Here is a 57,045-nt window from a genome sequence, read left to right as displayed (position 1 = left end):
ATCTACGCCGGTTTCTCGGTCGTGGCCGCCATCGGTGTCATAGCGGCGGCCCTGTTCCTGGAGCGCGTCTGCAAGCTCCCGGACGACGAGGACGACCACGACGGCACCGGGGCGGCCCCGACCACCTAGGGGCTGTCTCCGCCCCCTGGGCCGGCCCCGCTCAGCGGGCCAGGATCAGGCTCATCGCCTCGGCGCGGGTCGTGGAGTCCCGGAGCTGGCCGCGCACGGCGGACGTCGTGGTCTTGGCGCCGGGCTTGCGGATACCGCGTACCGACATGCACATGTGCTCGGCCTCGACGACGACGATCACACCCCGGGCCTCCAGGATCCGCATCAGGGAGTCCGCGATCTGCGTGGTGAGACGTTCCTGCACCTGCAGCCGGCGGGCGAACACCTCGACCAGCCGCGCGAGCTTCGACAGACCCGTGATCTTGCCGCTCTCGGCCGGGATGTAACCGACGTGCGCCACGCCGTGGAACGGCAGCATGTGGTGCTCGCAGAGGCTGACGATCTCGATGTCCTTCACCAGCACCATCTCGTCGTGCCCGAGATCGAAGGTCGTCGTCAGCACGTCCTCCGGGTCCTGACGCAGCCCCGCCAGAAGCTCCCGGTACGCCCGCGCCACCCGCGCCGGCGTCTCCGCCAGACCCTCACGGTCCGGGTCCTCACCGACCGCGATCAGCAGTTCCCGTACGGCGGCCTCGGCGCGCTTCTCGTCGAACTCGCCGATGCGGCCTTCGCCGTCCAGCGTCACCGGGTCGGTCATCTGGTGCCTCGTTTTCTTCGCGGGTGCGCGTATGTGTCACGCGTCTGGTCACGCGTCTGATCTGCGGTCATACGAAATGCCGTGCCCCCCAGGCTAGAACCAGGGGGGCACGGCATCCATTCCGGGCCCGGTCAGCGACCGGGTGGGGCGTCAGCTCTCGGGACGCTCCTCGGGGGCCGGCTCGGCCGCCGGGGCGGGCTCCGTCACCGTCGACTTGGCGGTGCTGATCGCCGGCGTCGTGCCGTTGGCGCCGTTCGTCAGTGCGAGCTCCTTCGGGGAGAGCACCGGCGGACGGGTGGACGGCGTACGGCGGGAGGAACCGGTCCAGGCGGGCCGCGGCGGGCGCTTGACGATGGGGGCGAAGATCTCGGCGATCTCCTCCTTGCCCAGCGTCTCCTTCTCCAGCAGGGCCAGGACGAGGTTGTCGAGGACGTCGCGGTTCTCCACCAGGATTTCCCAGGCTTCGTTGTGCGCGTTCTCGATCAGCTTCTTGACTTCCTCGTCCACCAGCGCGGCGACCTCTTCCGAGTAGTCGCGCTGGTGAGCCATCTCACGACCGAGGAACGGCTCGGTGTTGTCGCCGCCGAACTTGATGGCGCCGAGACGCTCGGTCATGCCGTACTGCGTGACCATCGCGCGGGCCGTGGCCGTGGCCTTCTCGATGTCGTTCGCGGCACCCGTGGTCGGGTCGTGGAAGACCAGCTCCTCGGCCGCGCGGCCGCCCAGCATGTAGGCCAGCTGGTCCAGCATCTCGTTGCGCGTGGTCGAGTACTTGTCCTCGTCCGGGAGCACCATCGTGTAGCCGAGGGCCCGGCCTCTGGACAGGATCGTGATCTTGTGGACCGGGTCGGAGTTCGGGGAGGCCGCCGCGACCAGGGCGTGTCCGCCCTCGTGGTACGCGGTGATCTTCTTCTCCTTGTCCGACATGATCCGGGTCCGCTTCTGCGGGCCCGCCACGACGCGGTCGATGGCCTCGTCCAGCATGTGGTTGTCGATGAGCTTCTTGTCGGAGCGGGCCGTGAGCAGGGCGGCCTCGTTGAGGACGTTGCTCAGGTCGGCACCGGTGAAGCCCGGCGTACGGCGGGCGACCGCCGACAGGTCGACGTCCGGGGCGACCGGCTTGCCCTTCTGGTGGACCTTGAGGATCTCCAGACGGCCCTGCATGTCCGGGCGGTCGACGGCGATCTGCCGGTCGAAGCGGCCGGGGCGCAGAAGAGCCGGGTCGAGGATGTCGGGCCGGTTCGTGGCGGCGATCAGGATCACACCGCCCTTGACGTCGAAGCCGTCCATCTCGACGAGCAGCTGGTTCAGCGTCTGCTCGCGCTCGTCGTGACCACCGCCGAGGCCGGCGCCGCGATGGCGGCCGACCGCGTCGATTTCGTCGACGAAGACGATCGCCGGGGCGTTCGCCTTGGCCTGCTCGAACAGGTCGCGGACCCGGGAGGCACCGACACCGACGAACATCTCGACGAAGTCGGAACCGGAGATCGAGTAGAAGGGCACGCCCGCCTCACCGGCGACGGCGCGCGCCAGAAGCGTCTTACCGGTGCCGGGAGGGCCGTAGAGCAGGACGCCCTTGGGGATCTTCGCCCCGACGGCCTGGAACTTGGCGGGCTCCTGGAGGAACTCCTTGATCTCCTGGAGCTCCTCGACGGCCTCGTCAGAGCCGGCGACGTCCGAGAACGTCGTCTTCGGGGTGTCCTTGGTGATGAGCTTCGCCTTCGACTTCCCGAAGTTCATGACCCGGGAGCCGCCGCCCTGCATCTGATTCATCAGGAACAGGAAGACGACGACGATGAGGACGAAGGGCAGCAGGGAGAGCAGGATGCCGACGAACGGGTTCTGCTTGGACGGCGAGACCGTGTAGCCGTCGGGGATCTGCTTCTGCTGGTACTTGTTCTGCAGGGTGTTGGCGATGTCCACACCCTGGTCGCCGATGTAGCTGGCCTGGATCTTGGTGGATCCGTCGACCTTCACACCGTCTTTGAGCTGGACCTTGATGTTCTGCTCGTCGCCGGTGGTGATCTTGGCCGACTCGACCTTGTTCTCATTGATCGCCTGGACGACCTGGCCGGTGTCCACCGTCTTGTAGCCGCCGGACGAGCCGACGACCTGCATCAACACGACCACGGCAAGGACGGCCAGCACGATCCACATGACCGGCCCACGGAAGTATCGCTTCACGTCCATCCATACGGAGCGGTGCCGCCCCGTCCCTCCTGCCATAGTGAGTTTGATAAGACAGTTCTTCTGACGGTACCCCAGCTTCGACGCCCGTAGCCGCACGGGACGGCCGTCAAGCCCGTCTGCTTGCTCCAACGGCGCGATGCCCGCCGGGGTTCCCGATCTTCCTACGGAACGGGGTCAGCCGCCGTAGACGTGGGGCGCGAGGGTACCGACGAACGGGAGGTTCCGGTACTTCTCGGCGTAGTCGAGGCCGTAGCCGACGACGAACTCGTTGGGAATGTCGAAGCCGACCCACTCCACGTCGATGGCGACCTTGGCCGCGTCCGGCTTGCGCAGCAGCGTGCACACCTTGAGGCTCTCGGGCTCCCGGGAGCCGAGGTTCGACAGCAGCCACGACAGGGTCAGGCCGGAGTCGATGATGTCCTCGACGATCAGGACGTGCCGGCCCTTGATGTCGGTGTCGAGGTCCTTGAGGATCCGCACGACTCCGGAGGACTGGGTGCCTGCGCCGTACGACGAGACGGCCATCCAGTCCATGGTGACGGGGGTGGACAGCGACCGGGCGAGGTCGGCCATGACCATCACCGCGCCCTTCAGCACGCCGACGATCAGCAGGTCCTTGCCCGCGTACTCAGCGTCGATCTTCGCCGCCAGCTCCGCCAGCTTCGCGTCGATCTCTTCCTTGGTGATGAGCACCTTCTTGAGGTCGGCACCCATGTCTTTCGCGTCCACCCGCATCACTTTCGGTCGGTCGTCCCGCATCAACGGCTCACGGCCCTACGGCTGACGTCCCCCGGGGAGTCCGGGGTCCTCCGGTGAGGAGGCCCGGTATCTCCCTGTGGGGGTCTTTTTCAGCCTTGCCGAATCACCAGTCTGCCACCCTGGCGGCGGGCGACGACTTTGCCGGGGAGGTTGATGGCTCCCTGGCCGCGCCAGCCGGTGATCAGGCGGTCGACCTCCTCGACGTGCCGGGCGAAGAGCGAACCGGCGGGCGCGCCCGCCTCGATGGCGGCCCGGCGCAGGATCCGGCGGCGCACCGCGGGGGGCAGCGTGTAGAGCTTGGCGCAGTCGAGGAGCCCCGCGGCGTCGCGGACGGCGGTCTCGGCCTGGCTCGCCCAGGCGTCGAGGGCGTCGGCGTCGTCGCGGGACAGCTGGGCGGTGCGGGCGAGGGCCTCGACGACCCCCTTCCCGAGCGCCTTCTCCAGGGCGGGCAGGCCCTCCTGGCGCAGCCGGGAGCGGGTGTAGGCGGGGTCGGCGTTGTGGGGGTCGTCCCAGACGGGCAGCGACTGGACCATGCAGGCCTTGCGGGCGGTCTGCCGGTCGAGGCCGAGGAAGGGGCGGCGGTAGCGGCCGTCGGCCCCCGAGACCGCGGCCATCCCGGACAGGGAGCGGATGCCGGAGCCGCGGGCGAGGCCGAGCAGGACGGTCTCGGCCTGGTCGTCGCGGGTGTGGCCGAGCAGGACGGCGGCGGCGCCGTGGCGCTCGGCGGCGTCGTCGAGGGCGGCGTAGCGGGCGTCGCGGGCGGCGGCCTCGGGTCCGCCGGAGCGGCCGACGGTGACGGCGATCGACTCGGCCGGGTCCAGGCCGAGTTCGCGCAGGCGCAGCACGACTTCCTCGGCGCGCAGGTCGGAGCCGGGCTGCAGACCGTGGTCGACGGTGATGCCACCGGCGCGGATGCCGAGTTTGGGGGCCTCGAAGGCGAGGGCGGAGGCGAGGGCCATGGAGTCGGCGCCGCCGGAGCAGGCCACGAGGACGAGCGGGGAGGGGGTGCGCTCGTGCGGGGTGGTTCGCCGGGGTGTGCGCTGGGCCGGGCCGGGGAGGTCGTACGCCGTCTCACGCGCGGTGTCGCAGGCGACGCGCGCGGCGGCGACCGGCGTCACGGCCGGGGCCTGCGGCCGGGGGGAGCGGCTGCCGGGGGCGGGGACGTCGGTGGTTCGGTTGTGTTCGGTGAGGAGGTCGTGGAGTACGCGGCGAACCGCCAGGCGTATCGCCGCGACCGCAGGATGGGGACCCATGTCCGGTTCCCTTCATGAAGTTGTCCGGGGGTGTGGCCGAGCTCGGTCACTCAGAGTGTGTAGATGGTGACAGAAGCGGGCCGTTCCCCGAGCATTGCACGCCTACCCATGGCTCACGGTCCCTCGGACGGGTGATTGGAGGGGCGTTCGTCTGCCGTCGGCCGATTTCGGTTCACGACCGTCGTATGAGATGCGCGGCGGGGCGCGGGCGTCATCAGTCGGCCTTGCGGTGCACGCGGGCGATCCAGTCCGCCGGCGCGGAGATCTCCGCCTTGGTGGGGAGGGTGTTCGGGGATGTCCAGACGCGGTTGAAGCCGTCCATGCCGACCTGGTCGACGACGGCCCGCACGAAGCGCTCGCCGTCGCGGTACTGGCGGAGCTTGGCGTCGAGGCCGAGCAGCTTGCGCAGGGCGGTGTCGAGCCGGGAGGCGCCCTTGGCGCGCCGCTGCTGGAACTTCTCGCGGATCTCGGCGACGGAGGGGACCACGTCGGGGCCGACGCCGTCCATGACGAAGTCGGCGTGGCCCTCCAGGAGGGACATCACGGCGGTGAGACGGCCGAGGATCTCCCGCTGCCCGGGGGTCTGGACGAGTTCGACGAAGGAGCGTCCGCCGTCGTCCTCCTCGGCCTCGGGCCGGCCGCCGGCGAGGGACTGCGCGGCCTCGCGGACGCGCTCCAGGACGGTCATCGGGTCGACGTCGGTCTCTCCGAGGAAAGACTGGATTTCGCCCTCGAGATGGTCCCGCAGCCAGGGCACGGCGCTGAACTGGGTGCGGTGCGTCTCCTCGTGGAGGCACACCCACAGCCGGAAGTCGTGGGGGTGGACGTCCAGTTCGCGTTCGACGTGGACGATGTTGGGGGCGACGAGCAACAACCGGCCGCCGCCGCTCCCGCCGGCGGGCAGATCACGGCTCGCGGGGGCGAACGTCTCGTACTGGCCGAGGACGCGGGAGGCCAGGAACGACAGCAGCATGCCCAGTTCGACACCGGTGACCTTGCCGCCGACGGCGCCGAGGACGGCCTGTCCGGTGCCGCTGCCCCGGCGTTCCTGCATCTTCTCCAGCAGGGGCCGCAGGATCTCCCGGAACCCGGCGACGTTGGCCCGGATCCAGCCGGGCCGGTCGACGACGAGGACAGGGGTGTCGTGGATCTCGTCGGTGCCCATACGGGTGAACCCGCGGACGTGTGACTCCGAGGCCTTGGCGTGCCGGCGCAGTTCCGCGACGACGGCCCTGGCTTCGTCGCGGCTCACCTCGGGGCCCGGCCGTACCAGCCGGGTCGCGGTCGCCACCGCGAGATTCCAGTCGACCATCTGAGAAGAAGCAGCACCACCGATGCTCGTCATGCGTCAACCGTACGTGAGCGTCCCCGGTCGGGGCAGAGCGTGCGAGCCGACGACCCCGAGGGCGGTGGTCACTGGCAGCCGCAGCCGGCGAGGGCTGTTGCCGCCCGGTCGAGGGCGTTCTGGGCCGCGTCCCGGTTGTTGGTGCCCGAGGCGAGGAAGGCGAAGGCGAGCAGGCGTCCGTCCTGGTCGACGACGGTGCCGGCCAGGGCGTTGACCCCGGTGAGAGTACCGGTCTTGGCGCGCACGACGCCCGCGGCGCCGTCGCCGTAGCGGCTGGTGAGGGTGCCGGTGAAGCCCGCGACGGGCAGGCCGGTGAGGGCGGCGCGCAGCTCGGGGTGGTCGGGGTCGGCGGCGCGGGCGAGGAGGGCGGTGAGGAGGTCGGCGGTGAGGGCGTCGCGCCGGTCGAGGCCGCTGCCGTCCTTGAACTCGACGTCGGAGACGGGGAGTCCGAGCTTGTCGAGCTGGGCCTCGATGGCCTTCCCGGCACCGGCGAAGTCGGGCCGCTCGCCGCTCGCGAGGGCGGTCTGGCGGGCCAGGGCCTCGGCGAGGTCGTTGTCGCTGTTGGTCAGCATGCGTTCGACCAGGGCGGTGAGCGGGGGCGAGGTGACCTGGGCGAGGGACTCGGCGCGGTTGGTGGCCTTGGAGGGGCCGGGCGCGCTGGTGCGGACGCCGTGGTCGGCGAGGAAGCCGGCGAAACGTTCCGCGGCGTCCTCGGCCGGGTCGTCGCTGCGGTCGGCGGTGCCGCTGCTGGAGTCGTCCAGGCGGCCCTCGTCGGCCATCAGGGCGGTGACGGGGGCGAGGTTCTGGTTCTTGCCGATGGGGTGCCGTTCGGAGCCGGCGTAGAGCGTCGTGTCGTAGGAGAGCGTGACCTTGCTCAGGCCGCGTTCCTTCAGCGCGTCCGCGGTCTTCGCGGCGAGGTCGCGCAGGCCGGCCCAGCCGCCGGTCTTCTCGCGGGCGGTGAGGGTGGGGTCGCCGCCGCCGACGAGGACCAGTTCCTTGGTGTCGGGTTCCAGGGCGGTGCGGGTGGTGAGGCGGTGGTCGGGGCCCATCGCGGTGAGGGCGGCGACGGCGGTGGCGATCTTGGTGGTGGAGGCGGGGGTGAGGGACTGCGAGGCGCCCTCGCCGTAGAGGCGCCGGCCGGTGGCCACGTCGACGACGGCGGCGCCGGTGCGGCTGCCGAGCTCCGGGGCGTCGAGGAGGGGGCGCAGGACGGTGGCGAGGGCCTTGCCGTCGGGGGCGGACCCGGCGTGGCCCGCGCCGGCGCCCAGGGCGGTGAGTACGGCGCCCGCGCTGGGCGCGGGGCGCGGGCCCCTGTCCCGTGCGCCGGAGGGGCCGGTGTCCCTGCCGTGATCTGTGCCACCCGTGCGCTCCTGGGCGGCCGCCCGGTCCCGCTCGGCCGTACGCTGACCGGTGGAGTCCCAGGGGCCCGCCGCGGTCACCACCGTGGCGGCCAGCGCCAGTCCGGCGGTGGCGGCTCCGGCGGTGTACTGCCAGGTCTTCGGCCTCGCGGCGCGTGCGAGACGGGGCCGCAGGGCGTCGGCGGCCCGCGCCAGTCGCGGTCCCACGGCGCCCGCGAGCCGCGCCACATGCGGTCTCGCGGCCTGCCAAGGCCTCAGCTCGGGCACGATCACCAGCCCCTTTCGCGATCACACACCTGCGTGAGGGACACTTAATCACCAGAACTATGTGTTGATCATGGAGGAGTCACCGGTGGAGTTCGACGTCACGATCGAGATTCCGAAGGGTTCGCGGAACAAGTACGAGGTGGACCACGAGACCGGTCGGATCCGCCTGGACCGTCGACTCTTCACCTCGACCGCCTACCCGACCGACTACGGCTTCGTCGAGAACACCCTCGGCGAGGACGGCGACCCGCTGGACGCGCTGGTCATCCTGGACGAGCCGACCTTCCCGGGCTGCCTCATCAAGTGCCGCGCGATCGGCATGTTCCGGATGACGGACGAGGCCGGCGGCGACGACAAGCTGCTGTGCGTCCCGGCGACCGACCCGCGCGTGGAGCACCTGCGCGACATCCACCACGTGTCGGAGTTCGACCGCCTGGAGATCCAGCACTTCTTCGAGGTCTACAAGGACCTGGAGCCGGGCAAGTCCGTCGAGGGCGCCGACTGGGTCGGCCGTACCGAGGCCGAGGCCGAGATCGAGCGTTCCTACAAGCGCTTCAAGGACCAGGGCGGCCACTGAGCCATCCCCAGCCGTTCCACGGACGGGCCGTACGCCGGGCGTACGGCCCGTCCGTGTATCCCGGGTGTCTGTGCGCATACTGAAGAACGGCGGAAGGTGTCGTTCCAAGGAGAGCTGCGTACGTGACGGACGCGGAGGACCGCAAGCCGCAGTCGGACGAGGCGAGGATGGCGTTCACGCCGCCCGCCGGGGTGGAGGTGGGGGACAGCGAGTCGGAGACCACGTCGGAGTTCGCGCTCCCCAAGGGTCTCGACGTCCCTCAGCAGCCGCCCGCTGACCGGGAGGGCTCGGCGTTCAGCACGCCGAGAGGCTACGCCGCCGAGGACACCCTGCCCGGCTTCACACCGCCGGACGGCATCCCGAAGATCAGTCTGACCAAGGACGTGCCCTGGCAGGACCGGATGCGCACGATGCTGCGCATGCCGGTGGCCGAGCGCCCGGCGCCGGAGCGGCCGCACAAGGCCGAGGAGGAGGGCCCGGCCGTCCCGCGCGTGCTCGACCTGACCCTGCGTATCGGCGAGCTGCTGCTGGCGGGCGGTGAGGGCGCCGAGGACGTGGAGGCCGCGATGTTCGCGGTCTGCCGGTCCTACGGCCTGGACCGCTGCGAGCCGAGCGTCACCTTCACCCTGCTGTCGATCTCGTACCAGCCGTCGCTGGTGGACGACCCGGTGTCGGCGGCGCGCACGGTGCGCCGGCGCGGCACCGACTACACGCGGCTGGCGGCCGTGTACCAGCTGGTCGACGACCTCAGCGACGCCGAGACCCACATCTCCCTGGAGGAGGCCTACCGGCGGCTCGCGGAGATCCGGCGCAATCGGCACCCGTACCCGACCTGGGTCCTGACGGCGGCCAGCGGGCTGCTCGCGGGCGCGGCGTCCGTGCTGGTGGGCGGCGGGCTGCTGGTGTTCGTCGCGGCGGCCGTCGGCGCGATGCTCGGCGACCGGCTGGCGTGGCTGGCGGCGGGGCGGGGGCTGCCGGAGTTCTACCAGTTCACGGTCGCGGCGATGCCGCCGGCCGCGGTCGGGATCGCGCTGACGCTGTCGCACGCCGACGTGAAGGCGTCCGCGGTGATCACCGGTGGGCTGTTCGCGCTGCTGCCCGGGCGGGCGCTGGTGGCGGGCGTGCAGGACGGGCTGACCGGCTTCTACATCACGGCGGCGGCGCGGCTGCTGGAGGTCATGTATTTCTTCGTCGGCATCGTGACCGGCGTGCTGGTGGTCCTGTACTTCGGGGTGAACCTGGGCGCCAAGCTCAACCCGGACGCGGCGCTGCACATCTCCGAGCGGCCGTACTGGCAGATCGCCGCGTCGATGCTGCTGTCGCTGACCTTCGCGGTGCTGCTCCAGCAGGAACGATCCACCGTGCTCGCGGTGACCCTCAACGGGGGTGTCGCCTGGGTGGTGTACGGGGCGATGCGCTACGCGGGCGAGCTGTCACCGGTCGCCTCGACGGCGGTCGCGGCCGGTCTGGTCGGGCTGTTCGGGCAGCTGATGGCCCGCTACCGCTTCGCGTCCGCGCTGCCGTACACGACGGCCGCGATCGGTCCGCTGCTGCCCGGTTCCGCCACGTACTTCGGGCTGCTGTCGATCGCCCAGAACGAGGTGGACGCGGGGCTGGTCTCGCTGGCCACGGCCGCGTCCCTGGCGATGGCCATCGCCATCGGGGTGAACCTGGGGTCCGAGATCTCCCGGCTCTTCCTGCGGATCGGTTCCCCGGAGAAGCGCCGGTCGGCCAAGCGGACGCGAGGCTTCTGAAACGACGACGGACGCCCCCCGAGGAGGGCGTCCGTCGTTAGCGACCGGTTCAGTACCGCTGGTCCGGCGGGTACTGCCCGCCCTGCTGGCCGTAGCCCTGCGGGTGCGGGTACTGCTGGGCGTACGGCTGCTGGGGCTGCTGCCCGTAGTGCTGCTGGTCGTACCCCTGTTGGTCGTAACCCTGCTGGTCGTGGCCCTGCTGCTGCCCGTAGCCGTACGGGTCCTGACCGCCCTGCGCGGGGCCGCCCTGCCCGTCGTGGCCGCCGTACTGCTGCTGGGGGTCGTGGGACGGGATGCGGCGCAGCCGCGTCGTCGCGTCGTCCATCTGGTACTGCTGCGGGTGCTGTCCGTCCTCGTGGGCCGGGGCCTTGGCGGCGGCGCGCTTCTTCTTGCCGCGCTCCCGCAGGTACTCGATGATGATCGGCACCACGGAGACGAAGACGATCAGGACGAGGATCGCCTCGACGTTGCTCTTGATGAACGGGATCTGGCCGAGCCAGTAGCCCGCGAGGGTGACACCGGTGCCCCAGGCGACACCGCCGATGATGTTGTACGTGAGGAACGTGCGGTACTTCATCCGGCCGGCGCCCGCCACGATGGGGGCGAAGGTCCGCACGATCGGCACGAAGCGCGCGAGCACGATGGCCTTGGGGCCGTACTTCTCCATGAACTCGTGCGCCTTCTCCAGGTTCTCCTGTTTGAAGACCTTGGAGTTGGGGCGGCTGAAGAGCCTCGGGCCGAAGAACTTGCCGATCATGTAGCCGACCTGGTCGCCGATGACGGCGGCCAGCACGATGAGCGTGCAGACCAGCCACAGGGGCTGGGTGATGTAGTTCCCCTCGGCGACGAACAGACCGGCCGTGAACAGCAGGGAGTCCCCGGGCAGGAACGCGAAGAGGCCGGACTCCGCGAAGACGATCAGCAGGATGCCGGGGAGGCTGAACGTCTCGATGAGGTAGTCCGGGCTGAGCCACTCGGGGCCGAGCGCAAGCGTGGTCACGGGATTGTGGCTCCTGCGGGGATGAGGGGTGGACGGTTGGTCACGAGCGAGTCAAAAATATCAACGCGCAACCGGTGTCCCAGGTTCCATGGACCCGTTCAGGATGCACTGTGCGACCCCGGCGACAAAGCTGTGGGGCATGGGCATCGATGAGTACGGCGGCGGGCAGGGCCCGCGCCCCGACGTTCTTGTAGTGACCACCAACGACGTCCCCGGGCACCGTGTGACGGAGGTCGTCGGGGAGGTCTTCGGGCTGACCGTGCGCTCCCGGCATGTCGGCAGCCAGATCGGCGCCGGGCTGAAGTCGCTGGTCGGCGGCGAGCTCAAGGGCCTCACCAAGACCTTGGTGGAGACCCGCAACCAGGCGATGGAACGCCTCGTGGAGCAGGCACGCGCGCGGGGTGCCAACGGTGTGCTGGCGTTCCGCTTCGATGTGACGGAGGCGGCCGACGTGGGCACCGAGGTGTGCGCCTACGGGACCGCGGTGGTCCTGGCCCGGGAGTAGCCGGGCCAGGACCCCTCACGCGTCGTGCCGGTCCGCGTTGGCCATGATCGCGTCGTGCAGGTGCTGGGCGAAGCCGGCCCGCATGGTGTCGTAGAACGCGGTGAAGCGTTCGTCGGTGACGTACATCTCGGCGAGGCAGCGGTGCATCGGGTAGCCGCACTCGTAGTACCAGGCGCCGATGTGCCGGCGGTGCTCCTCGGCCAGGTCCATGGCGGCCTGCCCGTCGGCGGGCTCGCCGGCCTCCAGCAGGGCGACATAGCGCTCGGCCCACTCGGCGGCCTCCGCCTGGATCCGCTGCCAGTCCTCCTTGGTGTAGGCCGCGGCGCGGCGCTGTGACTCGGCGTAGGCCTCGGTGTCGCCCCAGCGCTGTTCGGCCTCCTCGGCGTACTGCTCCGGGTCGTTCTCGCCGAAGACCTCGAAGCGCTCCTGTGGCGTGAGGTTGATTCCCATCGTGCGTGCCTCCATGGCGTGCTCCACGGCCGCCGCCATCTTCTGCAGCTTCTCGATCCGGGCGGTCAGCAGCTCGTGCTGTCTGCGCAGGTGTTCGCGCGGGTCCGCGTCCGGGTCGTCGAGCAGGGCGGCGACCTCGTCGAGGGGGAAGCCGAGCTCCCGGTAGAACAGGATCTGCTGCAGCCGGTCGAGGTCGGCGTCGCTGTAGCGCCGGTGGCCCGCGTGGCTGCGCTCGCTGGGCACGAGCAGACCGATGTCGTCGTAGTGGTGCAGGGTGCGCACCGTCACACCGGCGAATCCGGCGACCTGTCCCACGGAGTAGCCCACTTCCGCTCCCTTCTCGGTACGTGCTCCACGGTGCGCCCTCACGCCGCGTGAGGTGCAAGTCCCGGGGCCCGGACCTACCGTCGGAGGTATGGCACTGCATCGCGGGAACAGCGAAGCACCGGATGAACGCGACGGTGGGCGCAGGCTGGCCGTCAACCCCATCTACGGGGAGGCGAACCCGGCCGCGGGCATGACCGAGGCCCCGCCCACGCACCGGCTCCCGGACTCCCCCATGTCGCCGTCGACGGCGTACCAGCTCGTGCACGACGAGCTGATGCTGGACGGCAACTCCCGGCTGAACCTCGCCACCTTCGTCACCACCTGGATGGAGCCCGAGGCGTCGCTCCTGATGGCGGAGTGCCGGGACAAGAACATGATCGACAAGGACGAGTATCCGCGCACCGCCGAGCTGGAGCGGCGCTGTGTGGCGATGCTCGCCGATCTGTGGAACGCGCCCGATCCGTCGGCGGCCGTGGGCTGTTCGACGACCGGTTCCAGTGAGGCGTGCATGCTCGCGGGCCTGGCGCTGAAGCGGCGCTGGACGGCCCGCAACGCCGACCGGTACCCGTCCCCCGAGGCCCGCCCCAACCTGGTCATGGGTGTCAACGTCCAGGTCTGCTGGGAGAAGTTCTGCACCTTCTGGGAGGTGGAGGCCCGGCTGGTCCCGATGGAGGGCGAGCGCTTCCACCTCGATCCACAGGCGGCGGCCGAGCTGTGCGACGAGAACACCATCGGGGTGGTCGGCATCCTCGGCTCCACCTTCGACGGGTCCTACGAGCCGATCGCGGACCTGTGCGCCGCGCTGGACGCCCTCCAGGAGCGCACGGGCCTGGACATCCCGGTGCATGTGGACGGCGCGTCCGGCGCCATGGTGGCGCCCTTCCTCGACGAGGACCTGGTGTGGGACTTCCGGCTGCCGAGGGTGGCCTCGATCAACACCTCGGGGCACAAGTACGGCCTGGTGTACCCGGGCGTCGGCTGGGCGCTGTGGCGGGACAAGGAGGCGCTGCCGGAGGAGCTGGTGTTCCGGGTGAACTACCTGGGCGGCGACATGCCGACGTTCGCGCTGAACTTCTCGCGGCCGGGCGCCCAGGTGGTGGCGCAGTACTACTCGTTCCTGCGGCTGGGCCGGGACGGCTACCGGGCGGTGCAGCAGGCGGCGCGGGACGTGGCCGGGCGGGTCGCCGGAGCCGTGGAGAAGCTGGGCGACTTCCGGCTGCTGACCCGGGGCGACCAGCTGCCGGTGTTCGCGTTCACGACGGCGTCGGACGTCACCCGGTTCGACGTGTTCGACGTCTCGCGGCGGCTGCGGGAGGCGGGCTGGCTGGTGCCGGCGTACACGTTCCCGCCGAACCGGGAGGACCTGTCGGTGCTGCGGGTGGTGTGCCGCAACGGCTTCTCGGAGGACCTCGCGGACCTGTTCGTGGACGATCTGCGCCGCTCGCTGGCGGACCTGCGCCGGCAGCCGCACCCCCTGACACACGACAAGGGCGCGGCCACCGGCTTCCATCACTAGCGTTCGCGGGTCAGCGGCTCAGCCGGGCGAAGCGGCGCACCGCGAGCGGGAAGAACACGGCGAGCAGCCCGAGCGGCCAGGCGACGGCCGCGAGGACGTGGTCCGTGCCGGTGCCGGCGAAGAGGTCCCGGACGGCGGTCGCCGTATGGGACAGCGGGTTCCACTCGACGGCCGTGGCGAGCCAGCCGGGCATGGAGCCGGGTTCCGCGATGGCGTTGGACAGGAACCCGACCGGCCAGACCAGGATCTGCACCGCCTGCACCATCTCTGGTTTCCCGGCGACGAGGGCGAGATGGATGCCGATCCACAGCATGGCGAACCGGAACAGCAGCAGCAGTCCGACGGCGCCGAGGAAGCCCGCCGGGCCGCCGTCCGGGCGCCAGCCGAGGGCGAGGCCGACGGTGGTGAGGACGAGCACGCCGAGCGTCGACTGGATCATGTCGGCGGCCGAACGGCCCACCATCACGGCCCCGTTGGTCATCGGCAGGGAGCGGAAGCGGTCGATGACGCCCTTGTCGAGGTCCCGGGTGACCGCGATCATCGTGCCCTCCAGCCCGAAGGCCATGGTGAGCGCCAGCATCCCGGGCATCAGATAGTCGAGGTAGGAGCCGTCGACGCCCCGGCCGCCGCCCATGAGGTAGCCGAACATCAGCAGCAGCATCACGGGGAACAGCAGGCCGACCGCGACCGGCACGGGCTGCCGCGCCCAGTGGGCGAGTTCCCTGCGGGTCATGGTCCAGGAGTCGGTCACGGCGTGGGCGGGGGTGCTCATACGGTCTCCTTCACTCGCTCGGGGCCGCCGGTCAGGTGCAGGAACACCTCGTCGAGCGTGGGCCGGCGCAGCACGATGTCCTCGGCCTCGATCCCGGCCTCCGCCAGGGCCCGTACGACCCCGGCGAGGGCGGCCATCCGGTCGGTGACCGGGGCGCTGAGCAGCCGCCGGTCGGCGTCGACGCTCACCTCGTCCGCCCGCAGGGGCAGCAGGGCGACGGCGGCGCCGAGGGACCCGGCGTCGCGCAGGACGACGTCGATGCGGTCGCCGCCGGTGAGCGCCTTGAGGTGGTCGGCGGTGCCCTCGGCGGCGACCCGGCCGCCGTCGACCACCGCGATGCGGTCGGCGAGCTGGTCGGCCTCCTCCAGGTACTGGGTGGTGAGCAGGACCGTGGTGCCGCCGCCGACCAGGGAGCGGACCGACGACCAGACCTCGGCGCGGCCGCGCGGATCGAGCCCGGTGGTGGGCTCGTCCAGGAACAGCACGTCCGGTTCGGTGATCAGGGACGCGGCCAGGTCGAGGCGGCGCCGCATCCCGCCGCTGTACTGGCGGACCGGCTTGCGGCCGGTGTCGGCGAGGCCGAAGCGCTCCAGCAGTTCGCCGGCGCGCAGACGGGCGGGGCGGGCGCCGAGGTGGTGGAGCCGGCCGAACATCTCGAGGTTCTGATGGCCGGACAGCTCCTCGTCGACGGCGGCGTGCTGGCCGAGCAGCCCGATGCTCCGCCGTACCCGGTAGGCCTCGCGCACGACGTCGTGCCCGGCCACCTCGACCCGGCCGGCGTCCGGCCGCAGCAGGGTGGACAGGATGCGGACCAGGGTGGTCTTGCCGGCCCCGTTGGGGCCGAGCACGGCGTGCACGGTGCCGCGGGCGACCGTGAGGTCGAGCCCGTCCAGTGCGGTCCTGCCGGATGTGCCGCCGTACCTCTTGCGCACCTCTTCGACGGTGATCGCCGCTTCGGTCACAGGGACTCCCTCGCTAGTCAAACTTGACTACCCGAACGAAGCTAATGCCCGAGAGGGAGTTAGTCAAACTTGATTAGCGGCGATCTCCCGGATGCGGTTCGCCGGTGGCGTACGGGTTCTCCTGGTCCTCGGCGAGGATGCCGACGAACGGCTCGCCCTCGTCCGCGAAGGTGTAGGCGCCGCCCTCGATCCGGGCGATCAGGCCACGGGTCCACTCCCCCTCGGAGTCGGCGGTGTGGACCCACATGTTCATGATCTCGCCGATGTGGCCGAGCTGTTCGGGACCGTCCTCGGGCACGTAGTGCTTCAGGACGGCCGTCCGCCACTCCTCGATCCGCCGCACGCGCTCACGCAGCAGCTCCACCGCCTCCGCGCGCGGCAGGTCGACGAGGAAGCCCACGGCGGCCGTCTTCATGTCACCGCGCTGGTCGTAGGTGACCAGAGCCTCGCGCAGCAGCCGGAAGTACTCCTCGGTGCCTTCGCCGGTCACCTCGTACTCGGTGCGCGGCGGGCCGCCGGCCGTGGACGGGGCGATCTCGTGCGCGTACAGCAGTCCCTGCTTCGCCATCTGCTTGAGCGCGTGGTAGATCGAGCCCGGTTTGGCGTTGGACCACTCGTGCGCGCCCCAGTACTCCAGGTCGTTGCGCACCTGGTAGCCGTGGGCGCGGCCGTGCATACGGACCGCGCCCAGCACGAGGAGACGGATGGCTGACATGCCGTCCAGGTTAGAACGGGAAGCCGCTGCGGCCGTGCTGCACGGAGATCCACTTCATGGTGGTGAAGGCGTCCAGCATCGTCTCGCCGTTCAGCCGGCCGAGACCGGAGTGCTTCTCGCCGCCGAAGGGGACGATCGGCTCGTCGTGGACGGTGCCGTCGTTCACATGGAACATGCCGGAGTCGATCCGCTTGGCGAAGGCGACGCCGCGCTCGACGTCGGCGGTGTGCACGGCCCCGCTCAGGCCGTACGGGGTGTCGTTGACCAGCCGTACGGCCTCCTCCTCGCCGTCGAACGGCACGAGGAAGACGACCGGGCCGAAGACCTCCTGGCGCAGCAGCGCGGAGTCGGCCGGCAGATCGGTCAGGACGGAGGGCTCGACCAGGTTGTCCGTGGCCCTGCCGTGCACCAGGGCGGTCGCGCCCTCGGCGAGGGCCTGGGCGACCGTGCCGGTCAGGGCCTCGGCCTGGGAGGAGTTGATGACCGGGCCGATGACGGTCTCGGGGTCCCGCGGGTCGCCCACCTTCAGCGACTTCACCTTGGCGACGAACTTCTCGGTGAACGCGTCCGCGACCGTACGGTCCACGAGGACGCGGTTCGCCGCCATGCAGACCTGGCCCTGGTGGACGAACCGGCTGAACACGGCCGCGTCGACGGCGTAGTCGAGGTCGGCGTCGTCCAGGACCACCAGCGCGCTGTTGCCGCCGAGTTCGAGCACCGAGCGCTTGAAGTGCGAGGCGCAGACGGTGGCGACGTGCCGGCCGACCTTGTCCGAGCCGGTGAAGGAGATGACCTTGGGGACCGGGTGCTCGATGAACGCGTCGCCTATCTCGGCGATGTCGGTGATGACGACGTTGAGCAGACCGGCGGGCAGACCCGCCTCCTCGAAGATCTTCGCGACCAGCGAGCCGCCCACGATGGGGGTGTTCTGGTGCGGCTTGAGCACCACGGCGTTGCCGAGGGCGAGGGCCGGGGCTACCGACTTCAGGGAGAGCAGGAAGGGGAAGTTGAACGGGCTGATCACACCGACCACGCCGACCGGCACCCGGTAGACGCGGTTCTCCTTGCCGTCCACCGGCGACGGGATGATCCGGCCCTCGGGGCGCAGCGCCAGATGGACCGCCTCGCGCAGGAACTCCTTGGCCAGGTGCAGCTCGAACGCGGCCTTCAGCCGGGTGCCGCCGAGCTCGGCGACGATCACCTCGCTGATCTCCTGCTCGCGCTCCTCGACCACGCGCAGGGCCTTCTCGAAGACCGCGCGGCGGGCGTAGGGGTTGGTCGCGGCCCACTCGTGCTGGGCGCGGGCCGCCGCCCGGTACGCCTCGTCCACCTCGTCGACCGTGGCTATCGTGATCGACGCCAGCTTCTCGCCGTCGTACGGGTTGAAGTCGATGATGTCCCAGGAGCCTGTGCCCGGGCGCCACTCACCGTCGATGTACTGCTGAGCCAGGTCGGTGAAGTAGGACGACATGTGATCCCTCGATCCCTTGCGGACACCCGATCGGCCCGGTCGCCAATACGCTTGTCATCACGGTCTGATCACACGTCATCGTACTTGTGTTTCAAGAGAGTTGAAGGAGACCCCGGAGAAGATCCCGGCTCTCGTCCGGCCCCGGACTGTCCTGCTGGAGCTCCTTCAGCGCGAGCTCGTACTGGGCGACGTCCTCGCGCTTGTCGAGGTAGAGCGCGCTGGTGAGCTGCTCCAGGTAGACGACGTCCGAGAGGTCGGACTCGGGGAAGCTGAGGATGGTGAAGGCGCCGGACTCGCCGGAGTGCCCGCCGAAGCCGAACGGCATCACCTGCAGCCGCACATTGGGCCGCTCGGAGATCTCGATGAGGTGCTGGAGCTGGCCGCGCATGACCTCGCGGTCACCGTACGGCCGGCGCAGGGCCGCCTCGTCGAGGACGATGTGGAACTCGGGGGCGTTCTCCGCGACGAGGTACTTCTGCCGCTCCAGGCGCAGCGCGACGCGCTTGTCGATGTCGGACGCGCTCGCGCCCTTCATCCCGCGCGCGACGACCGCGTGCGCGTACGCCTCGGTCTGCAGCAGGCCGTGCACGAACTGCACCTCGTAGGCGCGGATCGAGCTGGCCGCGCCCTCCAGGCCGACATAGGTGGGGAACCAGCTGGGCAGGACGTCCGAGTAGCTGTGCCACCAGCCGGCGACATTGGCCTCGCGGGCCAGGGAGAGCAGGGAGGCGCGCTCCTGCTCGTCCGTGATGCCGTACAGCGTCAGCAGGTCTTCCACGTCACGCGTCTTGAAGCTCACCCGGCCCAGCTCCATCCGGCTGATCTTCGACTCGGACGCGCGGATGGAGTATCCCGCCGCTTCACGGGTGATACCGCGCGCTTCCCGCAGTCGCCTCAGTTGCGAGCCGAGCAGCATGCGCCGCACCACCGATCCGGGCTCTCCCGCGCTCACCTTCGCCAGCCTCCCCAACCGTCTTCCCGGCCCGCAGTCTGCCACTAAAACACTTCGAGCAGTACTCGCCCGATTACAGAGACGGAAAGAAGCCAAGGATTCCACTCGTGAAGCAGTCAGCGGAAGACAAGAAGAGGGGGTGAAGTTGGCGGAAAAAATGGCCAACAAGCGGTACGGGAGCGTCCAATTCGGTCACGTGCACGTGCATCTGCCCTTGCATCTGCTCTGCGCTTCCGAAACCATGGTCCCGCGCAACCGCTGCATCGCCACGACCGCGAACTCCCGGGAGTGCCTCGCATGGGGACGAATGGATCGACCATGCTCGAGCCGTTACGGCAGGGCCTTCCGCCGCTGGACCCCGCAGCCGTCTCCAACGCCGCCTCCTGTGCCCTGCCGGCCAGGTACGAGGCCGTCCGCGAGGCCCGGAACTTCACCCGCCGCACCATGGACCAGTGGGAACTGGGCGATCGCTTCGACGACGTCTGCCTCGTGGTCTCCGAGCTGGTGACGAACGCCCTCCGGCACGCCCTGCCGTCGAGCGCCCCGCGCTCGCCCGAGCAGCCCCCGCCGGTACGGCTGCACCTGATGCGGTGGACCGAGCGGCTGGTGTGCGCGGTGCGCGACCCCAGCCACGACAGCCCGGTCGCCCGCGACACCGACGACTTCTCGGCGGAGTCCGGCCGCGGGCTGTTCCTGGTGGAGTCCTTCAGCGACGGCTGGGGCTGGCACCCGATGGCGGGCACGCTGAGCGGCAAGGTGGTCTGGGCGCTCTTCCGCCTCCAGCCCGCCGGCTGCACCAGCCCCTCGGACTGACGAGCCGCCCCGTACGACGACGCCCGGGTTCTACGCGCGTCACAGCGGACGGGACGCCGTCCCGTACCGGTATGGGGCGGTATGGCCGCCTCAGCCGGCGACCAGGTGGTCGAACTCGCCGTCCTTGACGCCGAGGAGCATCGCCTCGATCTCGGCGCGGGTGTAGACGAGGGCCGGGCCGTCGGGGAAGCGCGAGTTGCGTACGGCGACATCGCCGCCGGGCAGCCGCGCGAACTCCACGCAGGAGCCCTGGGAGTTGCTGTGCCTGCTCTTCTGCCAGGCCACCCCGTCCAGCTCCGTGGCCGCCATGCCGTTGTACACGTCGTGGTCCACAGGTCGCTCCCCGATGGTGCGGTGGCTCTTCGCCATGAGGCATGAGGTGGTGCAGTGGTGCGTGTGCCGGACAACTGCTTTCGGATCATAGCCCCTGTTCACGTGCACCTGCATGAGCAGATGCACGTGCACGCGGGGTGTTCCCGCGGTTACTCATCAGACGTACGCAGGTGCTTCCGGCGTTCCAGCGCAGGCCCGGGAATCGCGTCACACGGGTGCGCCGGCCCCCGCTCGCTATCGTCGCGCCCCGGACGGAGCGGGGACGTCCGGATCGAGCCCCTTGTGCACCGAACAATGACGTGTTCCTCGCGGCGGTCGTTCCAAACTCAAGTATCCGCCCCCGCAACGGAGTTGGCCGACAATGCCGTATGCCGGGCGGTGCGGCCGGGGTCGCCCGCCGACTCCGGTGCCGTGGGCGCCCCCGAGAAGTCCCGGCTCTCCCGGAGACCACGAAGCGACTCCTTGGTAACTTGCTGCCGTCGTTCCGGCCACGCCCGGCCGGAACGGCCGTGCCGACCGCTACAGCTTGGAGCTCCCAGTGACCTCGGCGACTTTCTCGCGTACGCGCACCTCGGGCCGGTGGACGAGGGGCGTGGCCGTGGCCGCGTCCCTGGTGGGCGTGCTCGCGCTCACCGCGTGCAGCTCGGGCGGCGACTCCGACGGCGACGCCTCCCCCAGCGGCGCCCCGACCAGCGCCGGGACCGGCGAGGGCACGGGAGACGGGTCGGGCGGCGGTTCTTCCCCTGCCGCCGGTGATCTGGAGGGCAGCTGGCTGGCGACCACCGACGGCAAGGCCGTCGCCCTGGTGGTCACCGGCGACAAGGCCGGGCTGTTCGCGACCGGGGGCACCGTGTGCAGCGGCAGCGCCGGTGAGCGGACGATCAAGCTGTCGTGCACGGACGGCAGCAAGGACCGGGCGTCCGGGACGGTCGACTCCGTCGGCAAGGGCGAGCTGAAGGTGACCTGGAAGAGCGACCTGGGCGTGGAGACGTACACCAAGGCGGAGGGTGGCAAACTGCCGACCGGCCTGCCCACCGCCGGTCTGGGATCGTGATGTCCGATCGGTGACGTCACCGGCTCACCGACGCGACCTCCCGAGGACTCCATGCGCACCATCTCCGTCACCGCCTCCGTCGCCGCCCTCGCCGCGGCGCTCCTGCTGACCTCCTGCGACGACGCCGGGGACGCGAAGACCACCCAGGACAAGGCTGACAAGGCGGACACGGCGGCCGGGGCGGGCTGCGCCGCCGAGCTCGCCGTGCGGTTCGGGCCCGCCAACGCCGCGCCCGCCGCCGGGGACACCGGCAACGTGCCCGTCACCGTCACCAACCGCGGCGACGCCCCCTGCACCGTGGAGGGGCTGCCCGGTATGGAGCTGGTCGCGGGGGACACGACCGCCGCGGTCCCGGCCGCGGAGGCCGCCTCGGGCGGGAAGGCGACCTTCGCGAAGGGCGCCTCGCTGGCCTTCACCCTTACCTACGTCCGTGGCGAGGAGGGCGCCGAGACGTCCCTCGCGGCACGGACGGCGACGGTCCGGCTGCCCGGCGCCGAGAAGACGCACAGCTTCAAGTGGGCGTACGGCGACATCGCCCTGAAGAGCGACGGGAGCACGCCGGACGCCTCGGTGACCGGCTTCCAGCAGTCGACGGACTGACGGCCGGGGGCGGACGACCCGGACTCAGTTCAGCGGCCGGCGCGGGTCCACGCGGGCCCGGTCGGCCGCCTCCGCGCCCTCCGTCCAGCCCGCGTCGTCGCTGACCCCGCGCAGCCGGGTCGTCGTGGTCCGCGGGAACATCCGGTCCAGCCGGTCGGTGACCGCCACCTCGCGGGACGCCAGGACGGGAAGCAGGTCGTCGGTCACCTGGGTCCGCGCGGCGGCGGTGAGGCGGGTGCTCACCTGGTGGGCGTAGGCCGCCAGGAACGACTGCCGGAAGGTCTTGGTCCGTCTGCGGCCGCCCGCCCGCTGGGCGGCCTCCGCCTTCGTCATGGCGGTCTGGGCCTGCACCAGCAGGGAGGTGTACAGCAGCTCCACCACCTCCAGGTCCGCCTCGAACCCGACGACGGTGGAGAAGCCGAACGGCTCGTTCCACACGGCCCGGCAGTGGTTGGCCCGCGCCACCGCGTCCAGCAGCACGGCCTTGGCCTGCTCGTACGGCGGCTCGACCCCGATCCGGCAGGCGCCCGGCGCGTCGGCGGCCCCGGCCGGCGCACGGGAGGCGACCAGGGCCTCGTCGATGCTGTGCCGGGCCATCAGCTCCTGCGCCTTGGCGGTGAGCGCCTCGGCCTCCTGCGGGAACCCGGTCGCCTCGGCCTTCGCGAGCAGCGCGCGGATACGGGTGAGCATCCGGGACTCCGGGCGGGCGGTCCCGCCGGACGGGGCGGCCGTCTCCTCCAGGGGCTCCAGCGCGGGCAGGCGCAGCAGCAGGCGGTACAGCTCCAGGACCGCGGTGGCGTGCGAGAAGCGGTCGGTGCGGGGCGGGGCCTCGCCGGGCAGGGCGTCGAGCTGGGCCCGCCAGCGCGGTCCGCGCTCCCGGTCCTGGGGCGCCTGGTCCCGGATCAGCGCCGCGAGCAGGCGGACGTGCGGGTCGTCCAGGTCCCGCCGCACCAGCCGTACGACGTCGGCGGGCTGCCAGCCGCGCCGCCAGGCCGCCGCGACGAACTCCCTCCCGCGCCGCGCGAGTTCGGCGTCGGCCGCGGGGTCGGCGGCGAGCAGGCTGGCGCCCGTGTCGAGCGTCGCGTGCTCGGTGTCGTAGAGGGCGGCCTCGAAGGCGCGGTCGACGGTGCTGGGCGTGCTCACCCAGCGATCGTAAGTCTGTTCCCGCCGCCGTCCTCCAACAACCCAGGTCTGTCAACTACGGGTTGACACCCTAAGCCTGTCAACCTACGGTTGACACATGTCGACGAACCCGAGCATCACGTCATCCGTACGACTCGACGAACTCATCGCGGCCATCAAGAAGGTCCACGAGGAGCCCCTGGACCAGCTCCAGGACGCCGTGATCGCGGCCGACCACCTCGGCGAGGTGGCGGACCACCTGATCGGCCACTTCGTGGACCAGGCCCGGCGCTCCGGCGCCTCCTGGACCGACATCGGCCGCAGCATGGGGGTCACCCGGCAGGCCGCCCAGAAGCGGTTCGTGCCCAAGGAAGGCAACGACCTCGACCCCCAGCAGGGCTTCGGCCGCTACACCCCGCGTGCCCGCAACGTGGTGATGGCCGCCCACAACGAGGCCATCGCGGCCCGCAACCCCGAGGGCCGCCCCGAGCACCTCGTCCTCGGCCTGCTCGCCGAGCCGGACGGCATCGCCGCAAGGGCGATCACGGCCCGGGGCGTCCTCCTGGACACCGTGCGCCAGGCCGCCGCTGAGGCCCTGCCGCCCGCCGCCGACGAGATCCCCGAGCTCATCCCCTACGGCTCCGGCGCCAAGAAGGTCCTGGAGCTCACCTTCCGCGAGGCCCTGCGCCTCGGCCACAACTACATCGGCACCGAGCACATCCTGCTGGCCCTGCTGGAGTTCGAGAACGGCTCCGGCGTCCTGTCCGGGCTCGGCCTCACCAAGGAGGACGCCGAGGCGTACATCACCGAGGCGCTCTCGCAGTACCTCCGGAGCGGTGAGCGGACCGCCCGGCAGGCGGCCGGCGAGGACGGCACGGCCCAGGACTGAGGCCGATGTCAGACCCGGGTGCCACACTCGCGGCATGACCGACCGGTGGGCGCTCGCCCCGGCCGAGGACGGTGGCGCGGAGCTCGCCCCCCTCGGCCCGGACGGGCTGCTCGCGGGCCCCGTGCACCGCGCACCCGACCTCGCGGAGGCGGTGCGGACACGACCCGAGGTCACCCGGTGGGTGTGGCGGTCCACCGCCGAGGTCTATCCGCGCCTGCTCGCGGCGGGCGTCCGCGTCGAGCGGTGCTACGACATCGAGGACGCCGAGACCCTCCTCCTCGGCCACGAGGGGCGGCACGGCGCGCCGCGGTCCGCCGCCGCGGCCCTCGCCCGGCTGCGCGGCGGCCCCGTACCGCCCGATCCGCCCCAGCGCGCCGCCGAGCCGGGCTCCCAGTCCTCCCTGTTCGAGCCGCAGGCGGTCCATGTGCCGCTCGCCGACCTGGCCGAGGTGTACGCCGACCAGCAGCGGCGGCACGACAGGACCGCGCACCCCGACCGGATGCGGCTGCTCACCGCCGCCGAGTCGGCGGGCATGCTCGTGGCCGCCGAGATGAACCGTTCCGGGCTCCCCTGGAGCGCCGCCGTCCACCGTCAGGTGCTCACCGATCTGCTCGGCGAGCGGTACGCGGGCGGCGGGGAGCCGCGCCGGCTGGCCGAGCTGGCGGACGAGGTGTCGGCGGCGTTCGGGCGCCGGGTGCGGCCCGATCTGCCGGCCGATGTGATCAAGGCGTTCGCCCAGGCCGGCGTCAAGGTCAAGTCGACCCGGCGCTGGGAGATCGAGTCCGTCGACCATCCGGCGGTGAAGCCGCTGGTCGAGTACAAGAAGCTGTACCGGATCTGGGTCGCCCACGGCTGGTCCTGGCTGCAGGACTGGGTGCGCGACGGGCGGTTCAGGCCCGAGTTCCTCGCGGGCGGCACCGTCACCGGGCGCTGGGTGACCAACGGCGGGGGCGCCCTGCAGATCCCCAAGGTGATCCGGCGCGCGGTCGTCGCCGACCCGGGCTGGCGGCTCGTCGTGGCCGACGCCGACCAGATGGAGCCCCGGGTGCTCGCCGCGATCTCCCGGGACCCCGGGCTGATGGAGGTCGCCGGACGCGAGAGCGACCTCTACCAGGCCGTCTCCGACCGCGCCTTCTCCGGCGACCGCGCCCAGGCCAAGCTCGCCGTGCTGGGTGCCGTCTACGGCCAGACGTCCGGCGACGGGCTGAAGAACCTCGCCGCGCTCCGCCGCCGCTTCCCCAAGGCCGTCGCGTACGTCGACGACGCGGCGCGGGCCGGCGAGGAGGGGCGGCTCGTACGCACCTGGCTGGGACGGACCTCGCCCCCGGCCGCGGGCACCTCGGACGCGCCCGCCGAGGAGGCGGGCATCCCCGTCCCGGACGCCCCGGACACGCCGGCCGACGGCTCCTCGCCCCAGGACTGGGTGCCGGGGTACGCCTCGACGAACGCCCGCGCCCGCGGCCGCTTCGCCCGCAACTTCGTCGTCCAGGGCAGCGCCGCCGACTGGGCGCTGCTGCTGCTCGCCGCGCTGCGCCGGTCCTGCGCGGGGATGGCGGCGGAGCTGGTCTTCTTCCAGCACGACGAGGTGATCGTGCACTGTCCGCAGGAGGAGGCGGAGGCCGTGGTGGCGGCGATCCGCGAGGCGTCGGCGCTCGCGGGACGGCTCACGTTCGGGGAGACGCCGGTGCGGTTCCCGTTCACGACGGCGGTGGTGGAGTGCTACGCGGACGCGAAGTGAGGGGCGGGCGGGTCGCCTTGCCCGGGCAGGCGCTCTCCCGTACGGGCAGGTCGCTTCGCCGCGTCCTCAGAGAATCGGCGGCCGGCCCAGCCGGACGAGGCGTCCCACCGTGCGCCAGCTCATCGGCCGCCGCTCCCCCGCCGGTTCGCGGACGCCCTCCAGGAAGCCGCCGAACCACGCCCGCAGCCCGGCCGCCGACCGCGTGCGGGCCAGCGTGAGCAGCACCCACACACCGAGATGGACGGGGATGAGCGGAAGAGGGAGACGGCGCCGGGTCAGCCAGACCCGGTTCCGGGCGTTCACGCGGTAGTAGATGGCGTGCCGCGCGGGCGAGGTCTTCGGGTGCTGGAGCAGCAGCTCGGGCGCGTAGAGGATGCGCCAGCCCGCGTCGATCGCCCGCCACGCCAGGTCGGTCTCCTCGTGGGCGAAGAAGAAGCGCGCGGGCCAGTCGCCGGTCTGCGCGAGCATCGCCATGCGCAGCGCGTGCCCGCCGCCGAGGAAGCCGGTGACGTATCCGCCCCGCATCGGGTCGGACTTGCCGACCCTCGGTACGTGCCGCTGCTGTGTCTCGCCGTGCTCGTCGGCGATCCGGAACCCGACGATGCCGAGCCGGTCGTCGGCGGCGTACAGGTCCCGCACCCGGCGCAGCACATCGGCGTCGACGAGCAGCCCGTCGTCGTCCAGCTCGACGACGACGTCGACGTCCCCGAACGCGCGCAGCCGCTCCAGGGCGACGTTGCGCCCGCCGGGGCAGCCGAGGTTCTCGTCGAGTTCGATACCGGTGAACTCGCCGGGCAGGGACAGACGTTCGGCGAACTCGGGCAGCGGGGAGCCGTTGCCGACGACCACGATGCGGTGGGGGGCGAGGTCCTGTTTGGCCACGGACTCCAGCAGCGCGTCGACCTCCGCGGGACGGTTCCCCATGGTCACCACGGCCACGGCGATCCTCAGTTCCGTCATGCCTGTCCCTCGCCCGTCTCGTCCCACTGCCACCATCATCAACGGCGTGATGCTAGTGGTTCACCGGGGCGACGCGTCACGTTCGCCCGTGGGCCCCGGTCAGGCGCTCAGCGGATTGAAGCGCTCGGCCGCCATCACGTACCAGGCCGTGGCCCCCAGATGCCGGTACGGGTAGTAGCCGAACCCGAAGCCGGTGTCGATCGGACTGGTGGCCGACACGACGCCGGACCGCGCGGGCAGGGCGCGCCCGCCGACGGTCTGGCCGTCGCCGAGCCGGTCCTGGGCCCGTTCGATCGAGTCGAGCAGCCGCCGCGCCCGTGCCGCGTCGCCCCGTCCGTGCCGGTCGCGCAGGCAGAGCGCGAGATGGGCGGTGCCCTCGAACCAGACGCCGTTGCGGTCCGGCTTGGGCTGCCCGTCGGCGATCGGGCGGTCCTCGTCGGCGAGCAGACTGGCGGAGCTGAAGGTGACACCCGCGTACGACTGCCCGGCCGGGACCGTGCTGTTGGGCCGTCCGGCGTGGTCGGTGACGGCGAGGTGGCGCGCGGCCCAGTCGAGCGAGCGGGCGCGGGACCGCGCGTCGAGGGCGAGGTACGTCCAGGTCTGGGTGTCCTCGGGGATGGGCGAGCGGTTGACGGTCACCCCGTCGTTGGTGCCGGTGTAGAAGAAGCCGCCGTCCGCCTCCCACATCCGCTCCACGAAGGCGCGGGCGTGCGCCCGCCGCTCGCGCCAGACGCGGTCCCCCGTGAGCCGGGCGAGCCGGCCGAACAGGCCGACGAGGTCGGTGTTGTGCTCGGTGGACGTGAAGGGGAGCTTCGCGCCCGACCCGTCGACACCGAACTTGTAGCCGCCGAGCGGTTCGTCGTCCGTACGCCCGTTGCGCTCGATCCACTCCCCGATCCGCACGGCACCGTCGCGGAAGCGGCGCTTCCCGGTCCGCCCGGCCAAGGTGGCCAGCGCGATCCCGGCCCAGGCCATGTCGCCGACCGCCGTCCCCGTGAACCCGAACTGCGTCCCCACGTTGGCCGTGCCGTCCGCCCGCACGAACCCGTCGGGCTGCGGCGTGCCGTCGTAGAAGGTGTACGGCCCCACGTTGTACGCCTGCCGCAGCCGGCCGTCGTCATGGGCGGGGTCGTGCGCCTGCGCGTACAGCAGCGCGTCCCCGAGCGCGATCGCGCGGGCGTGCGCGTCCGGCGTACGGGCGGCGAGGAGGGCGAGGATCGCGAGCCCGTTGTCGTAGGTGAAGGCGGTGCTGAAAAGACCGGCCTGGTCGGTGTAGCTCTGGGCGAGCCGGACGGGCCCCTGCTCCGGGTAGGCGTCCATGGCGGCGGCGAGGAAGGCCACGGCCCTGCGTCCGGCGGACCCGGCGCCGTTCCCTCCGGAGGGGACACGCGCCTGTGCGGTGCCCGCGCCGGCCGCCGTGAGCACGGCGGCACCGAGGCCGGCCCCGATGAGCCCGCGACGGCTGAGCGCCGGGCCCTGTCTGTCGCTGAAGTCGGTCATGGGTCTCCCTCGGCCGGTGCTGGACACGTTTGAGAGCGCTCTCAAGAGCGCGCGGCCATTCTGCTGGCGACCGGGAGCCGGGTCAACGCTCGTGCACACGTCACTGGTTGCTGTGGATGAACGCCGAGGACAGGCCGGGTGCGGCGACGGCGTGGATCGGCCGTCGCCGGTGCTACCGCACGACCTTGGCGAGCAGCGAGGCCACGTCGGCGAGGAACTGGAGCCAGGGACGGGCGCGTTCCGCCCGCCGCCCCAGCCGTCTCCCCCAGCCCCCGGACCGGCGGCTCTCCCGCCGGCTGAGCACCTTGTCCCGCACCCGCTGTAAGTCCCTGATGCGCCGCGCTCCGACACGTGTATGTCGCCTCATACGGGGACGCTAGCGACGCCGGACAGTGCACCGCAGGGCAGAGGAGCGCCAAAGGGCGGGCGGGGTTATTGGCGGTAACCGTCAGAAGCGGGCGAGGTGACGAGCCGCCCCGAACTCCCTTTTGAGGACCACTAGTTGCCACGGGCCCCATTGCGTCGTTGCGCATACTGTCTGTTGTCACCGCTTCACCTAGGTCTCACGACTTCCGCAGGACAGGACGGGCAGCCCTCGATGACGGCCATCACCAGCATCCGACTCGACGACGGCTCGCTGCTCCGGGTGGAGACCACCGCACCGGCGACCGCGATCCCGGCACCCGAGGACGTCTACGAACCCATCCGGCGGCCACGCCCCGCCGACGACGCGGCCGGCGCGGCCGACACCCTGCGCGCCGCCGTCGACCGGGTGCGCCCGGCGGTCCAGGACATCGTCGACTCGCTGCGCTCCATGCCCCGCCGCCCGGACCGGATCACCCTGGAGTTCGGGGTGAAAGTGACCGCGGAGGCGGGCGTGGTCGTCGCGAGGAGCACGGCCGAGGCCCACTTCACGGTCGGCGTCGAGTGGGACACGACGGGCGGCACCGGCGCCTCCGATGCCGGCTGACCCGCTGCCGCGCCGAGCCCGCTACGAACGCGGCGCCGCCCGGGTGTTCTCGCCGGACGGCGAACCGGTCGGCGCCGGTTTCCTCGTGGACGAAGGCCTGCTCTGCACCTGCGCCCATGTCGTGGCGGAGCCGGACGGCGGCCCGCCTCCCGGCCCGGTCGAGGTCGACTTCCCGCTGCTCTCGGGTGCCGTACCGGGTCCGCGCGTCACCGCCGAGGTGGAGTCGTGGCGGCCGGAGGACGACGTCGCGCTGCTGCGACTCAAGGCGCCGGTGGACGGCGCCGAACCGCTGCCGACGGCGGACGGCTCCGACGGCGAGTGGGACCGGGACATCCGGGCGTTCGGCTTCCCGCCGCAGGTCCCCCGGGGCGTCAACGCGACCGGCACCCTGCGCGGCCGGCAGCGGGCCGACCTCATCCAGGTCGACCTGGACGCGCCGGGCGTGCGGATCGGGCCCGGGTTCAGCGGGGCCGCCGTATGGGACCCGGCGAACGAGGTCGTCGTCGGCATGCTCACCCTGCGCGGGAAGGGCCCCCTCGACGGCACCGCCTATCTGCTGGCGGCGGAGCGGCTGGTCGGTCCCGATGTGCTCGGGTGCCCGTTCCGGGGCCTGGACCGGTTCGAGACCGAGCACGCTCGGTACTTCCACGGCCGGGAGGACGAGACCGCGAAGCTCGTACGGGCCCTGGAGTCCCGGCCCGTGACCGTGCTCGTCGGCCCCTCGGGAAGCGGCAAGTCGTCGCTGCTGCGGGCCGGTCTGGTGACGGCTCTCGCCGATCGGGGGACGCCCTGGACGCTCCGGGTGCCCGACCCTGCGGACCCGGCCGGCGACGCGGTGGACACCCCTGACGCTGAGGACGCCTGGGTCGCCGACGCGGTCACCGCGGCCTGGCACCGCGCCGCCCCCGACGACGGTGCCCGGCGTGCGCGCTTCGACGCCGTGCGCGAGGCGTGCGCCGGTTCCGACGCCGACCGGCGCGCGCTGCGGGGCCGTATCAACGACGAACTCGGCCCGTCCGGGGCCGTATTACTGCTCGACCAGTTCGAGGAGTACGCCACCGCCGCGCCGCAGGGCGCGCTACGCGCCTTCCGGACCCTGTCGGCGCTCGCCCAGGCGCCCGACCCGGCCCAGGGCGGCGGGCTGCGGGTCGTGCTGACCGCCCGCTCCGCCACGCTGGAGGCGCTGACCGCCGCCGACACTTCGTCCCGCCTGGGCGACGCCGTGCTGTTCCTCGCCCCGATGACGGCGGAGGCGCTGACCCGGGCCGTCGAGGAGCCCGTACGGGCGGTCCCCGGTCTGCGGCTGGAGGAGGGGCTGGCCGGGCGGCTGGTGGCCGACGCGGTGGACGAGCCGGGCTGTCTGCCGCTGCTGCAGTTCGCCCTGACCCGGCTCTGGCAGCGGCGCGAGGCGCACACGATGACCCATGCCGCGTACGAGCGGTCGGGCGGTGTCGTCAAGGCGCTCGCCGAGTACGCGAACGACGAACTGCGGAAGTGCCTCGCCGCGACCGGTACGACGGAGGACACCGCCCGGCGGCTGTTCCAGCAACTGGCCCGCCCGGACGGCCAGGGCGGCTTCAGCCGACGTGCCGTACCCGTCCATCAACTCGTGCCCGGGCAAGCGGCGTTGGCGCACGCGCTCGCCAAGAGCCGTCTCCTGGTGCTGGACGTCGGGGAGCGCCCCGGCCCGCCCGGCACCGTGCAGGTCGTGCACGAGGCGCTGCTGTGGAAGTGGGAGCGGCTGGCGCAATGGCTGGCCGAGGGCGCCGAGTTCCGCGAGTGGCAGGACCGCACGGCACGCGACGCGGCGGAGTGGGACGGCGCGGGCCGCCCCGACGGACTGCTGCCGCACGGCGTACGCCTGAACCAGGGCCTGCGCTGGCTCGCCGAACGCCCCGATGACCTCACCTACCTGGAGCGCGCCTACCTGGAGGCGGGCCGGCGCCGGCAGCGGCGCGGACTGCGCCGGCTGTGGGGCGTCACCGCCCTGGTCACCGTGCTGGCGGTGCTGGCCACCACCCTCGCGGTGATCACGTACCGCGCCCGCCAGGACGATCTGCTCCAGCTCCGCACGGCCGCCGCCACGGAACTCGGCACCCTCGCCACCGACGTCGCGGAACGCTCCCCGGACAGCGCCTTCCGGTACGCGGCGGGCGCCTGGTCGGCGCGGCACACGCCCCAGGCGCGGCAGGCGCTCTTCGGGCAGTACGTGCGCGGGCACGACGTCGTCTCCGCGCACAGCGGGCTGTGGCCCGGCACGGTCCAGTGGACGACGATGTCGCCCGACGCCCGCACCCTGGTCGTGCTGTCCCGCCCGGACGGCGCGGCCGACCTGACCGCGACGGCCGTCACCGGCGCCCTCGACGGACGGCCCCGGGCGACCCGGCTCACGGGCGTCCCCGCCGGGCTGCGGGTCCAGGGTTTCCGGGACGCCGTCAGCGCCGACGGCCGGCGCTACGCCCTGGTCACCGTGGACGGACGGACCCTCCTGTGGGATCTGACCCGCCCCGGCTCCCGCCCCCGTCAGCTCTCCGGCGCTCTACCTGGCCGGGGCGACGTCTACACCCCCCACCTGGACTTCTCCGAAGACGGCACCCGTCTGCTCTACTTCTTCGCCTTCCAGCGGCCCCGCCCCGAGGACGACGGCCGCAAGGCGCTCGTCCGCCTCTGGGACACCGTGTCCGGCGACGCCCTGCCCGTCTCCCAGCGGCCCATGGCCCGGCGGAGCCCGCGCATGGCGTGGCTGCCCGCCGACGGTGACCGGATCGCGGTCGCCGCCACCGCGAGGAAGGGCGCGGACTTCCACCTCGACCTCTACGCCACGGCCTCCGGCGAGCAGGAGCGCCGCGTGTACGGCCCGGAGCCCGCCCTGAACCAGACCCCGGCCGACCGGGGCGTCTGGCTGGTCCGGCAGGACGGCGTCCGCTGGTACCCGCTGGTCCCCGGCGCGAAGGGACCGGACGGCACCTACCGGGGGACGGCCACGACGGCCGACCTCACGGGCACCCACCTCTACGGCGAGACCGGAACCGTGTCGGCCGAGACGGGCGACTACCGCCGTGTCACCCTGCGCGACCCCCGCGGCGGCGACCGCTACTGGTCGGTGACCCTGCCGGGCGGTTCCTCCGACAACACCCTCGGCGTCGCCGGCAGCGGCACCGGGACCCGCACGGTCCTGACCGCCGAGGGCGACACCCTGCTGCGCGCCCGCGCACGCCCCCTGCCGGCGGCACCGACCGACCGCTCCACGGCCACCGCCCTCGCTTTCGCACCCAAGAAGGACGGCTCACGTCTGGCGCGACTGCGCCCGGACCGACTGGAGATCCTCGGCCCCGGCGCCCGCACGCACGACACCCCGCTCCCCCGGCCGATCCGCGAGCTGGGCGATCTCGAACCACACCTGTCGTGGGTCGACCGCAAGGGCGGGGACGCCGTGCTGGTCTGGTCGCAGGAGAGCACGAACGCCTGGGTGTACGACGTGGACAGCCTGACCGCCCCCACCCGGGTCACCTGGGACTGCGGCCGGACCGGCGATCCGTCCTGGAACACCCCGCAGGACATCGCACAGACCGGCGACGGCGACCTGGTGGTGCTCTGCCTGGGCGACGCACTGGCCCGGCTGGACCCGCGCTCCGGGGTGCAGAGCGGCGGTCCCGTCCACCTCGAACGCTCCCCTCCGGAGCGGGGCTTCACCGGCGAGACCGGCCAGCTGACCCCCAGGCCGGGCCGCCCCCACGAGGTGGCGGTCGTCACCGACACCTGGCGTGAGGGAGGCCGCGTCGAGGTGTGGGACGTCCGGCGCGGCACAAGGGTGGCCCGCCTGGAGAGCACGCCCCTGGACTACGCCGCCGACCGCTGGGTGACGTTCACGCCCGACGGTGACCGTCTCGCCGCCCTCGACGAGGAGCGGCGCGTGGTGTGGTGGCGGGTGGACGACGAACGCCGGGACGGTCTGACCCGGTCCATCGCCGACGCCACCGGCGTGCTGGGCGTGGCACCGGACGGCACGCTCGTCGTCAACCTCGTGGGCGACGTCGGCCTGTTCGCCCCGGACGACGCCGAACCGCTGGGCCGGCTGCGCCAGACCTCGGGCGACAGTCTGCGTATCGCCCAGGTCCAGGGCGACCGGCTCCGCCTCCTCTCGGACAAGGACGACCGCACGCTCCACCTCTCCCCCGCGACCTGGCACACCACCCTGTGCGCGGCCCTCCCCGGCCCCAACAGCCGCACCCAACGCGACCGTCTGGACCTGGACATGGCCCGGGACACGGCACCCTGCCCGTCGCGTTGACCACGCCACCTGGCGAAACGTGAAACGCCCCGCCCTGCCCGAGGGGGGCGGGGCGGGGCCCGGAGACGTACGGCTCCGCATGCACGGGGGTGGTACGACGGAGCCGCGCGGTGCCGATAACCAGTCGGCGCCTCATCTCCTCACCGGGAAGACGAGCCTCGTGCCGGGGGAGCGTCGGCTGCTTCCCGGAGTACGGAGGGTGCGGACAGTACGGGGCACGCGGGGCATGCGGGCGTCACGGCTCCCGCCGCCCCTGCACCTTGATCGCGACGGCCAGCAGCGCCGCCGTCACGGCCGCCACATAGACGCAGGCCAGATAGGGCCCGCCCGGGAAGGAGACCCCGCCGGACTGCCCCTGGAAGTCGCTCAGCGCCAGAAACGGCATCCACGGGCCGATGTCGATCCCCGCCAGCCAGTCCCCCGTTGCGGACAGCGCCGGTTCGACGACCAGCGCCCACACCAGCAGGACGGTGATGGTCGCGCCACCGCTCTTCAGGAGGAGCCCGACGGCCAGGCTCAGCACGGCCATGAGGGCGAGCGCGACGGGAACGGTGAGGAGCTGACGCCACTCGAGCCCCCCGGAGGGCACGACATCGGCGTCGGGTGCCACGACGGACGCGACGGCGACGCCTCCCGCCCCCAGCACGACCCCCATCAGCGCCGCGAGCACCGCGATCACCCCGGCCTTCCCCAGCAGCAGCCGGGTCCAGGACGGTACGGCGAGCCGGGACTGCCAGATCGTGCCCGTGCGGAACTCCATCGTGGCGCTGCGGGACGCGAAGACCATGATCAGGAACTGTGCGAAGGCGGGACCGACCAGGACCTCGGAGAGCCCGGCCTCCTCCCCCTCCATGGGCGAGCGCACGGCGACACCGCTGAGGGTGAGCGACACCAGCGCGGTGATGCCCAGCAGCCATGCCGTGGAGTTGAGCGAACGCAGCTTGTACGCCTCTGCTTTCAGCACGGCGGTACTGGTCATACGGCCCTCTCTTCCGCCGGGCGCACCGAGCCCCGGTACTCCACCGAGCTGCCCGTGAGCTGGAGGTAGGCGTCCTCCACGGTCCCTCGGCGCGGGGTCAGTTCGAACAGCACGAGGCCCGCGCCGGCCACGGCCCGGCCGATGTCCTCGCAGCTCAGCCCGGTGACGAGCAGCGGCGGTGCGGACGGGTCCGGCCCCGGTACGCCGTCGGTCACGGTGGCGCCCGCGTGGGTGAGCAGGTCCCGCAGCCGACCGGGTTCGGGCCCGCGGACGAGCACCTCGCCCGCGGCGGAGGCGTCGACCGTGGTGAGTTCCGCGATGGAGCACTGCTTGATGAGCCGCCCCCGGCCGATGACCACCACTTCATCGGCCAACTGCGCCATTTCGGCCAGTAGATGACTGGACACGAGAACGCTGCGCCCCTCGCCGGCGAGCTGCCGCAGGAGCCCACGCATCCACGCGATGCCCTCGGGGTCCAGACCGTTGGCGGGCTCGTCCAGAATCAGAATCCCCGGATCACCCAGCAACGCCCCGGCCAGCCCCAGCCGTTGGGACATGCCCAGCGAGAAGCCGCCGACCCGCTGCTCGGCCACTTCCGTGAGCCCGACCCTGGTCAGGACCTCGTCCACCCGGCCGGTGTCGATCCGGTTGCTGTGCGCGAGCCACGTCAGATGCGCCCGCGCGCTGCGCTTGGGGTGCGCCCAGCGCGCGTCCAGCAAGGCGCCCACGACACGCAGCGGTTCGGCGTGCTCGTGGTAGCTGCGCCCCTGGATACGGGCCGTCCCCCGGTCGGGCCGGGTCAGGCCGAGCGCCATACGCAGGGTCGTGCTCTTGCCGGCACCGTTCGGTCCCAGGAATCCGGTGACGGATCCCGGGCGTACGGTGAACGACAGGCCGTCGACCACGCGCTTCTTGCCGTACGCCTTGGTCAGGTCGTCGATCTCGATGGTGGACATCCCTTGCCCCCGCCCGTCAGGCCGTGGCGAGCTGGTGGACCACGGCGAACCCGCCGGCCAGCAGCAGGAAGACCACCCAGGCAGCCTTGCCGACGGACGCTCCGCGCCGCACCGCGCGCACGCACTCGGCCACCGCCATCACCGCCGCCAGCAGCCCTATGCCACCGATCACCGCGCCCAGGACGTACGCCCAGGTGTGGTCGCCCAGAGTGCGCAGCAGCGCGGCGGCCAGCCCGAGCGGCAGTACCGGCCAGGCGTCACCGCTGACGGAGGACGGAGCCTCGTTCGGCGTCACGGAGGGGCTTTCGTTACTCATGTCTTCCTTGAGTCGAAGGGAAATCCGGTGGAGCGCGGTGGGGTGGGGAGTGCGGCGTGCGGGCCCCGGAGCGACGAGGTTCCGGGACCCGCGTCCGCCGCGCCCCTGTCCGGCCGGTCCCGAGGCGGCCCGTCCGGACAGCCCGGACATCAGAGACCGATGAAGTCCCGGACGGCCGAGTAGACCTCGTACACCGTGGCGCCGACCTCGATCGCCTTGCGGACGAGCCACGGCACATAGCGCTCGTACGCCTTCTTGAAGGCGTCGTAGCCCGCGCGGGCCGCGTCCTTCAGCTTGTTCCAGGCGCCGGAACCGAGGTCCTTGAGCTTGTTGATGATCCAGGACCACCGGCCGCGCTCCCCGGCCCGGTCGCCCTGGACGTCCTTCGAGGTGGTGGCGGCCTGGCCGACCGTCGAGGCCGCCGGAGCCAGCTTCACCTCGGCGGCCGACTCATTCCGGCCGCGGGCCCGCGGCACGCAGATACTCCAGCCCCGCCCTGTCCGTCTCGTCGTACGCCGTACACAGCCGGTGGACGACCGTCCAGCGCCCGCCGGGCAGGGCACCCCCGAACATGGAGGCCGTACCGGTCCTCACCGCCCGCGGGCAGTAGCGCTCCGGTCATGGTCCACGACTTCGCCCTGCGGCCGAACAACCTGGTCGGCAGCGACCGCCTGTGCCATGGCGGCTCCAAGCCCCATCGCGCCGCGCGGCAGACCGAGAGGTCCAGCACATGCTCGACGCCGGACTCCATGCGCGGGCGCCCGACCGAGATCCTCGCCCAGCGGACACCGATCGACTGACGCTCCCGCGCTATACGCGACGTCGGGCCCGACTGGACAGCCATCCAGCATCCCGCGGGCGGGCCACGACTCGGCCCGCCCGGATGGCCTCAAACGCGCACAGCGCCAGACACGGGACTGCGCTGGAGGCAGCGCGGCGGTGGCGGTCAGTTGAGCCGTTGTCCCATCTTTGCTGACTGCCGGTTGTGCCCCTTGGTGTCCCACCACTCCTCCAGATGGGCGTGGACGAGGTGCACGAGCTGCTGCAGTCGGTCGGGAGGGGGTGCGGGGGAGGTGAACACATCCGCCCAGGACTTGTCGCCCCAGGGGAGGGTGACCACCCAACGTTCATCCGGGTGGTCCTGGCCGCCCACAGTCAGCCAGTAGGTCAACGTCGCGCTGCGGTCAGGACGGTGCTCGACCGTCATTGCGACGACGTGGAACCTGATTCCGTCAGCGGTGACGTACGAGCGGCTCAGAGCCTGCTCGGCCGGTGTCTGTTCCTCCACGGAGGTCAACCACCCTTTCACCTCGGCCCACACCCCAGACGGCTATCAGCAGCGAGCAGCGCCGACGGCGGCACGCTGATCGACCTTGTAGGCCGTCAGGAGGTCGTTGGTCCCGGCCGGGGTACCGATGATAGTGCGGAACTTCTCCACCCGCGGGCACTGATTGGCGTATGTGGAGTACCCACCGCGACCATTGGCGTCCCCGGACCAGATGGCAGTGCTTATCTTCCGGTCCATCGTGCTGTTCCAGCCGTGCCGCGCCTTGATGTGCTTCCAGCCCCACGTGCTGGTACCACAGCGCAGTGTGAACTCCTTGGGACCTCGGTAGTACTTCTTCAGGACGTAGTTGCGGCTGTGGCTCCTGCACTTGGCGTCAAAGCTGTCGGCCCGTGTTGTGACGGTCTCCCCGGAGGCGGGGGACGCGGCGGACGCAGAACCGGCTGCCGGTATCAGCAGGGCCGGTATGACGGCAGCACTGGCCAGCGCTGCCTTGACGGCAGTGTTGTAAAGCATGTGTTCCCCTCTGTTCTCCCCGTGGTCAGCGGGGAGTTGCGCGAAACGCCACACTCGTGACGTTGCGTCACCGTTTCATCTCTGACTGTGCGCCGTCAACAGAATTCACGCCATGCCATCCAGGCACAGGCTTCACCGCGCCGAGCAGGCCCCTCACCCCAATCGGTGCCTGTGTCCTCGGCTTCGCCGCCGCACCGGCCTCCCGGAACCTGCCCCTTCGCGGTCACGGCCCGCGGTAGGGCGGCTGGCCCCTTGGCGAGGCCGGGATCCATGACCGCCCTCTGCACGACGGGAGCCGCCACACCGCCAGCACGATCCTGAATGAGCTAGGCGTCGATCAGCCAGACACGGAGGTCGCCACCTGCCCAAGGACGCCATGCGGTGGATAGGCGGAGAGTCCTTCACGCCTTCCCCCACCAAGACCAGAACGGAGACCACCGACACCCGTGCGGCCCGCTCCCCACGCCGTCGCCGCATCCGCTGATGCAAAAAGCCCAGCTCAGAGGCGTCTGAGCTGGGCTTCGGATGGAGCCGCCTTCGGGATTCGAACCCGAGACCTACGCATTACGAGTGCGTTGCTCTGGCCATCTGAGCTAAGGCGGCGCGCTGCCCGCACTATGGTGCGATCGGCAACGACGGTAAGTCTACACAGTTTCTGTGGTGCTCCGAACCAGCCCCCGGACCGCCCCGCAGGCCACCCCCACGCCGCCCCGGACCCCTGCTGCCAGGGCGGACAGGGCGGCACAGGGCGACGGAACGAAGCAGTCGGCCGCCGGCGTCAGCAGCGCTTGTCCGCGGCCGGCGCCTTCCCCCGGACGAGGTACGCGTTGATCGTGCGGTCGACGCACACGCTGCCCCGCCCGTACGCCGTGTGCCCGTCGCCGTCGTAGGTGAGGAGGCGGGCCGAGGAGAGCTGGCGGGACAGGGCCTGGGACCAGCGGTACGGGGTCGCCGGGTCGCGGGTCGTGCCGACCACCAGGATCGGGGCCGCTCCGCGCGCCTCGATGCGCTGCGGCTGTCCGGTCGGGGCCACCGGCCAGTACGCGCAGTTCAGGGTGGCCCAGGCCAGGCCCTCGCCGAAGACCGGGGACGCCTTCTCGAAGGCCGGGAGCGCCTTGCGGACCTCCTCCGGCGTGGAGAAGGCCGAGGGCAGGTCCAGGCAGTTCACGGCGGCATTCGCGAACATCAGGTTTGTGTAGCGGCCGTCGGCGTCACGCTCGTAGTAGCTGTCGGACAGGGCGAGCAGCCCGGAGCCGTCGTTCTCCCGCATCGCCGAGTTCAGCGCGTCGCGCAGGGTCGGCCAGGCGCCCTCGTCGTACATCGCCGCGATCACACCCGTGGTGGCCAGGGACTCGCCGAGCTTGCGGCCGTCCGCGTCTCCGGTGGAGACGGGCCGCGCGTCGAGCTTCCTGAAGAACGCCTTGAGGTTGGTCCCCACCTTCTTCGCCTCGTCGCCGAGCGGGCAGTCCTCGCGCCGGACGCAGTCGCGGGCGAACGCCCGGAACGCCGTCTCGAAGCCGGCCGTCTGGTCGAGGTTCATCCGCCGGGCGGGCAGCGACGGGTCCATCGCGCCGTCCAGGACCATCCGCCCCACCCGGTCCGGGAACAGCCCGGCGTACGTCGCCCCGAGGAAGGTGCCGTACGACGCCCCCACGTACGCCAGCTTGTCGTCGCCGAGCACCCCGCGCAAAAGGTCCATGTCGCGCGCCGCCTCGGTGGTCGAGACATGGCGCAGCAGACCGGGGGCGTCCGCCCCGCAGCCCTCCGCGAACCGCTTGTACGCGTCGACGAGCTCACCGACCTCCTTCTCGTCGTCCGGCGTGAAGTCGGTCTGGGTGTACCGGTCCATCTGCCGTCCGTCGAGGCATTCGACGGGCTCGCTGCGGGCGACTCCGCGCGGGTCGACGGCCACCATGTCGTAGCGGGCCCGGACGTCGACGGGGTAGCCGATCCCGGCGTACTGCTGGAGGTAGGCGATGGCCGAGCCGCCCGGTCCGCCCGGGTTCACCAGCAGCGAGCCGAGGCGTTCGCCGGGGCCGGTGGCCTTCTTGCGGGCGACCGCGAGCCGGGTCTGACCGGCGTCCGGCTTGGCGTAGTCGAGCGGCGCCTTCAGCGTGGCGCACTGGAACCCGGGCACCCCGCACGCCCGCCAGCTCAGCTTCTGGTCGTAGTACGGCGCGAGGGCCGCCGGTGTCGAGCGCGGCAGCGCGGCCAGCGCCGCCCCGGCCGCCGGGTTCCCCGCCGGCTTCGCCGCCCCGCCGGAGGAGCAGGCCGAGACGAGCAGCGCGGCGGCGCCGAGCAGGGCGCCGAGGGTGCCCGCCCGCCGGGAACGGCGACGGCGGTCGCGTGCGCCCGGCGTGCTCGCGGCCGGGGCGGGGAGAGCTGAGGTGCTGCGCCAGATGTGCATCTGGCGAGCGTAACTCTTTGGAGTCACATGGAAGCCCTCCGTGCATGTCTGCGCTCGTACGTGTTACACCGTGCGTCACTCGGTCGCTTCCCCGCCTCGGCCGCAGGAGCGGTAAGCCGCCTCCGTCAGCCCGCTCTCAGGGCCATCGTCATCGCCTCCACGGCCAGCAGCGGCGCCACATTGCTGTCCAGGGCGTCCCGGCAGGCGGCGATCGCCTCGATCCGGCGGAGCGTGGCCTCCGGCGAGCTCTCCTGGGCCAGGCGCTGCAGGGCGTCCTCGACGTCGGTGTTGGCGAGGGCCACCCGGGAGCCGAGCTGGAGGGCGAGGACGTCCCGGTAGAACGCCGTGAGGTCGGTCAGCGCGAGGTCGAGGCTGTCGCGCTGCGTCCTGGTGCGGCGGCGCTTCTGCTTGTCCTCCAGGTCCTTCATCACACCGGCGGTGCCGCGCGGCATCCGGCCGCCCTGGGACGCGCCCAGCGCCGCCTTCAGCTCGTCGGTCTCCTTGGTGTCCGTCTCCTCGGCGAGCTGCTTGGCGTCCTCGGCGGCGGCGTCCACCAGTTCCTGGGCCGCCTTGAGGCACGCGCCGATCTCGCCGAGCCGCAGGGGCAGCTTGAGGACGGCCGCCCGGCGCTGCCGCGCGGCCGGGTCCGTGGCCAGCCGGCGGGCCCGGTCGACATGCCCCTGGGTGGCACGGGCCGCGGCGGCGGCCACCTCGGGCTCGACGCCCTCCCGCCGGACGAGCATGTCGGCGATGGCGTCGACCGACGGTGTGCTCAGGTTCAGATGACGGCAGCGCGAGCGGATCGTGGGCAGGACGTCCTCGATGGAGGGCGCGCACAGCAGCCACACCGTCCGGGGGGCGGGCTCCTCGACGGCCTTGAGGACGGCGTTGGCGGACTTCTCGTTCAGCCGCTCGGCGTCCTCGACGAGGATGACCTGCCAGCGGCCGTTAGCCGGTGACGTGAAGGACTTGCGGACGGTGTCCCGCATGTCGTCGGCGAGGATCTGCGAGCCCACGGCGGCGACGGTGGTGACGTCGGCGTGCGTGCCCAGCAGGGCCGTGTGACAGCCGTCGCAGAAGCCGCAGCCGGGCGAGCCGCCCAGGGCGCGGTCGGGGCTGACGCACTGCAGGGCGGCGGCGAAGGCCCGCGCCGCCTGGTTGCGCCCCGCTCCGGGCGGGCCCGTGAACAGCCAGGCGTGCGTCATCTTGGACGCCTCGGGCGGCGGGGCGTCCGTGGCCACGGCGGTGACCAGGGCGTCGGCGTCCCGGGCGGCGGCGTCCAGCTGCTCGCTGATCCGCTCCTGCCCCACCAGGTCGTCCCATACGGTCATGGGCGCCGCCCGCCTTTCGTCACACTTCGGGTCACCGCGTCCATTGTGCGGGCCGGCACTGACAACCCGGTCCGGCCGGACCGCCGGGGCTCAGCGCCGCCGGCCCCGGCCCCGGCCGCCGCCCTCGTCGGGGCGCTCGTCGTGCCCGTCGTGCGCGTCCTCGTGCGGGCCGAGCAGCTCGTCGGCCAGCGTCGGCAGGTCGTCCAGCGGGGTCTCCTCGGCCCAGTCGGAGCGGGCGCGGCGGCGCGGGGTGCCCGACTCGTCGACCTGGGGCATCTCGCGCGTGCGCTCCTCCTCGCGGAAGTACCCCGGCGGCACGCGGTCGTCGGGTCCGTCCGCGGGCACCGGCGGCAGGACCGCCGTCTCGTCGGCGGCACCCGGCGGCACGGGCGGCAGTACGGCCGTCTCGTCCGCGGCACCCGGCGGGACCGGAGGCAGTACGGCCGTCTCGTCGGCCGCGCCGGACGGATCCGACACGCGCGGCAGCTTCGAGGTGGACTCCACGGCGGACTCCTCGGCCTGCGGACGCTCGTCGCGCACCGGGCGCAGGACCGTCGTCTCGTCGGCCGCCCTGCCCGCCGCCGCCTGCTCCGGGGTGACCACCGGCGTCGGCACGGTCATCGCGTCGTCCGGCGCGGCCGGCGTCGCGGGTGCGGCCGGCCGGGGGCCCGCCTGCGCGGCGGCCGCGGCCTGCTCGGCGAGCCGGCGGGCCTCCTCGGCCCGCAGCAGGGCCTCCTCCGCCTTGCGCTGCTTCTCCAGACGCCGCTCCTCGGCCTCGGCACGGATACGTGCCTCGTCCTCGGCCTGCTTGCGGCGCCGCTCCTCCTCGGCCTTGCGGCGCGCCTCCTCCTCGGCCCGCGCCTTCTCCTCGGCGAGGAGCCGCTTGCGCTCCTCCTCCGCGCGGCGCTGCGCCTCCTCGGCACGCAGGCGGGCCTCCTCGGCCTGCCGTTCGGCCTCGCGGCGCTGCGCCTCCTCCAGCTCGCGCCGCTTGCGCTCCTCCTCCTCGGCGCGCAGCCGGGCGAGCTGCTCCTGGCGCTCACGCTCCAGGCGCTCCTCCTCGGCCTTGCGGGCGGCCTCTTCCTCGGCCTTGCGCCGGGCCTCCTCCTCGGCCTTGCGGCGCGCTTCCTCGCGCGCCTGGATCTCGGCCTCGGACAGGGGGAGCATCTGGTCGAGCCGGTGCCGGATCACCGTGGTGACGGCCTCGGGCTCCTGGGCGCCGTCCACCACCAGGTAGCGGCCGGGGTCGGCCGCGGCCAGCGTCAGGAAGCCGGAGCGCACGCGCGCGTGGAACTCCGCCGGCTCCGATTCCAGCCGGTCCGGCGCCTCGGTGAACCGCTCACGCGCGGTCTCCGGCGCCACGTCCAGCAGCACGGTCAGATGGGGGGCGAGGCCGTTCGTGGCCCAGCGGTTGATCCGGGCGATCTCCGTCGGCGACAGATCACGGCCCGCGCCCTGGTAGGCGACCGAGGAGTCGACGTACCGGTCGGAGATCACGACGGCGCCGCGCTGCAGCGCGGGCCGGACGACGGTGTCCACGTGCTCGGCGCGGTCCGCCGCGTACAGCAGGGCCTCCGCGCGGTGCGACAGCCCGGCGCTCGACACGTCCAGCAGGATCGAGCGCAGCCGCTTGCCGACGGGCGTGGCCCCCGGCTCACGGGTGACGACGACCTCGTGGCCCTTGCCCCGGATCCACTCGGCCAGCGCCTCGGCCTGCGTGGACTTCCCGGCGCCGTCGCCGCCCTCCAGGGCGATGAAGAAACCGGCGGTGGCGGGCACCTGCTCGGGGTCGTCGCCGCCGAGCACCGCGTCCCGCAGATCCTTGCGCAGCGGCACCCCGGACCGGTCGTCGACCTTGGCCAGGACCAGCACGGCGACGGGCAGCAGCAGCGCGCCGACCAGCATCAGCGTGAAGGCGGCACCGCCATGGGCGAAGACGAACTTGCCGCTCTCCAGCCGGTGCGGCCCGATCAGCGCGGCCACCAGCGGCGCGAGCACGGCGCCGAGCGCGACGCACAGCCGTACGACGGCATGCAGATGCTCGGTGGTGCGGGGGCGGCGGAATTCCTCGGCCTCCTGGTCGAGCAGCGCGTGCCCGGTGTTGGCGGAGACGCCCGCGCCGATCCCGGCCAGGCCGAGGATCAGCAGCACGGTGGTGACATCCGGGACCAGGCCCGCGGCGAGCAGGGCGACGCCGGTGAGGGCGACCGCGAGCGCGAGCAGGCGCCGCCGGGACAGGGCGGGCAGCACCGAGGGCGCCGTACGGATGCCGACGACGACACCACCGGTCAGGGCGAGCACCATCAGGCCGTACAGGACGGGGCCGCCGCCCAGGTCCTTGGCGTGCAGGACGGCCACGGCGACGGCGGCGGACACCGCGGCGGCGACGGCGGCACACGCCGTCACGAGCAGGGTGATCGCGCCGGTGCGGCCCTTGTCGACACCGGTGCCGGTCTTGGGACGGCGCAGCCCCTCCAGCGGCGACCGCGCGCGCGGGGTGCGCGTGTCGGGCAGCTCGAGGAAGGTGACGACGGACAGGGACGCGGCGAACAGACCGGCGGCGACGTACGAGCCGAGCGCCGCCTGGTGCTGGGCGAACCAGTCGAGCCCGGCACCGAGCAGATTGTTCAGCAGGGACGCGGCGACCAGGGCGGCGGCGGCCAGCGGGACCGCCACGAAGCCGGTGCGCAGCGACAGCCGGCGCAGCGCGTCCAGGTGGTCCGGCAGCGGCCGTACGGTCGCGCCCTCGGGCGGCGGGGGCGGCAGCAGGGCCGGGGCCGCGCTCTCGCGGGCGACTGTCCAGAAACGCTCGGCGACGCCGGTGACGAAGACCGTCACCAGCAGCAGCGCGAGCGCGTTGTCCGGGGTCCAGTCGATCCAGAGCGGGGCGACGATGAGCAGGGCGGCCCGCAGTCCGTCGGCGCCGACCATGGTCCAGCGCCGGTCGAGCGGACCGTCCTGGGACGTCAGCGAGGTCAGCGGACCGAGGAGCACGGCACCGAAGAGAAGCGTCGCCAGGATGCGCACGGCGAAGACGGTCGCCACTGCGAACGCCACACCGCGGTAACCGCCGCCGAACGACTCCTCGGCGATCGCCGTCTGAAGGGCCAACAGGACCAGTACCAGCAGCGCGAGGAAGTCGCCGACACCGCCGACCAACTGCGCGCTCCACAGCCGCCTCAGCTGCGGCCGGCGCAGCAGGGCGCGGAGGGCACGCTCTCGGGAGTCGGCGACCAGCGCGTCGTCGGGGGCTTCGGGGTGGGCCGTTGGCTGCTCGGCTCGCGTCATGCGTTCAGCCTATCGGGACCCACCGACAGCCCGGCGCGCCCGCCCGAACGTACGCCCGCCCCGACACCAAACTGATGCCGAGGCGTTCGTTTTGCGAACCCGGAAGGGGGAACGGCCCCTCAACCGGCCGCCGGGACAGCCCGATTGGAGAGCCGCGATCCGGCCGGAAGAGCCGGACCGGCCCCCGTCTCAGTCGTCGCTGGGCGAGGCCGGCGCGGCGGTCTTCTTCGCCGCCGTCTTCTTGGCCGTCGCCGTCTTGGCCGTCGTCTTCTTCGCCGCGGTCTTCTTGGCGGCCGTCTTCTTGGCCGGGGCGGCCTTCTTGGCGGTCGTCTTCTTCGCGGCCGTCTTCTTCGCCGTCTTCTTCGCGGGGGCCTTCGCCCGCTTCTCGGCCAGCAGCTCGAAGCCGCGCTCCGGGGTGATCGTCTCGACGCTGTCGCCGGAGCGCAGGGTCGCGTTCGTCTCGCCGTCCGTCACATACGGGCCGAAGCGGCCGTCCTTGACGACGACGGGCTTCTCGCTGACCGGGTCGGTGCCGAGCTCCTTCAGCGGCGGCTTGGCGGCCGCGCGCCCGCGCTGCTTGGGCTGGGCGTAGATCGCCAGCGCCTCGTCCAGCGTGATCGTGAAGAGCTGCTCCTCGGACTGCAGCGACCGCGAGTCCGTGCCCTTCTTCAGATACGGGCCGTAGCGGCCGTTCTGCGCGGTGATCTCCTGGCCGTCCGCGTCCTTGCCGACGACGCGCGGCAGCGACATCAGCTTCAGGGCGTCGTCCAGCGTCACCGTGTCGAGCGACATCGACTTGAAGAGGGAGGCGGTCCGCGGCTTCACCGCGTTCTTGCCGGTTTTCGGGGTGCCCTCGGGGAGCACCTCGGTGACGTACGGGCCGTAGCGGCCGTCCTTCGCGACGATGGTGTGGCCGGTGGCCGGGTCGGTGCCCAGCTCGAAGTCGCCGCTGGGCTTGGCCAGCAGTTCCTCGGCCAGCTCGACCGTCAGCTCGTCGGGCGCCAGGTCCTCCGGGATGTCGGCGCGCTGGTGCTCCTCGGTGTCCTTCTCGCCGCGCTCGATGTAAGGGCCGTAGCGGCCGACGCGCAGCACGATGCCGTTGCCGACCGGGAACGAGGAGACCTCGCGGGCGTCGATCGCGCCCAGGTCGGTCACCAGCTCCTTGAGGCCGCCGAGGTGGTCGCCGTCGCCGTTGCCGGCCTCGGCCGCGCCACCGATACCCGGGCCGTCGCCCTCACCGAAGTAGAAGCGCTTGAGCCACGGCACGGACTGGGCCTCGCCGCGGGCGATGCGGTCGAGGTCGTCCTCCATCTTGGCGGTGAAGTCGTAGTCGACGAGCCGCCCGAAGTGCTTCTCCAGGAGGTTGACCACGGCGAAGGACAGGAAGGACGGCACGAGCGCCGTGCCCTTCTTGAACACGTAGCCGCGGTCGAGGATCGTGCCGATGATCGACGCGTACGTCGACGGGCGGCCGATCTCGCGCTCCTCGAGCTCCTTGACCAGGGACGCCTCGGTGTAGCGGGCCGGGGGCTTGGTGGCGTGCCCGTCGACCGTGATCTCCTCGGCGCCGAGCCGGTCGCCCTCGCCGACCTGCGGCAACCGGCGCTCGCGGTCGTCCAGCTCGGCGTTCGGGTCGTCGGCGCCCTCGACGTACGCCTTGAGGAAGCCGTGGAAGGTGATCGTCTTGCCGGAGGCGCTGAATTCGACGTCCCGGCCGTCGGCCGCGGTGCCGCCGATCTTGACGGTCACGCTGTTGCCGGTCGCGTCCTTCATCTGGGAGGCGACGGTCCGCTTCCAGATCAGCTCGTAGAGCTTGAACTGGTCGCCGGTCAGACCGGTCTCGGCGGGCGTGCGGAAGCGGTCGCCGGAGGGGCGGATCGCCTCGTGCGCCTCCTGCGCGTTCTTCACCTTGCCCGCGTAGGTGCGGGGCTGCGGGGGCAGGTAGTCGGCGCCGTACAGCTGCGTGACCTGCGCGCGGGCGGCCGCGATCGCGGTGTCGCTCAGCGTCGTCGAGTCGGTACGCATGTACGTGATGTAGCCGTTCTCGTACAGCTTCTGCGCGATCTGCATCGTGGCCTTCGCGCCGAAGCCGAGCTTGCGGCTCGCCTCCTGCTGCAGCGTCGTCGTACGGAACGGGGCGTACGGCGAGCGGCGGTACGGCTTGGACTCGACGGAGCGGACGGCGAACTGCGTCTGCTCCAGGGCGGCGGCCAGCGCGCGGGCGTTCGCCTCGTCGAGGTGCAGGGTGTTCGCGCTCTTGAGCTGCCCCAGGGAGTCGAAGTCGCGGCCCTGCGCGACCCGCCTGCCGTCGACGGTCTGGAGGCGGGCGACCAGCGTCGACGGGTCCGAGGAGTCTCCGGCGCGGCCGGTCGAGAAGGTGCCCGTCAGGTCCCAGTACTCGGCGGAGCGGAACGCGATGCGCTCGCGTTCCCGCTCGACGACGAGACGGGTCGCGACGGACTGGACACGGCCGGCCGACAGGCGCGGCATGACCTTCTTCCACAGGACCGGCGAGACCTCGTAGCCGTAGAGGCGGTCGAGGATGCGGCGGGTCTCCTGGGCGTCGACCAGCTTCTGGTTCAGTTCCCGCGGATTGGCGACGGCGGCCTGGATCGCGGCCTTGGTGATCTCGTGGAAGACCATCCGCTTGACCGGGACCTTCGGCTTCAGCACCTCCTGGAGATGCCAGGCGATGGCCTCGCCCTCGCGGTCCTCATCGGTGGCGAGGAAGAGCTCGTCGGATTCCTTCAGCAGGTCCTTGAGCTTCTTGACCTGAGCCTTCTTATCGGCGTTGACCACATAGATCGGCGCAAAGTCGTGTTCGACGTCGACGCCGAGACGGCGGACCTCACCCGTGTACTTCTCCGGCACCTCGGCGGCGCCGTTGGGAAGGTCGCGGATGTGCCCGACGCTCGCCTCGACTACGTAGCCGGGGCCGAGGTAGCCCTTGATCGTCTTCGCCTTGGCAGGCGACTCGACGATGACGAGTCGGCGGCCGCCCTGTGCGGTCTCGCTGGTCGGGGACAACTTCGCTCTTCTCTCCGGTCGACGCTGGGCCTCCCCAGGATCGGTTGCGCCCGGGGTCGGGTGGTGGTGACGCTGCGGAGTGTGACGGTACATCCCGCCCCGTTGTCAAACGGGAAAAGCCCGCAACGGCCACTCGAACGGTAACCCGACTTCCGCCATTCCTGCCGCCCGGAGTGGCCACCGGCCTTTTCGAGCCTTTCCGGAAGATCGACCCCCAATTATCGGCCGCGCAGCTCACGAGCCGTTCCCACAGCCGGAAGAAGCCCCGGCCGCCGATGATCGCCGCGAGCGCCGGGACCGGGCCCGCGAGCACCGCCGATGCGACGGGGTTCACACCGGGGGCGAGCCTCGAAGGGCCCGCGCGGCCGGCCCCGGGAGGTTGGCCTGTTTCGCCCGCCCCCCGGGAACCGGCCCGGCGTCCGGTCAGCGTGCCGGTTCGAGGAAGCCCTGCTCCACGAGCAACCGGATCTGGGCGGGCGTCCGGTCGCGCAGCACCACCGGGTCGTCGTTCATCAGCTGGGCGATGGCGTCCAGGATCCGGCCCGCGGTCAGCGAGCCGTCGCACACACCGGCGAATCCCGCGCCGACCGTGTCGACCTGGGTGGCCCGCCGCATGCCCCGGTGCTGGCGCAGCACCACATGCTCGGGGTCCTCGGCGCCGGGCAGCCCGATCTGCTCCTGCACGACCTCGCCGACCAGCCGGAAACGGTCCTCCAGCAGGGCGGCGTCGTCCCGGTCGCGCAGATAGTCGAGGCGTTCGAAGTGCGCGCGCACGGTGTCGCCGAGCGGCTGCTCGACGGGGTGCGGCCACTCCTCGACCGTGACCGTCGGCACGGCGGCCGACGTCCGGCGCAGGGTGACCCAGCCGAACCCGACGGCCTTCACCTTGCGCGCCTCGAACTCGTCCAGCCACGCGTCGTAGCGCGCCTGGTACGCGGCCGTGTCGCCCCGGTGGTCACCGGCGTCCCGCAGCCACAGCTCGGCGTACTGCGTGACGTCCTGGACCTCGCGCTGCACGATCCACGCGTCGCAGCCGCGCGGCACCCACGCCCGCACCCGGTCCTGCCAGTCCTCGCCCTCCACGTGCTGCCAGTTGGCGAGGAACTGGGCGTACCCGCCCTCGTTCAGGCGCTCGCCCGCCCCCTGGACGACCGCGCGGCACAGGTCGTCGCCGCCCATCCCGCCGTCGCGGTAGGTGAGCCGGGCGCCCGGCGAGATCACGAAGGGCGGATTGGACACGATCAGGTCGTACGTCTCCCCGTCCTTCAGCGGCTCGAACAGCGACCCTTCCCGCAGGTCCGCCGCCGGGGCACCGGAGAGGGCCAGGGTCAGCGCGGTGATGTGCAGGGCGCGGGGGTTGAGGTCGGTCGCCGTGACGCGTGTGGCGTGCTGCGCGGCGTGCAGGGCCTGGATGCCGGAGCCGGTCCCGAGGTCGAGCGCGGCGGCGACGGGCGTGCGCACGGTGATCCCGGCGAGCGTCGTGGAGGCGCCGCCGACGCCGAGGACGACCTCCTCGGCCTTGTTCCCGATGCCACCGGCCCCGCCGACCGCGCATCCGAGGTCGGACACGATGAACCAGTCCTCGCCCTGCGGCCCGCCGTACGGCCGGACGTCGACCGTGGCACGGACGTCGTCGCCGCCTGCCCGGGCCAGCCAGCCGCTCTCCAGGCACAGGTCGGCGGGCAGCACGTCCGCCACGCGCGCGTACGGCACCGGCTGCTGGAGCAGGAACAGCCGTACGAGCGCCTCCAGCGGGCTGTCGCCGCGCGTGGCCCGGAGCGCGGGGACCGTCTCGCTGCGGGCGAGCGCCGCGTACGCGGGCGCGCCGAGCAGCTCCAGCAGCCCGTCGGCGGTGAAGGAGGCCCCGAGCAGGGCCTCCCGCAGACGGGCCGCGGCGTCCGTCCGGCCGGAGCCGGGCAGCGCGGGAAGGTCGGACAGGACCGCCGGGCCGGTCGGCACGGCCCGGTCGGCCGCAACGCTCGTATCGGCCGGGACGCTCCTGTCGGTCGGGGCGCTCGGGTCGGTCAGGACGGTCGGGTCAGGCTGGCGGGAGTCACTCACGCCCTCATTGTGACCCGCGCCGCCTCATGCGGCGCTCAGCCGGCGGCCCCGGACTCGACGGCCTGCTTGCAGCCGTCCTGCGAGGTGAGTGCCGTCTTCACATCGCCCGACTCGAGCTTCTTCAGCGAGGCGATGGCGTTCTGACGCTGCGTCTCGACCTGCTTCATCTCGGCCGACACGTCCTTGAGGCCGGAGGCGAACTTCCCCTGGTCCTTGGTGTTCAGCCCGTCGACCTGCTTCTTCAGATCGGCGTAGGCGGCGGAGAGGTCGGTCAGCTTCTTGACGACGTCCTGCTGGTTCTTGGCGCCGCCCTCGACGCCGGGGGGCGCTCCGGCGTCGCGGATGAGCGCGGCGCGCGCCTTGTAGCCGTCGGCGAGGTCCTGGAAGGCCTTGGAGTCGGCGGCCTGCAGTTCCTTGGGCGTGCTGGAGGTGTCCTTGGCCGCCTTGGTGATCGCGACGTAGGCGGCCGAGATCTTGGCGTTCTGGGCCGGCACCTGGTCGCAGACCTTCTTGGCCCAGGCGTCGAGCTCCTTGTTGCCCTCTTCGCTCGTGCAGCCGGTCAGCGCCAGTATCAGTACCGCACCGCCGGACAGCGCGGCCGCGAGCTTCTTGTTCACCGGTTTGGTCCCTTCGTGGCTCTCGGCCACGGGACCCTACACGGCGGGCAGATGATGACAGCGTGCTATTTGCGGCTTTTATTACCTCTTCGCGCTGTTTACACCATGTGAGACAAGGGTCACGGCGTGGGGCGTGAACAGGCGAGGGGCGGGCGGCCGGCACATGGATCGCGCCGGTCCGCCCGCCCCTGGAGCCCTGCAGCCTGCAGCCTGCAGCCGGGCAGTCGGGCAGTCGGGCAGTCGGGCAGTCGGGCAGTCGGGCAGTCGTAAGACCGCCTACGAGACCACCGCGGGATCCGCCGGCTTGGACACCCTCTCCGCGTTGCCGTCGTCGCCCATGGCGATGCCGCGCCGCTTGGACACATAGACCGAGCCGACGATCACCAGGAGCGAGGCGACGGCGATCAGGACCCGTACGGCGACGTTCTTGTCGTCGCCGTAGCTGAACTGGATGACCGCGGGCGCGATGAGCAGCGCGACGAGGTTCATCACCTTCAGCAACGGGTTGATCGCCGGGCCCGCGGTGTCCTTGAACGGGTCGCCGACCGTGTCACCGATCACCGTCGCGGCATGGGCCTCGCTGCCCTTGCCGCCGTGGTGGCCGTCCTCGACGAGCTTCTTCGCGTTGTCCCAGGCGCCTCCGGAGTTGGCGAGGAAGACCGCCATGAGCGTGCCGCAGCCGATCGCGCCCGCCAGGAAGGCGCCCAGGGCGCCGACGCCGAGCGTGAACCCGATGAAGATGGGCGCCATCACGGCGAGCAGACCGGGCGTGGCGAGCTCGCGCAGGGCGTCCCGGGTACAGATGTCCACGACCTTGCCGTACTCCGGCTTCTCCGTGTAGTCCATGATCCCGGGCCGCTCACGGAACTGCCGCCGCACCTCGTAGACCACCGCGCCCGCCGACCGGGACACGGCGTTGATGGCGAGTCCCGAGAAGAGGAACACGACGGCCGCGCCGGCGATCAGGCCGACCAGGTTGTTGGGCTGCGAGATGTCCATCATCAGGTTCATCGGCGCGCCCTCGCCGGTGAGCTTCTCGCCGACGTCCCGCGCACCGGTGGTGATGGCGTCGCGGTACGACCCGAAGAGCGCCGCCGCGGCCAGCACGGCGGTGGCGATGGCGATGCCCTTGGTGATGGCCTTGGTGGTGTTGCCGACCGCGTCCAGGTTGGTGAGCACCTGGGCGCCCGCCCCCTCGACGTCGCCTGACATCTCGGCGATGCCCTGCGCGTTGTCGGAGACCGGTCCGAAGGTGTCCATGGCGACGATCACGCCGACCGTGGTGAGCAGGCCGGTGCCGGCCAGCGCCACCGCGAACAGCGCCAGCATGATCGAGGTGCCGCCGAGCAGGAACGCCCCGTACACGCCGAGCCCGATGAGCAGCGCGGTGTAGACGGCGGACTCCAGGCCGACGGAGATGCCGGCGAGGACGACGGTCGCGGGACCGGTCAGCGAGGTCTTGCCGATGTCCCGGACGGGACGCCGGTTGGTCTCGGTGAAGTAGCCGGTCAGCTGCTGGATGACGGCCGCGAGCAGGATGCCGATGCCGACGGCGACGAGCGCCAGGATCCGCGGGTCGCCGTCCTTGGCCGCGATGGCGCCGTCGGTGACGCCGTCGAGATCCGCGTACGACGACGGCAGGTAGGCGAACACGGCGATCGCGACGAGCACGATCGAGATGACCGCGGAGATGAAGAACCCGCGGTTGATCGCGGTCATGCCGCTGCGGTCGGACCGGCGCGGGGCCACCGCGAAGATGCCGATCATCGCGGTGATCACGCCGATCGCGGGCACGATCAGCGGGAACGCGAGCCCCGAGTCGCCGAACGCGGCCGACCCGAGGATCAGGGCGGCGACCAGCGTCACCGCGTACGACTCGAAGAGGTCGGCCGCCATTCCGGCGCAGTCGCCGACGTTGTCGCCCACGTTGTCGGCGATGGTCGCGGCATTGCGCGGGTCGTCCTCCGGAATGCCCTGTTCGACCTTGCCGACCAGGTCGGCGCCGACGTCGGCGGCCTTGGTGAAGATGCCGCCGCCGACACGCATGAACATCGCGATCAGCGCGGCACCGAGACCGAATCCTTCGAGCACCTTCGGCGCGTCGGCCGCGTAGACGAGCACCACACAGGAGGCGCCCAGCAGACCGAGCCCCACTGTGAACATGCCGACGACGCCGCCCGTGCGGAAAGCGATCTTCATGGCTTTGTGCGAGACGGCGGTGAGATCCTTTTCCGGCTCACCTTCCGCGGGGGTCGCTTCCCGGGCCGCCGCGGCGACGCGCACATTACTGCGCACGGCGAGCCACATGCCGATATAGCCGGTGGCCGCCGAGAATCCGGCGCCGATCAGGAAGAAGACCGATCGGCCGATGCGCTGATTCCAGTCGTCCGCGGGCAGCAGCATGAGCAGGAAGAACACGACGACGGCGAATACACCGAGCGTGCGCAGCTGCCGGGCCAGATAGGCGTTGGCTCCTTCCTGGACCGCGGCGGCGATCTTCTTCATGCTGTCGGTGCCCTCGCCCGCCGCGAGCACCTGACGGACCAGGACGCCGGCGACGACGAGCGCCGCCAGGGCGACCACGCCGATCACCGAGATGATGACCCGGTTGTCATCCGTCAGTACGGCCGCTGCGAGGGTAGTGGGGTAGTCAAGCTGATGAGGGGTAGAAAGCCCCGCCATTCGTCCTCCTTGACGCTTGGGCTGAGCTCAAGATGTGGACGGATTCTAGGTACCGGAACCTGATCAAAACAGATGGCGGTAAACGGAATTGGCCTTCACATGCCGTTCAGCAAATGATCGACATCCGGCCACAGAACCCGAAAGTGCTAATGCCCCAAAACCATTGACGCCCTGATTGACCCTTGATCGGATGATCGCGACCTTGATCAATGATCCGACAATCGATCGTGAATTACTTCACGAATTCACCGCCGCCATACGATAAAACCCGAAGGGGCCCTGCTCAGCAGGGCCCCTTCGGGAAGTGCGGGGGTGGGTCGGGCCGGCGTGTCAGTCGACCTGCCAGGCCGGCGTGGCAGCCCGACGTCTCAGGGAAGCACCACGGTCTGCGACGCGGTCGGCCACGTCATACGGATCAGCCCGCCGTGCTCGCCCGCCGAGACCTCGACGTCGTCGACGAGCCCGCTGATGACCGCGAGGCCCATCTCGTCCTCCTCGGCGTCGATGTCGTCGGCGCCGGCGACCCGCTCACCGGGAACGGTGTGCGGCGCCTCGTCGCCGACCTCGATGGAGAACTGCTTCTCCTCCTCGATCAGCGCCACCTTCACCGGTGCCGTGATGCCGACACTCTGATGCAGTCCGACGGCACGGCTGCACGCCTCGCCCACGGCGAGCCTGACCTCGTCCAGGACGGCCTCGTCCACTCCGGCCCTGCGCGCCACCGCTGCCGCCACCAAGCGGGCGGTCCTGACGTGCTCGGGCAGCGCGCTGAAGCGGAGTTCAACGGTGGCCATGCATCCCCCTCGGAACTTCGGGCGTGCTGTCAGGGGGACCGGGCCGCCGAAAGCCCGGTCCCCCGTCTCCTACCACTTCTCCCAGCCCGGGCACGCGTCACCGCGCCCCCGGGTGCGGTGACTCAGTCGGTCGCCGCCACCGCTTCCTCGACCGAGGTGTGGATCGGGAACACCTTGGTCAGACCGGTGATACGGAAAATCTTGAGAATGCGCTCCTGGTTGCAGACCAGGCGCAGGGAGCCCTCATGGGCACGCACGCGCTTCAGGCCGCCGACCAGCACGCCGAGCCCGGTGGAGTCGAGGAAGTCCACGCCCTCCATGTCGACGACGAGGTGAAAATTCCCGTCGTTCACCAGCTCGACCAGCTGCTCGCGCAGCTTGGGCGCGGTATATACGTCGATTTCGCCACCGACCTCGACGACCGTACGATCGCCGACGGTACGGGTCGACAGGGACAGGTCCACGGATCCTCCAGCACCTTGCTATCGAGCGGTCGCCCCTCGGGACACCTCGGCTTGCAACCCCAAGGACGGTTCGCCAGCCGCGATGGCATTCGATCACTTACCGGCAGGCGTGCACGACGCCTTGGTCCCATTGTCCGTCACGCCAGTGACACACTCGGTGCCGATGGCCGAGAATCACCGATCCGATCGATCCCCGACGGGCCCCGTCTCCCGGGTGGACCCGGGCGCGGTGCTGGGCCGACTCGCCTCGGGGCCGAGTCGGGCTTCGCGCATCACTCATACGGAGCATGTGCCCCCGCGAGCGGGTCGCCATGCCGTCTGGCCGGACCGGATCCGCGCCGAGGTCATCGCCGCCGTACAGCGCGCCGGTATCGAACATCCCTGGGCCCACCAGGCACGGGCCGCCGAGCACGCCCTGGACGGCGAGTCCGTCGTCGTCGCCACGGGCACCGCCTCCGGCAAGTCCCTGGCGTATCTCGTCCCGGTCCTCTCCTCGCTCCTCGACGGCTCCGAGGCCCCGAACGGGCGTGGCGCGACCACCCTGTACCTGTCCCCGACGAAGGCACTCGCGGCGGATCAGTGCCGTTCCGTGAAGGAACTTTCACATCCGCTGGGCAATTCGGTCCGGCCGGCCGTGTACGACGGCGATACGCCGTTCGAGGAACGCGAGTGGATCCGCCAGTACGCGAACTACGTCCTCACCAACCCCGACATGCTCCACCGGGGCATACTCCCGTCCCACCCGCGCTGGTCCTCCTTCCTCAAGGCGCTGAAGTACGTCGTGATCGACGAGTGCCACACCTACCGCGGTGTCTTCGGCTCCCATGTCGCCCAGGTGCTGCGGCGTCTGCGCCGCCTGTGCGCCCGCTACGGCTCCTCCCCCGTCTTCCTGCTGGCGTCCGCCACCGCCGCCGAGCCGGCCGTCGCAGCCCGGCGCCTGACCGGGCTGCCGGTCGTCGAGATCGCCGACGACGCCTCCCCGCGCGGCGAACTCGTCTTCGCCCTCTGGGAGCCCCCGCTCACCGACCTCCAGGGAGAGAAGGGCGCACCCGTCCGGCGTACGGCCACCGCCGAGACGGCGGACCTCCTGACCGACCTCGCGGTGCAGGGCATCCGCTCGGTCGCCTTCGTCCGCTCCCGGCGCGGCGCCGAGCTCATCTCGGTCATCGCGCAGGAACGACTGGCCGAAGTCGATCGCTCGCTCGCCGGGCGTGTCGCGGCCTACCGGGGCGGCTACCTCCCCGAGGAGCGCCGCGCCCTGGAACAGGCCCTGCACTCCGGCGAACTCCTCGGCCTGTCCGCCACCACCGCCCTGGAACTCGGCATCGACGTCTCCGGCCTGGACGCCGTCCTGATCTCCGGCTACCCGGGCACCCGCGCCTCCCTGTGGCAGCAGGCCGGACGGGCCGGCCGCTCCGGGCAGGGCGCGCTGGCCGTCCTGGTCGCCCGCGACGACCCGCTGGACACCTACCTCGTCCACCACCCGGAGGCCCTCTTCGACCGCCCGGTGGAGTCGACGGTCCTCGACCCCGACAACCCGTACGTCCTCGCCCCGCACCTGTGCGCGGCCGCCGCCGAGATCCCCCTGACCGAGGAGGACCTGACCCTCTTCGGCCCGGAGGCCGAGGGACTGCTGCCCCAGCTGGAGGCGGCGAGGCTGCTGCGCCGCCGCACCAAGGCCTGGCACTGGACCCGCCGGGAACGGGCGGCCGACCTCACCGACATCCGCGGCGAGGGCGGCCGCCCCGTCCAGGTCGTCGAGGCGGGCACGGGCCGTCTGCTCGGCACCGTCGACGCGGGCTCCGCGCACACGAGCGTCCACGAGGGCGCGGTCCATCTGCACCAGGGCCGCACGTATCTCGTACGCTCCCTCGACCTGGAGGACTCGGTCGCCCTGGTCGAACAGGCGTCCCCGTCGTACTCCACGGTCGCCCGGGACACGACGGCCATCTCCGTCCTGGAGACCGAGACCGAGATCCCGTGGGGCGACGGCCGCCTCTGCTACGGCTCCGTCGAGGTCACCAACCAGGTGGTCTCCTTCCTCCGGCGCCGGCTGATCACGGGCGAAGTGCTCGGCGAGGCGAAACTCGACCTCCCTCCTCGGACGCTGCGCACCCGCGCGGTGTGGTGGACGGTCACCGAGGACCAGCTGGACGAGGCCCGGATCAACCCGGAGATCCTCGGCGGCGCCCTGCACGCCGCCGAACACGCCTCGATCGGCCTGCTGCCCCTCTTCGCGACCTGCGACCGCTGGGACATCGGCGGCGTGTCGATCCCGCTGCACCCCGACACCCTGCTCCCCACGGTCTTCGTCTACGACGGTCACCCCGGCGGCGCCGGCTTCGCGGAGCGCGCCTTCCACACCGCCCGCGCCTGGCTGACGGCCACCCGCGAGGCCATCGCCTCCTGCGAGTGCGAGGCCGGCTGCCCGTCCTGCATCCAGTCCCCCAAGTGCGGCAACGGCAACGACCCACTGCACAAGCGGGGGGCGGTGCGGCTGCTTTCGGTGCTGTTGCGGGGGGCGCCGGAGGGTGAGGGTGAGAGTCCTGCGGGGGCGGCGGAGGGCGAGGGCGAGGGCGAGGGTCCTGCGGGGGCGGCGGATCGGGAGGGCGAGGGCCCTATGGGGGCTGATTCGGCTGCGGACGGGGAGTCGGCCCGGGCGTAGAGCGGGGCGGCTCATCGGGTCGCCGGACGCCCGAGTCCTGCCGGTGACGCTCCTACGGCCCTCGTGGCGACGCTCTCACAGCCCCTCGCGGCGACGCTTCTGTGGCTCCTCGCTGCCAGGCGGCCCTCCTCCCTCCGGCGATCCCGGCGTCCCAGCGGCGCCCGGTCCTCCCGGTCCCGCCCGCGCCCTCACCTCCGCGGTGAACGGGCCCCGGCCGGCCGCCGCCGTCACGTCCGACACATCGCCCACGACCACGCACCGCACCAGTCGTGCCCCGGTCTCCTCGGCGATCCGCTCCGCCCGGGCGCAGGCCCCGGCACTGCCCTCCGTCCAGTGATCCGCCGCCGCGAGGGCGGCCAGATCGGCGCCGCCCGCCGCACGATGCCGGATCACGACCGCCTGCCCGAGCGCCAGCACCACACCGAACACGACGCACAGCACGGCGATCAGA

49 protein-coding genes, 1 tRNA gene and 1 pseudogene (2 of these 51 running past the window's edge) are annotated in these 57,045 nt (G+C 71.9%); 15 read left to right on the top strand and 36 right to left on the bottom strand.

Going from position 1 to position 57,045, the window contains the following annotated elements:
- Positions 1 to 129, top strand: the 3' end of a protein-coding gene (locus KBY32_RS28660; RefSeq protein WP_210982139.1) for a DUF3180 domain-containing protein. The gene continues 363 nt to the left of window position 1, outside the view; 129 of the gene's 492 nt are visible here — the last part of the coding sequence; the start codon falls outside the window, past its left edge; the stop codon is at positions 127 to 129.
- A gap of 31 nt (positions 130 to 160) precedes the next feature.
- Here KBY32_RS28660 and folE read toward each other — a convergent pair whose 3' ends face one another.
- From folE to dacB, 6 genes are all read right to left on the bottom strand, one after another.
- Positions 161 to 766, bottom strand: a complete 606-nt coding sequence (folE, locus tag KBY32_RS28655) for a GTP cyclohydrolase I FolE (RefSeq protein WP_210982138.1) — start codon at positions 764 to 766, stop codon at positions 161 to 163.
- A 150-nt stretch (positions 767 to 916) separates the two neighbouring features.
- Positions 917 to 2,956, bottom strand: a complete 2,040-nt coding sequence (ftsH, locus tag KBY32_RS28650) for an ATP-dependent zinc metalloprotease FtsH (protein ID WP_055624712.1) — start codon at positions 2,954 to 2,956, stop codon at positions 917 to 919.
- A 174-nt stretch (positions 2,957 to 3,130) separates the two neighbouring features.
- The gene (hpt, locus tag KBY32_RS28645; RefSeq protein WP_055624713.1) at positions 3,131 to 3,691 is read right to left on the bottom strand and encodes a hypoxanthine phosphoribosyltransferase; all 561 of its coding nucleotides are present in this window, start codon (positions 3,689 to 3,691) and stop codon (positions 3,131 to 3,133) included.
- 113 nt (positions 3,692 to 3,804) lie between these two features.
- Positions 3,805 to 4,968: a tRNA lysidine(34) synthetase TilS gene (gene tilS, locus KBY32_RS28640; RefSeq protein WP_115504618.1), complete on the bottom strand. Its 1,164-nt coding sequence runs from the start codon at positions 4,966 to 4,968 to the stop codon at positions 3,805 to 3,807.
- A gap of 214 nt (positions 4,969 to 5,182) precedes the next feature.
- Positions 5,183 to 6,313, bottom strand: coding sequence for a zinc-dependent metalloprotease (locus KBY32_RS28635; protein WP_055624715.1), 1,131 nt, complete (start codon positions 6,311 to 6,313; stop codon positions 5,183 to 5,185).
- Between the two features lie 68 nt (positions 6,314 to 6,381).
- Positions 6,382 to 7,944, bottom strand: coding sequence for a D-alanyl-D-alanine carboxypeptidase/D-alanyl-D-alanine-endopeptidase (gene dacB / locus KBY32_RS28630; protein ID WP_210982137.1), 1,563 nt, complete (start codon positions 7,942 to 7,944; stop codon positions 6,382 to 6,384).
- A 79-nt stretch (positions 7,945 to 8,023) separates the two neighbouring features.
- On the opposite strand from dacB, the gene KBY32_RS28625 reads away from it, so the two are divergent.
- Positions 8,024 to 8,515: an inorganic diphosphatase gene (locus tag KBY32_RS28625; RefSeq protein WP_031487466.1), complete on the top strand. Its 492-nt coding sequence runs from the start codon at positions 8,024 to 8,026 to the stop codon at positions 8,513 to 8,515.
- Positions 8,516 to 8,637: 122 nt separating this feature from the next.
- Positions 8,638 to 10,269 carry a threonine/serine exporter ThrE family protein gene (locus KBY32_RS28620; protein WP_055624717.1) on the top strand — a complete coding sequence of 544 codons (1,632 nt, stop codon included), beginning with the start codon at positions 8,638 to 8,640 and terminating at the stop codon, positions 10,267 to 10,269.
- A gap of 49 nt (positions 10,270 to 10,318) precedes the next feature.
- Here KBY32_RS28620 and KBY32_RS28615 read toward each other — a convergent pair whose 3' ends face one another.
- Positions 10,319 to 11,269 carry a DedA family protein gene (locus KBY32_RS28615; protein ID WP_210982136.1) on the bottom strand — a complete coding sequence of 317 codons (951 nt, stop codon included), beginning with the start codon at positions 11,267 to 11,269 and terminating at the stop codon, positions 10,319 to 10,321.
- A gap of 139 nt (positions 11,270 to 11,408) precedes the next feature.
- Between KBY32_RS28615 and KBY32_RS28610 the strand changes: the two genes are divergently transcribed.
- Positions 11,409 to 11,774, top strand: coding sequence for a YbjQ family protein (locus tag KBY32_RS28610; RefSeq protein WP_055624719.1), 366 nt, complete (start codon positions 11,409 to 11,411; stop codon positions 11,772 to 11,774).
- Positions 11,775 to 11,789: 15 nt separating this feature from the next.
- Here KBY32_RS28610 and KBY32_RS28605 read toward each other — a convergent pair whose 3' ends face one another.
- Positions 11,790 to 12,551 (bottom strand): MerR family transcriptional regulator, encoded by a 762-nt coding sequence (locus KBY32_RS28605; protein ID WP_210982135.1) that lies wholly within the window; start codon positions 12,549 to 12,551, stop codon positions 11,790 to 11,792.
- A gap of 88 nt (positions 12,552 to 12,639) precedes the next feature.
- Here KBY32_RS28605 and KBY32_RS28600 point away from each other — a divergent pair, with 88 nt between their 5' ends.
- Entirely contained in the window at positions 12,640 to 14,067 is a 1,428-nt protein-coding gene (locus KBY32_RS28600) for a glutamate decarboxylase (RefSeq protein ID WP_055624721.1), read from the top strand.
- 10 nt (positions 14,068 to 14,077) lie between these two features.
- On the opposite strand, the gene KBY32_RS28595 is transcribed toward KBY32_RS28600, so the two are convergent.
- The 5 genes from KBY32_RS28595 to KBY32_RS28575 all read right to left on the bottom strand — a co-directional run bounded on the left by KBY32_RS28595 (position 14,078) and on the right by KBY32_RS28575 (position 18,903).
- Positions 14,078 to 14,839, bottom strand: a complete 762-nt coding sequence (locus KBY32_RS28595) for an ABC transporter permease (RefSeq protein WP_210982134.1) — start codon at positions 14,837 to 14,839, stop codon at positions 14,078 to 14,080.
- On the bottom strand, positions 14,836 to 15,801 hold the full coding sequence (locus KBY32_RS28590) for an ATP-binding cassette domain-containing protein (protein ID WP_210982133.1): 966 nt from the start codon (positions 15,799 to 15,801) through the stop codon (positions 14,836 to 14,838). Before KBY32_RS28590 ends, KBY32_RS28595 begins: the two co-directional genes overlap by 4 nt.
- Positions 15,802 to 15,874: 73 nt before the next feature.
- Positions 15,875 to 16,516 (bottom strand): PadR family transcriptional regulator, encoded by a 642-nt coding sequence (locus KBY32_RS28585; protein WP_210982132.1) that lies wholly within the window; start codon positions 16,514 to 16,516, stop codon positions 15,875 to 15,877.
- Positions 16,517 to 16,526: 10 nt separating this feature from the next.
- Positions 16,527 to 17,987, bottom strand: coding sequence for an aldehyde dehydrogenase family protein (locus KBY32_RS28580; RefSeq protein ID WP_055624725.1), 1,461 nt, complete (start codon positions 17,985 to 17,987; stop codon positions 16,527 to 16,529).
- Positions 17,988 to 18,078: 91 nt separating this feature from the next.
- Entirely contained in the window at positions 18,079 to 18,903 is an 825-nt protein-coding gene (locus tag KBY32_RS28575) for a helix-turn-helix transcriptional regulator (RefSeq protein ID WP_055624746.1), read from the bottom strand.
- 333 nt (positions 18,904 to 19,236) lie between these two features.
- Here KBY32_RS28575 and KBY32_RS28570 point away from each other — a divergent pair, with 333 nt between their 5' ends.
- Positions 19,237 to 19,752: an ATP-binding protein gene (locus KBY32_RS28570; protein ID WP_210982131.1), complete on the top strand. Its 516-nt coding sequence runs from the start codon at positions 19,237 to 19,239 to the stop codon at positions 19,750 to 19,752.
- A gap of 90 nt (positions 19,753 to 19,842) precedes the next feature.
- Here KBY32_RS28570 and KBY32_RS28565 read toward each other — a convergent pair whose 3' ends face one another.
- On the bottom strand, positions 19,843 to 20,121 hold the full coding sequence (locus tag KBY32_RS28565; protein WP_055624727.1) for a DUF397 domain-containing protein: 279 nt from the start codon (positions 20,119 to 20,121) through the stop codon (positions 19,843 to 19,845).
- Positions 20,122 to 20,677: 556 nt separating this feature from the next.
- On the opposite strand from KBY32_RS28565, the gene KBY32_RS28560 reads away from it, so the two are divergent.
- Together KBY32_RS28560 and KBY32_RS28555 are read left to right on the top strand one after the other, a co-directional pair.
- Positions 20,678 to 21,139 carry a hypothetical protein gene (locus KBY32_RS28560; RefSeq protein ID WP_115504607.1) on the top strand — a complete coding sequence of 154 codons (462 nt, stop codon included), beginning with the start codon at positions 20,678 to 20,680 and terminating at the stop codon, positions 21,137 to 21,139.
- Between the two features lie 51 nt (positions 21,140 to 21,190).
- Positions 21,191 to 21,739 (top strand): DUF4232 domain-containing protein, encoded by a 549-nt coding sequence (locus tag KBY32_RS28555; RefSeq protein ID WP_210982130.1) that lies wholly within the window; start codon positions 21,191 to 21,193, stop codon positions 21,737 to 21,739.
- A 24-nt stretch (positions 21,740 to 21,763) separates the two neighbouring features.
- On the opposite strand, the gene KBY32_RS28550 is transcribed toward KBY32_RS28555, so the two are convergent.
- Positions 21,764 to 22,882, bottom strand: a complete 1,119-nt coding sequence (locus tag KBY32_RS28550; RefSeq protein ID WP_210982129.1) for a DUF2786 domain-containing protein — start codon at positions 22,880 to 22,882, stop codon at positions 21,764 to 21,766.
- 97 nt (positions 22,883 to 22,979) lie between these two features.
- On the opposite strand from KBY32_RS28550, the gene KBY32_RS28545 reads away from it, so the two are divergent.
- Both KBY32_RS28545 and KBY32_RS28540 read left to right on the top strand, forming a co-directional pair.
- Positions 22,980 to 23,750: a Clp protease N-terminal domain-containing protein gene (locus KBY32_RS28545; RefSeq protein WP_210982128.1), complete on the top strand. Its 771-nt coding sequence runs from the start codon at positions 22,980 to 22,982 to the stop codon at positions 23,748 to 23,750.
- A gap of 34 nt (positions 23,751 to 23,784) precedes the next feature.
- Complete coding sequence (locus KBY32_RS28540) at positions 23,785 to 25,488, top strand: bifunctional 3'-5' exonuclease/DNA polymerase (protein ID WP_210982127.1); 1,704 nt, start codon at positions 23,785 to 23,787, stop codon at positions 25,486 to 25,488.
- A gap of 66 nt (positions 25,489 to 25,554) precedes the next feature.
- On the opposite strand, the gene KBY32_RS28535 is transcribed toward KBY32_RS28540, so the two are convergent.
- The 3 genes from KBY32_RS28535 to KBY32_RS28525 form a co-directional block, all read right to left on the bottom strand.
- Positions 25,555 to 26,448, bottom strand: a complete 894-nt coding sequence (locus KBY32_RS28535) for a glycosyltransferase family 2 protein (RefSeq protein ID WP_055624733.1) — start codon at positions 26,446 to 26,448, stop codon at positions 25,555 to 25,557.
- Positions 26,449 to 26,547: 99 nt separating this feature from the next.
- A complete protein-coding gene (locus KBY32_RS28530) occupies positions 26,548 to 27,948 on the bottom strand; it encodes a Tat pathway signal sequence domain protein (protein ID WP_210982126.1) in 1,401 nt (466 codons plus the stop codon).
- 172 nt (positions 27,949 to 28,120) lie between these two features.
- Positions 28,121 to 28,264, bottom strand: coding sequence for a hypothetical protein (locus KBY32_RS28525; protein WP_210982125.1), 144 nt, complete (start codon positions 28,262 to 28,264; stop codon positions 28,121 to 28,123).
- Between the two features lie 282 nt (positions 28,265 to 28,546).
- Between KBY32_RS28525 and KBY32_RS28520 the strand changes: the two genes are divergently transcribed.
- Entirely contained in the window at positions 28,547 to 28,918 is a 372-nt protein-coding gene (locus tag KBY32_RS28520) for a CU044_2847 family protein (RefSeq protein WP_055624735.1), read from the top strand.
- Positions 28,908 to 33,209 (top strand): serine protease, encoded by a 4,302-nt coding sequence (locus tag KBY32_RS28515; protein ID WP_210982124.1) that lies wholly within the window; start codon positions 28,908 to 28,910, stop codon positions 33,207 to 33,209. Before KBY32_RS28520 ends, KBY32_RS28515 begins: the two co-directional genes overlap by 11 nt.
- Before the next feature lie 235 nt (positions 33,210 to 33,444).
- On the opposite strand, the gene KBY32_RS28510 is transcribed toward KBY32_RS28515, so the two are convergent.
- The 5 genes from KBY32_RS28510 to KBY32_RS35730 all read right to left on the bottom strand — a co-directional run bounded on the left by KBY32_RS28510 (position 33,445) and on the right by KBY32_RS35730 (position 36,033).
- Positions 33,445 to 34,188, bottom strand: coding sequence for a hypothetical protein (locus tag KBY32_RS28510; protein WP_210982123.1), 744 nt, complete (start codon positions 34,186 to 34,188; stop codon positions 33,445 to 33,447).
- Complete coding sequence (locus KBY32_RS28505; RefSeq protein ID WP_210982122.1) at positions 34,185 to 35,144, bottom strand: ABC transporter ATP-binding protein; 960 nt, start codon at positions 35,142 to 35,144, stop codon at positions 34,185 to 34,187. The genes KBY32_RS28510 and KBY32_RS28505 overlap by 4 nt, the downstream gene beginning before the upstream one ends.
- 16 nt (positions 35,145 to 35,160) lie before the next feature.
- Positions 35,161 to 35,460: a hypothetical protein gene (locus KBY32_RS28500; protein ID WP_210982121.1), complete on the bottom strand. Its 300-nt coding sequence runs from the start codon at positions 35,458 to 35,460 to the stop codon at positions 35,161 to 35,163.
- A 149-nt stretch (positions 35,461 to 35,609) separates the two neighbouring features.
- Positions 35,610 to 35,897 carry a hypothetical protein gene (locus KBY32_RS28495; protein ID WP_210982120.1) on the bottom strand — a complete coding sequence of 96 codons (288 nt, stop codon included), beginning with the start codon at positions 35,895 to 35,897 and terminating at the stop codon, positions 35,610 to 35,612.
- Positions 35,898 to 35,910: 13 nt separating this feature from the next.
- Positions 35,911 to 36,033, bottom strand: coding sequence for a hypothetical protein (locus KBY32_RS35730; protein ID WP_282108031.1), 123 nt, complete (start codon positions 36,031 to 36,033; stop codon positions 35,911 to 35,913).
- Positions 36,034 to 36,080: 47 nt separating this feature from the next.
- Here KBY32_RS35730 and KBY32_RS28490 point away from each other — a divergent pair, with 47 nt between their 5' ends.
- A complete protein-coding gene (locus KBY32_RS28490) occupies positions 36,081 to 36,260 on the top strand; it encodes a hypothetical protein (protein WP_210982119.1) in 180 nt (59 codons plus the stop codon).
- 146 nt (positions 36,261 to 36,406) lie between these two features.
- Here the strand turns inward: KBY32_RS28490 and KBY32_RS28485 are convergent, their stop codons facing one another.
- Positions 36,407 to 36,748 (bottom strand): hypothetical protein, encoded by a 342-nt coding sequence (locus KBY32_RS28485; RefSeq protein ID WP_210982118.1) that lies wholly within the window; start codon positions 36,746 to 36,748, stop codon positions 36,407 to 36,409.
- A gap of 45 nt (positions 36,749 to 36,793) precedes the next feature.
- The gene (locus KBY32_RS35555; RefSeq protein WP_247690112.1) at positions 36,794 to 37,261 is read right to left on the bottom strand and encodes a hypothetical protein; all 468 of its coding nucleotides are present in this window, start codon (positions 37,259 to 37,261) and stop codon (positions 36,794 to 36,796) included.
- Between the two features lie 251 nt (positions 37,262 to 37,512).
- On the opposite strand from KBY32_RS35555, the pseudogene KBY32_RS35550 reads away from it, so the two are divergent.
- Positions 37,513 to 37,745: pseudogene (locus tag KBY32_RS35550) on the top strand (integrase); the annotation flags it as partial.
- A gap of 42 nt (positions 37,746 to 37,787) precedes the next feature.
- Here the strand turns inward: KBY32_RS35550 and KBY32_RS28475 are convergent.
- The 10 genes from KBY32_RS28475 to bldG all read right to left on the bottom strand — a co-directional run bounded on the left by KBY32_RS28475 (position 37,788) and on the right by bldG (position 53,929).
- Positions 37,788 to 37,864: transfer RNA gene (locus KBY32_RS28475), tRNA-Thr, on the bottom strand.
- Positions 37,865 to 38,039: 175 nt separating this feature from the next.
- Positions 38,040 to 39,668: an alpha/beta hydrolase gene (locus KBY32_RS28470; RefSeq protein WP_210982117.1), complete on the bottom strand. Its 1,629-nt coding sequence runs from the start codon at positions 39,666 to 39,668 to the stop codon at positions 38,040 to 38,042.
- A 125-nt stretch (positions 39,669 to 39,793) separates the two neighbouring features.
- Entirely contained in the window at positions 39,794 to 40,999 is a 1,206-nt protein-coding gene (locus KBY32_RS28465) for a DNA polymerase III subunit delta' (protein WP_055625056.1), read from the bottom strand.
- A 90-nt stretch (positions 41,000 to 41,089) separates the two neighbouring features.
- Positions 41,090 to 44,284, bottom strand: a complete 3,195-nt coding sequence (tmk, locus tag KBY32_RS28460; RefSeq protein WP_210982116.1) for a dTMP kinase — start codon at positions 44,282 to 44,284, stop codon at positions 41,090 to 41,092.
- Positions 44,285 to 44,473: 189 nt separating this feature from the next.
- Positions 44,474 to 47,311, bottom strand: a complete 2,838-nt coding sequence (gene topA / locus KBY32_RS28455) for a type I DNA topoisomerase (protein WP_055625058.1) — start codon at positions 47,309 to 47,311, stop codon at positions 44,474 to 44,476.
- A gap of 423 nt (positions 47,312 to 47,734) precedes the next feature.
- Complete coding sequence (locus KBY32_RS28450; RefSeq protein WP_374225004.1) at positions 47,735 to 49,270, bottom strand: methyltransferase; 1,536 nt, start codon at positions 49,268 to 49,270, stop codon at positions 47,735 to 47,737.
- Positions 49,271 to 49,407: 137 nt separating this feature from the next.
- Positions 49,408 to 49,989 carry a hypothetical protein gene (locus KBY32_RS28445; protein WP_055625059.1) on the bottom strand — a complete coding sequence of 194 codons (582 nt, stop codon included), beginning with the start codon at positions 49,987 to 49,989 and terminating at the stop codon, positions 49,408 to 49,410.
- Between the two features lie 276 nt (positions 49,990 to 50,265).
- A complete protein-coding gene (locus tag KBY32_RS28440) occupies positions 50,266 to 52,671 on the bottom strand; it encodes a sodium-translocating pyrophosphatase (protein WP_210982115.1) in 2,406 nt (801 codons plus the stop codon).
- A gap of 368 nt (positions 52,672 to 53,039) precedes the next feature.
- Positions 53,040 to 53,465: an ATP-binding protein gene (locus KBY32_RS28435; RefSeq protein ID WP_210982114.1), complete on the bottom strand. Its 426-nt coding sequence runs from the start codon at positions 53,463 to 53,465 to the stop codon at positions 53,040 to 53,042.
- Positions 53,466 to 53,587: 122 nt separating this feature from the next.
- Positions 53,588 to 53,929, bottom strand: a complete 342-nt coding sequence (gene bldG / locus KBY32_RS28430; RefSeq protein WP_010986038.1) for an anti-sigma factor antagonist BldG — start codon at positions 53,927 to 53,929, stop codon at positions 53,588 to 53,590.
- Positions 53,930 to 54,011: 82 nt separating this feature from the next.
- Between bldG and KBY32_RS28425 the strand changes: the two genes are divergently transcribed.
- Positions 54,012 to 56,594: a DEAD/DEAH box helicase gene (locus tag KBY32_RS28425; protein WP_247690111.1), complete on the top strand. Its 2,583-nt coding sequence runs from the start codon at positions 54,012 to 54,014 to the stop codon at positions 56,592 to 56,594.
- 75 nt (positions 56,595 to 56,669) lie between these two features.
- On the opposite strand, the gene KBY32_RS28420 is transcribed toward KBY32_RS28425, so the two are convergent.
- Positions 56,670 to 57,045, bottom strand: partial view of an Rv3654c family TadE-like protein gene (locus KBY32_RS28420; RefSeq protein ID WP_374225002.1) — the 3' portion only. It continues 116 nt past the right edge of the window; only the last 376 of its 492 coding nucleotides appear in the window; its start codon lies beyond the right edge, outside the window — the gene reads right to left on this strand; it ends in the stop codon at positions 56,670 to 56,672.

This window comes from Streptomyces sp. RK62 (assembly GCF_018070255.1).
Classification (GTDB): Bacteria; Actinomycetota; Actinomycetes; order Streptomycetales; family Streptomycetaceae; genus Streptomyces; species Streptomyces nigra.
The sequence above is the reverse complement of the archived record's forward strand: the minus strand, read 5'-3'. Positions and strand labels throughout refer to the sequence as shown.

Coding starts and splice junctions, on each gene's coding strand:
- folE (WP_210982138.1), bottom strand. CDS start 766: ATGACCGACCCGGTGACGCTGGACGGCGAAGGCCGCATCGGCGAGTTC.
- ftsH (WP_055624712.1), bottom strand. CDS start 2,956: ATGGACGTGAAGCGATACTTCCGTGGGCCGGTCATGTGGATCGTGCTG.
- hpt (WP_055624713.1), bottom strand. CDS start 3,691: ATGCGGGTGGACGCGAAAGACATGGGTGCCGACCTCAAGAAGGTGCTC.
- tilS (WP_115504618.1), bottom strand. CDS start 4,968: ATGGGTCCCCATCCTGCGGTCGCGGCGATACGCCTGGCGGTTCGCCGC.
- KBY32_RS28635 (WP_055624715.1), bottom strand. CDS start 6,313: ATGACGAGCATCGGTGGTGCTGCTTCTTCTCAGATGGTCGACTGGAAT.
- KBY32_RS28610 (WP_055624719.1), top strand. CDS start 11,409: ATGGGCATCGATGAGTACGGCGGCGGGCAGGGCCCGCGCCCCGACGTT.
- KBY32_RS28600 (WP_055624721.1), top strand. CDS start 12,640: ATGGCACTGCATCGCGGGAACAGCGAAGCACCGGATGAACGCGACGGT.
- KBY32_RS28595 (WP_210982134.1), bottom strand. CDS start 14,839: ATGAGCACCCCCGCCCACGCCGTGACCGACTCCTGGACCATGACCCGC.
- KBY32_RS28585 (WP_210982132.1), bottom strand. CDS start 16,516: ATGTCAGCCATCCGTCTCCTCGTGCTGGGCGCGGTCCGTATGCACGGC.
- KBY32_RS28580 (WP_055624725.1), bottom strand. CDS start 17,987: ATGTCGTCCTACTTCACCGACCTGGCTCAGCAGTACATCGACGGTGAG.
- KBY32_RS28575 (WP_055624746.1), bottom strand. CDS start 18,903: ATGCTGCTCGGCTCGCAACTGAGGCGACTGCGGGAAGCGCGCGGTATC.
- KBY32_RS28570 (WP_210982131.1), top strand. CDS start 19,237: ATGGGGACGAATGGATCGACCATGCTCGAGCCGTTACGGCAGGGCCTT.
- KBY32_RS28565 (WP_055624727.1), bottom strand. CDS start 20,121: ATGGCGAAGAGCCACCGCACCATCGGGGAGCGACCTGTGGACCACGAC.
- KBY32_RS28555 (WP_210982130.1), top strand. CDS start 21,191: ATGCGCACCATCTCCGTCACCGCCTCCGTCGCCGCCCTCGCCGCGGCG.
- KBY32_RS28545 (WP_210982128.1), top strand. CDS start 22,980: ATGTCGACGAACCCGAGCATCACGTCATCCGTACGACTCGACGAACTC.
- KBY32_RS28540 (WP_210982127.1), top strand. CDS start 23,785: ATGACCGACCGGTGGGCGCTCGCCCCGGCCGAGGACGGTGGCGCGGAG.
- KBY32_RS28535 (WP_055624733.1), bottom strand. CDS start 26,448: ATGACGGAACTGAGGATCGCCGTGGCCGTGGTGACCATGGGGAACCGT.
- KBY32_RS28530 (WP_210982126.1), bottom strand. CDS start 27,948: ATGACCGACTTCAGCGACAGACAGGGCCCGGCGCTCAGCCGTCGCGGG.
- KBY32_RS28520 (WP_055624735.1), top strand. CDS start 28,547: ATGACGGCCATCACCAGCATCCGACTCGACGACGGCTCGCTGCTCCGG.
- KBY32_RS28515 (WP_210982124.1), top strand. CDS start 28,908: ATGCCGGCTGACCCGCTGCCGCGCCGAGCCCGCTACGAACGCGGCGCC.
- KBY32_RS28510 (WP_210982123.1), bottom strand. CDS start 34,188: ATGACCAGTACCGCCGTGCTGAAAGCAGAGGCGTACAAGCTGCGTTCG.
- KBY32_RS28505 (WP_210982122.1), bottom strand. CDS start 35,144: ATGTCCACCATCGAGATCGACGACCTGACCAAGGCGTACGGCAAGAAG.
- KBY32_RS28500 (WP_210982121.1), bottom strand. CDS start 35,460: ATGAGTAACGAAAGCCCCTCCGTGACGCCGAACGAGGCTCCGTCCTCC.
- KBY32_RS35730 (WP_282108031.1), bottom strand. CDS start 36,033: ATGTTCGGGGGTGCCCTGCCCGGCGGGCGCTGGACGGTCGTCCACCGG.
- KBY32_RS28490 (WP_210982119.1), top strand. CDS start 36,081: ATGGTCCACGACTTCGCCCTGCGGCCGAACAACCTGGTCGGCAGCGAC.
- KBY32_RS35555 (WP_247690112.1), bottom strand. CDS start 37,261: ATGCTTTACAACACTGCCGTCAAGGCAGCGCTGGCCAGTGCTGCCGTC.
- KBY32_RS28470 (WP_210982117.1), bottom strand. CDS start 39,668: ATGCACATCTGGCGCAGCACCTCAGCTCTCCCCGCCCCGGCCGCGAGC.
- KBY32_RS28465 (WP_055625056.1), bottom strand. CDS start 40,999: ATGACCGTATGGGACGACCTGGTGGGGCAGGAGCGGATCAGCGAGCAG.
- tmk (WP_210982116.1), bottom strand. CDS start 44,284: ATGACGCGAGCCGAGCAGCCAACGGCCCACCCCGAAGCCCCCGACGAC.
- KBY32_RS28440 (WP_210982115.1), bottom strand. CDS start 52,671: ATGGCGGGGCTTTCTACCCCTCATCAGCTTGACTACCCCACTACCCTC.
- KBY32_RS28435 (WP_210982114.1), bottom strand. CDS start 53,465: ATGGCCACCGTTGAACTCCGCTTCAGCGCGCTGCCCGAGCACGTCAGG.
- KBY32_RS28425 (WP_247690111.1), top strand. CDS start 54,012: ATGGCATTCGATCACTTACCGGCAGGCGTGCACGACGCCTTGGTCCCA.